Below are 55,224 nucleotides of genomic sequence, written 5' to 3'. Positions count from 1 at the left end.
ACGGCGAAGCCGCCAATGGCGACCTGCGACCCGGCATGTCCGTTCAACCGAGCATCGACACCAAGGCCGATGCCGACCGCAGTTAGGCGCGGGGATTAGGAGATCGTGTCATGTCCACCATCGCAGCAACAGCCGCCCCCATATCGCAGCCGGGCGCCGGCACCAAGGAATGGATCGCCGTTCTCGCCGGCATGATCGGCGCCTTTATGGCGATCCTCAACATCCAGATCACCAATGCCTCCCTCCTCGACATCGAGGGTGGCATCGGAACGGGCGTCGACAACGGCGCCTGGATATCGACCTCCTACCTGATCGGGGAGATCGTCGTCATTCCGCTGACGGCCTATTTCAGCAATGTCTTCTCGTTCCGCCGCTATATCCTCGTCAATTCCATTCTCTTTCCGCTGTTTTCAATGGCTTGTGCCTTCGCGCATGATCTCGGCACGATGATCCTGCTGCGCGGCCTGCAGGGCTTTGCCGGTGGCGTACTGATCCCCATGGCCTTCACCATGGTGCTAACCAAACTGCCGAAGACCCAGCAGCCGCTGGGGCTCGCGATCTTCGCGCTGTCGGTAACTTTCGCCCCGGCCATCGGCCCGACGATCGGCGGCTACCTGACGGAGAATTATGGCTGGCAGACGATCTTCTTCATCAACACGATCCCGAGCCTCGTTATGGCGGCCGCTCTCGCCCTGACGCTGGAAAAGCAGCCAATGCAGCTCCACCTTCTGAGGGAAGGCGACTGGGCCGGCATCTTTACCATGGCGGTCGGCCTCTCGGCGCTGCAGACCGTGCTGGAGGAAGGCAACAAGGAAGACTGGTTCTCCTCGCCCTTCATCGTCAAGCTCAGCCTTGTCGCCTTCGTCTTTCTCGCCGCCTTCATCTGGATCGAGCTGACGGTCAAGAAGCCGCTGGTCAAGCTGCGGCTGCTCACTCAGCGCAATTTCGGCATCGGCGTGCTGGTCAACGTCCTGGTCGGCGTCGCGCTCTTTGGCACAGTCTATATCCTGCCGCAATATCTCGGTCAGGTGCAGCGTTATAATGCCGAGCAGATCGGCAACGTGCTCGCCTGGACCGGCCTGCCGCAGTTGTTGCTTATTCCGCTGGTGCCTGTTCTCATGAAGCGTTTCGACGCACGCTATATCGGCTTCCTCGGTATCTCGATCTTCGCGATCAGCTGCTTCATGAACATCATGCTTTCGGCCGACAATGCCGGCGACCAGTTCTGGATCCCGAATATTGTCCGTGCCGTTGGCCAGGCCCTGGTGCTGACCCCGATCACAGCCATTACGACGGCCGGCATTGCTCCATCAGATGCCGCCGCCGCCTCTGGCCTGACCAACATGCTGCGCAATCTTGGCGGCGCGGTCGGCACCGCCTCTCTCGGCACCATCCTGACGAAGCGCGAACAGTTCCATTCCAATATCATCGGTCAGTCGATTACGCTGAGCCGTGACGAAGTTCGCGATCGCCTGGGCAAGCTTTCCGGCTACTTCATCCAGCATGGCGTCACCGATCCGGCTGTCGCATCGCAAAAGGCGGTCGTTGCGATTGGCCAGATCGTCAAGCGCCAGGCATTGATCTTGGGCTTCAGCGATACTTTCGCTGTCATCGGCGTGGTGCTTGCAGTGGCGGCATTTGCCCTGCTCCTCACCAAAAAGCCTCAGGCCGGCGGCGGTGCGGGCGCCCATTGAAACCCGGACACCGCAGGAAGATCCTCCGTGGGGAAAGCCCTCCTTTGCACGCCATGCGAAGGAGGGCGTTCACACGTGAACGCTACTGGCCGATCTCGACCGTGAAGGCGAAACGCGCAACAGCGCCCGGTGCAAGCAGCGTCGTCGAGGGCCGTTCCGAGAGTTCGCTCGAAGCTCCGGCCTGCGCAGCCGTCCCGTGCCACGGCTCGACGCAGAGGAAGGGCGCGCCCGGCTTGGTCCAGAGAGCGAGGTTGGGCAGGTTTTCGAAGCGGAACCGCAGGCTTGGCCCGCCTTCGGCCCCGTAGCGCAGCCCTTCGCCCGCACCCTTGGGGAAGATCATCGCATCCTGCTCGAACATCGCGTGATCCAGAACCAGACGTCCGGCATGAAACGGCGAAGGCAGCGCTGGGGGATTGATAAGGCCGCCCGCCAGCCGCACGAGTTCAGGCTCGCCCTGGTTGTCGAGCGTGATGATGTGGGCGCGTCCGGTAGCGCCGGGCAGCGGCCAGGCGAAGGCGGAGTGGAATCCAAGCCCGAAGGGCATCGTCTTCCGGTCGCGGTTGGTCACCTCGGCGCTGACGGTCAGCGCCCGGCCTTCTACCGCATGCTCCACGGCCAGCAGGAATTCGAACGGATAGACCGCCCGGGTACTCTCCGAGGCGGCAAGCTCGTACCGGCACATCGTTGCCGCGGATGCCGCGAGGGAAAACTCGCTGCGGCGGGCAAAACCATGCTGGGCCATCGGATAGATCGTGCCGTCGATTGCGATCTTGTCGTCCGGGGCCTTGCCGACGATCGGAAACAGGATCGGCGAACGCCCGGTCCAGAAGGCGGCGTCGCCCGTCCATAGCCAGGAGCGTCCGTCGCTTGATTTAAGCGCCTGCATCTCGGCGCCGAGGGAGGAGACATCGACGGTGAGGTCCTGATTGCCGATCCGGATTGAGGCTGGCATCGCAATTCCCTTTCGTAGGTTGGTACCAAGTCATCTCATTTCCGCACCGTGAGTTTCTACTCAATCGGTGAGGTTGGTAGTCACACGCCAGCTGCTGCTCATTCGTTACTTCCGTATCGCGCCCAACCTTGCGATCACTTCGTTCGGAATTCCATAGCGCTGAATGGCGTCGCGGTTGTTTCTCATTCCGCAGATTTCACGCTGGATGAAGAATGCCCAGACCGCATCGGAGGCGTCATTGAGAAGCTTCTCGCGTTCCTGCCCGCTTTGGCGTTCGCCGGTCCAGGCTTTCAGGGCGGCGAGGGCCGCCTCCACCTTCAGCCCGTGACGCCCGAGTGAATCGGCGCGCTCCGACATCAGCTCGTATTCGAGGACGTTGAGGCCGTTCCTATCCTCCTGGGATTGTCTGAAAGATTGCGGCGGCCGAACGCTCATGGGCACGGATTCCTTATCAGCGCAGGCGACAACCTTATCCAATCCGGTCTTCGAGATCGAGAGGGCAGGGGAATGGACCTTTCCCGCCATTTCCGCGCGTGGTAAGGCGCCGTAACTTTCTTTCAGGCCCATAGCAGACCATGATTCGTATCGAGAATATCAGCAAGCAGCTCAGCCACCGGATCCTCTTTATCGAGGCGTCGGCCGCTCTCAACAAAGGCGAGAAGATCGGCCTCGTCGGCCCGAACGGCGCCGGCAAGACGACGATCTTCCGGATGATCAACGGCGAAGAGCAGCCCGACGAGGGCCAGGTCTCCTGCGAGAAGGGCGTCACGATCGGCTATTTCAACCAGGACGTCGGCGAAATGGCGGGCCACAGTGCCGTCGCCGAGGTGATGAACGGCGCCGGGCCGGTCAGCGTCGTTGCCGCCGAACTGCGGGAGTTGGAGGCGGCCATGGTCGACCCCGAGAGAGCCGGCGACATGGAGGAGATCATCGAGCGCTACGGCGAGGTGCAGGCGCGTTACGAGGAGTTGGACGGTTATGCGCTCGACGGCCGAGCCCGCGAAGTGCTTGCGGGCCTGAGCTTCAGCCAGGAGATGATGGACGGCGATGTCGGTGCGCTGTCGGGCGGCTGGAAGATGCGTGTGGCGCTTGCCCGCATCCTGCTGATGCGCCCTGATGTCATGCTGCTCGACGAACCGAGCAACCATCTCGATCTCGAAAGCCTGATATGGCTCGAAGAGTTCCTGAAGGGCTATGAGGGTGCGCTGCTGATGACTTCGCACGACCGCGAGTTCATGAACCGCATCGTCAACAAGATCCTCGAGATCGATGCCGGCTCGCTGACCTCTTATTCCGGCGACTATGAATTTTACGAGCAGCAGCGGGCGCAGAACGAAAAGCAGCAGCAGGCCCAGTTCGAGCGCCAGCAGGCGATGCTCGCCAAGGAAATCAAGTTCATCGAGCGGTTCAAGGCGCGCGCTTCGCATGCTTCGCAGGTGCAGAGCCGGGTGAAGAAGCTGGAGAAGATCGACCGGGTGGAGCCGCCCAAGCGCCGCCAGTCGGTCGCGTTCGAATTCCAGCCAGCGCCGCGCTCCGGCGAGGACGTGATCAGCTTGAAGAACGTCCATAAGAAATATGGCAGCCGAAGCATCTATGAGGGGCTGGATTTCATGGTGCGGCGGCGGGAACGCTGGTGCATCATGGGCATCAACGGCGCCGGCAAATCGACATTGCTGAAGCTGGTGACGGGCACCACAACGCCCGACGAAGGCAGTGTCGCTCTCGGCGCCAGCGTCAAGTTGGGTTATTTCGCCCAGCATGCGATGGATATTCTCGATGGCGAGCGCACGATCTTCCAATCGCTGGAAGATCGGTTTCCCCAGGCCGGGCAGGGGCCTTTGCGGGCGCTCGCCGGATGTTTCGGCTTTTCCGGCGACGATGTCGAGAAAAGGTGCCGGGTGCTGTCTGGCGGCGAGAAGGCCCGATTGGTCATGGCGATGATGCTGTTCGACCCGCCGAACCTGCTCGTGCTCGACGAACCGACCAACCATCTCGACCTCGACACCAAGGAAATGCTGATCAAGGCGCTGTCGCAATATGAGGGCACCATGCTGTTCGTATCCCACGACCGGCATTTCCTGACAGCGCTCTCTAACCGGGTGCTGGAGCTGACGCCGGAGGGCATCCACCAATATGGCGGCGGCTATACGGAATATGTAGCGCGCACCGGCCACGAGGCGCCCGGACTTCGGAGCTGAACGGCTATTTTTCCGCCGGCTGTGAGGCCGTTCATGTGAGCGAAGAATAGCGCCGGCCGATATTGCCGGCTCTCTGCCACGATGATGACCAATTTCCGTGGTGTTCGAGCCTTCTTAAAACAATCGGGGCGGGCACATCAGCATGGACTGGATCAATCGTCATATCGATCAGCCGTTATTGAACGGCGCGGCAGGCTTGCTGCGGCAGTGGCACATCCGTACGCGGCAGTCGCCGGAGCTGCTGGAGCCGACCTGGAATCTCGTCGTGCTATCCTTTCTCCTGATTGCCAGCGGACAGGTTATGACAGGCAAGCCTTTCGCGCTCAGCATCGCCGCGCTGATCATGCTGGCCCTGCCTTCAGCCAAAAAATTGCTTTCGGCGGTCAAGGCAGGCGGAAGCGCTTATGGCGCCCGGGAATACAAGTCCTCGAGGGCGCGGGCCGTCGCCAAACGGGAGGCGGAATGGTCGGTGCGGATCATCGTGCTGTTTTCATCCGCCTGCCTTCCCTTCATCGCCCGCATCGATGATCCGGTGGGCGCCTGTTTCATGCTGGGGGCAAGTGTCTGGTTCGTGCTGACCGGGCCGCTCAAGACGTATCTCGATGCGGCCGAACCTCCCGAACCGACTGAAGGCGACCGGATGTACAGCGGCGTCTTTCATTTCGGCTGAACGACGCCGATGCGACGTTCCATCTGCCAGCCATGAGGGTGAGGGAACCAAAACGGGCGGTCGCCGTTATCTCCGCAGCAACGTAAAAGGAGATTGCGATGCTTTACTACGCTCTGGTGTTTCTCGTTGTGGCCTTGATTGCCGGTGTCCTCGGATTTGGCGGCATCGCAGGGGCTTCAGCTTCCATTGCCCAGGTTCTGTTCTTCATTTTCCTGGTGTTGTTCGTCGTCTCGCTTGTCATGCGCTTCATGCGCAGAGTATAGTGAAGATTGATCAAGTATAAAGCCCGGTGATATCTATCACCGGGTTTTGCTTTTGTTGACGGCCCTCACCGGCCGGCGGAAACTCGCCTCGAGCGAATGTGCTTTTTGTGCAACCATCCCTAACAAGATCGTGAAAGGCCGCATGCAAGTCGCATATGCCTTCGAAATGTCCCAATGGGGCTGAACCGTGGGGCGGTCGCTTGCGCCCTCCCACGCGCTTTGACACGCGATGCGAAAACGGCGCCGTCCGGGATTGCTCCGCGGTCCCCTGCGATATCCGGTGCCGCCAGCCGGGTGTTCCCGTCACGATTTGAGAAGGAGAGACTTATGACAAAAACTCTTGCGACGGCGTTTGCCGCGGTATCGTTGACGTTTGTCGGCGCGGGGGCGGCCAATGCCGCCGACCCCGTCACCAGAACCTATGAAGAGCCGGACCTGCGCAATGGCGTGAAGATCGGTTATCTCACTTGCGATATCGGCGGCGGCACGGGATATGTGCTCGGTTCGTCCAAGGAAGCCGATTGTGTCTTTCAGTCAATTGTCGGCAATGAGCTTTTCGATCACTACACCGGCGAAATTCGAAAGCTTGGCGTCGATCTCGGCTTCACCACGCGCAGTCGTCTGATCTGGGCGGTGTTTGCGCCAACGGCTGGTTATCATCGCGGGTCGCTCGCCGGACTTTATGTCGGTGCCAGCGCAGAGGCGACGGTTGGTGCCGGCGTCGGCGCCAACCTCCTGGTCGGTGGCACCTCCGGTTCAATCCATCTGCAGACGGTTAGCCTGACCGGCCAGCTGGGCCTGAATGTTGCGGCCGGCAGCGCGTCGATGACACTGACCCCGGCGGATTGACGGGTTTTGTCGCCCCCTGCCGCGACGCAGCGGGGGCGTCACGCGATTATTGGATTGGGCTTGCTGGCGACGAAACGATGGATATCCGAGTTGCTACGCCCGACGAGGATGAGATCCTGGTCGGGCACTATCTGAAAATCTGGGACAGCTATGGCACGCCGCCCGAACATTACAGGCCGGATGCGGTGGCGCGGATATTGTCGTTCTTGAGAAGCGGTCGCGAGGAGCGGCGCCTTGCCTCGTTCCTGGCCATTGTGGACGACGAAATCGCTGGTTCCGTATCTTGCCAGCTGCACCAATCGCCGTTTCCGGAAGTCATTCGGCCGGAACAGCGGTTGCACGGTTACATCTGGTCCGTCTATGTCGCCGAAGCCTTCCGTCGGCGCGGCATCGCTTTGGCGCTGACGAATAAGGCCGTCGATTATCTGAAATCCATCGGCTGCACGACTGCCGTCATTCATGCCTCGGATGTGGGGGAGCCGGTCTATCGGAATGCTGGCTTCGAACTGGCGAAGGAAATGCGGCTGAAGTTTCCTATGGAGTGAGCCGCGTAGCCGAAGCACCTACAGGCGGCTGAGGAATGTGCGCGGCGGCGCGTTTTCTGTTTACGCTTTCGGCTTGCCGGGTGCGATAAAGGCGTTGATCGCCGCCTCGTCATGGCCGGCTTCGCGTAGGAAGCGGCTCGCGAATTCGATGGCAGGACTTCTCAATGCATCGTCCGGCCGGATCAGGTGAAAAGCGACATGGGAATCGAGGGTACGCTGTGACACTGCGACGACGCGCCCGGCGGCTAGCGCGGCATCCGACAGCGGCGGCCGTGCAAGCGCAATGCCGAGCCCTTGCGCGCAGGCGTCGACCACCAGATTGTAATCCTCGAAGCGTCGGTCCTGGCCGCGCGGCGTATAGTCGACACCCTCACGCGCTAGCCAGCGGCGCCAGCCTTCGATATTGGAGTCGTGAAGGATCGGCAGATCGAGCAGCGAAAGAGCATCCGAGCGTTGCCCGAGTTGTGCTGCCATTGCCGGTGAGGCGATCGGAAAAGATTTCTCCTGCCAGAGCGGCAGGGCGCGCACACCGGCCCATGGTCCCTTGCCGCAGCGGATGGCAAGGTCCGTGCCTTCGCCGAAGTCCGCCAGGCGGTGTTCGAGCGTCAATTCGACGTGCAGCTCATTTCCTTCGAGCTTTGCCAGGCGCGGAAACAACCATAGAGAGGCGACGGACGGAGTAACTGAAAGGCGCACTACCGCCTTGTTCGGCCGTGGCAGCCAGCGCTCGCCGGTGTTACCGAGCAGGGAAAGGGCTTCCTCGGCACGGACGAAGAAGCGCATTCCCTCCGGGGTGAGGCGCACACCGCGAGCTTCACGCGCGAAGAGCCGCACACCCATCCAGCGCTCGAGCCGCGAGACCTGCCGCGATACGGCGCCATGGGTGATTCCGCTTTCCTCGGCCGCGGCCGAAAACGATCCGAGCCGAGCGGCGCGGGCAAAGGTCTCGAGCGTATCGAGCGGGGGGAGCACTGGCGAGCTGTGAACCATGCTCACATTTGATCATCGATTGCGGTGCTTTTCAAGCATGCATCGAAAGCCTTATTCATTGTCGCAAGCACATATGGAGGTGAACATGGGCATGGCGGCAAGCGCACCAGTTTCGGCAAAACAGCAAAGCGCCTTCGATCTGATCGCCTTTGCTGCGATTGTCGTCACCATTCTCTTCTGGGCCTCTTCCTTCGTGGTGATCCGTATCTGTCTCGGGCCGCTGACGCCGATCGAACTGGCAACGGCGCGTTATGTGGCGGCAGGCGTCCTCGCCCTTTTCTATCTCGCCACCTACCGGCCGATGCCGGAAAAGCGTGATTTCCTCCGCCTCTCGGTGGCTGCCGTCCTCTTCATCGCTGCCTATGCGGTTCTCCTGAACACCGGCGAGCAGACTGTGGCGGCGGGGCCGGCGAGCTTCATCATCAATACCATGCCCGTCTTCACAGCCCTGATTGCCACATTCGTGCTTAGCGAGCGCTTCGGCCGCTGGGGGTGGGTTGGCACCGCGGTTTCCTTCGGCGGCGTGGCGCTGATTGCGCTTTCCTCCGACGGCGGCTTCAAGCTCGATCCGAACGCCGTGCTGATCCTCGGCGCAGCGCTCTGCTCGGCGATCGCCAGCGTGCTGCAGAAGCCGCTGCTCGCCCGCCTGCCGGCGCTTGCCGTCACCGCCTGGATCCTGTTGATCGGCTCCGTGCCGCTGTTTCCGGCCGTTCCGTCAACGATCCGCGCGCTGGCCGCGGCGCCGGCAGAGGTCAATTGGGGCGTTGCCTATCTCGTCATCTTCCCGACTGCGATCGGCTATCTCACTTGGGCCATCGCATTGAAGCGGCTGACGGCCGCTCGCGCCTCGAATTTTCTCTACGGCGTCCCGCCGGTCGCAACGCTGATCGGGTTCGTCTGGCTGGGCGAGACGCCGACGGCACTCGGTGCTGCCGGCGGCGTGATGGCGATCCTCGGCGTGCTCGTCGTCAATGTGATGCGGAAAAGATAGGTGCATCGGACCGCCGCCACATCAAGGTGACGAAGTCTCGCTGACAAATAGGCATTGCGCCGCCGTTCGCTTTATTTAAAAACGAAAGCAGAGCGAAAGGGGCACCGATGTTCTTGACCGACCGACAAACTGAAATCGTGGCGATTGCGAAATCGAGCGGCAGGGTTCTGGTCGAGGAGCTTGCCTCCCGCTTTTCGGTGACGCCGCAAACGATCCGCAAGGATCTGAACGATCTCTGCGATGCCCAGGTGCTGACACGCATCCATGGCGGCGCCACGTTTCCAAGCGGAACGGAGAACGTCAAATACGAGGCGCGGCGGCAGATTGCCGCTTCCGAGAAGCAGGCAATCGGTATGGCGGCAGTCGAGCTGATCCCGAGCGGAGCCTCGCTCTTCATCAACATCGGAACGACGACGGAAGCGGTGGGCGAGGCGCTCGCCAATCATCATGAGCTGATGGTGATCACCAATAACATCAACGTTGCGAACAGGTTGCGTCTCTTTCCGGCAATCGAGGTGGTGATCGCCGGCGGCGTCGTACGCGGCTCTGACGGCGGCATCGTCGGCGAAGCGGCGGTCGATTTCATCCGCCAGTTCAAGGTCGATTATGCCGTCATCGGCGCATCAGCGATCGATATCGACGGGGCGCTTCTCGATTATGATTTTCGCGAAGTGAAGGTCGCCCAGGCGATTATTGCCAATGCCCGGCATGTCATCCTCGTTGCCGATTCGACGAAGTTCGAACGCACCGCGCCGGTCCGGATCGGCCAGCTTTCCCAGGTCCATACCTTCATCACCGACCACTGTCCGGTAGCGTCGATTCGTAATCTCTGCCTCGAAAACAATGTGAAGCTGATCGAAACGAGCACCAGATCGCGTTAGTCATGCGAATGGAGCAAACATTCGTTTGACATTCGCATTCCTTTCGTTTTAACTGTTCTCACTTTCGCAATCGCGCAGAGTTTGTGCGATGCGAAATTGGCAGCGGGCTCGGAGGGGGCAATTGGGCCGGGAGATACACGACATATTCGTCATCGGCGGCGGCATCAACGGCTGTGGCATTGCGCGCGACGCCGTCGGGCGCGGCTATTCCGTCGCGCTGGCGGAGATGAACGATTTCGCCTCCGGCACCTCGTCCGGCGCCACCAAGCTGATTCATGGCGGCCTGCGTTATCTCGAGCATTATGAATTCCGCCTGGTGCGTGAATCGCTGATGGAGCGCGAGATCCTCTGGGCGATGGCGCCGCACATCATCTGGCCGCTGCGCTTCGTACTGCCGTATCACAAGGGCGGCATTCGCCCGGCCTGGCTGATCCGGCTCGGCCTTTTCCTCTACGACCATCTCGGCGGCCGCAAGCTGCTGCCTGCGACTTCAGTGCTCGACATGCGCAAGGACCCGGCCGGCAAGCCGCTGAAGGCGCTGTTCACCAGGGCGTTCGAATATTCCGACGGCTGGGTCGATGATGCCCGCATGGTCGTGTTGAACGCCCGCGACGCTGCCGACAAAGGGGCGACGATCATGCCGCGCACCAAAGTAGTGTCGGCGCGACGCGAGAATGGACTCTGGCACATTGAAACGACCGATACGGTCACTGGCCGCAATGACAGCCATCAGGCCCGCATGCTGATCAATGCCGCCGGTCCCTGGGTCGATCATGTCATTCGTTCCGCCTTCGGCCAGAACGAGGCCCACCACGTTCGTCTCGTTCAGGGTAGCCATATCGTCGTCAGGAAGAAGTTCGACGACCCTCGTGCCTATTTCTTCCAGAACCCCGACAACCGCATCATCTTCGCCATCCCCTATGAGGGCGATTTCACCCTGATCGGCACCACCGACCGCGACTACACCGCCGATCCCAAAGATGTCCGGATCTCCGAGGAGGAGACGGTCTATCTCTGCAATGCCGCGTCGGAATATTTCAAGGAACCGGTCAGGCCGGAGGACATCGTCTGGACCTACTCGGCAGTCAGGCCGCTTTTTGACGACGGCGCCTCAAAGGCGCAGGAAGCGACGCGCGATTATGTGCTGAAGCTGGAGGACGAAGCCGGGGCCGCGCCGCTGCTCAACGTCTTCGGCGGCAAGCTCACCACCTATCGCCGGCTTTCCGAACATGCGCTGGAGAAGATCGGCGCCGCGATCGGTGTCAAGGGTGCTCCTTGGACAGCCAAAAGCCATCTGCCCGGCGGCGACTTCCCGGTCCGTGGCTACGAAGCGGAGGTCGCCGGTCTGAAGCGGCGCTATCCGTTCCTTGCCGATGCACACGCCCGCCGGCTGGTGCGCCGCTACGGCACCCGGGCTGTGACATTGCTCGGCGCTGCCCGCGGCCATAACGACCTCGGACGGCTGTTCGGCGGCGATCTCTACGAGGCCGAGGTCAAATATCTCGTCGAGCATGAATGGGCCCGGCACGCCGAAGACGTGCTGTGGAGGAGAACAAAGGATGGTCTGCGCCTATCGAAGGAGCAGGCCCAGTCACTGGAGGAGTACATGGCTGCCATACCGGCGATGGCCGGATAGGCGGCATGTGGTCCCCGCTGCGTGGAGGCAGGGGAATCGGAATGCTGGAACTGCGAAACGCCGCCAAGATGGTGGGCGCGGACTATCATATCTATCCGACCGATCTGGTCCTTGAGCGGGGCACGTTGAATGTCCTGCTCGGGCCGACGCTGTCGGGCAAGACGTCGCTGATGCGGCTGATGGCCGGGCTTGATCGTCCGACCGCCGGCTCCGTCCATTTCGACGGCGCCGATGTCACCAGCATGCCGGTGCAGAAGCGCAATGTCGCCATGGTCTACCAGCAGTTCATCAATTATCCCGCACTGACGGTATACGAGAACATTGCTTCGCCGATGCGCATCTCGGGCAAGGATGCCGCTACCATCGACCGCGAAGTGCGCAAAGCGGCCGAACTTTTGAAGCTGACGCCCTATCTCGATCGCACGCCGCTCAACCTGTCCGGCGGTCAGCAGCAGCGCACCGCGCTGGCGCGTGCGCTCGTTAAGAATGCCAGCCTCGTTCTGATGGACGAGCCGCTTGCCAACCTCGATTACAAGCTGCGCGAGGAACTGCGTGAGGAACTGCCGAAGATCTTTGCCCAATCCGGCGCGATCTTCGTCTATGCGACGACCGAACCGTCAGAGGCGCTCCTGCTCGGCGGCAACACGGCTACACTGAACGAAGGCCGGGTAACCCAGTTCGGGCCGACGATCGATGTTTACCGCCGCCCCGCCGATCTCACCACAGCCGGCATTTTTGCCGATCCGCCGCTGAATATCCTCGACGTGACCAAATCGGACAACGTCTTTACGCGTCCGGGCGGAGCGGCACTTCCGGTTCCCCCGCATCTGGCTGCCGTGCCGGACGGGCCGGTGACTGTCGCATTTCACCCGCATCACCTCGGCTTCAAACCGCAGACCGGTGAGGCTGCCCGCCTGCAGGCGCGCACGCTGGTTTCCGAGATCACCGGCTCGGAGAGCTTTGTTCACCTGGACTATGACGGCGTGCGCTGGGTGATGCTCGCACATGGCATTCACGACATCGACCCGGACATGGAGATAGAGGCCTTTCTCGACACGCGCCACCTCTTGGCCTTCGGCGCCGATGGCGGCGCCATTGCCACGATTGGCCGCGCTACCGCTGAAGCCGGAAAGGTATAGGAGAGCACAATGGCACGCATTACGCTCGACCATATCCGCCACGCCTACGGAGCTAATCCGCAGACGGAGAAGGATTATTCGCTGAAGGAAGTCGACCACGAGTGGAACGACGGCGGCGCCTATGCGCTGCTCGGCCCCTCCGGTTGCGGCAAGACCACGCTGCTGAACATCATCTCGGGTCTGCTGCAGCCCTCGCACGGTCGCATCCTCTTCGACGGCAAGGATGTGACGAACCTGTCGACGCAGAGCCGCAACATCGCCCAGGTCTTCCAGTTTCCGGTCATCTACGACACCATGACCGTTTATGATAATCTCGCCTTTCCGCTGCGCAACCGCGGCGTGGCGGAGGCCGATGTCGACCGCCGCGTCCGCGACATTCTCGAGATGATCGACCTTGCCGGCTGGGCCAAGCGCAAGGCGCAAGGGCTGACGGCCGACCAGAAGCAGAAGATCTCTCTCGGCCGCGGCCTGGTGCGCAACGACGTCAACGCCATCCTGTTCGACGAGCCGCTGACCGTCATCGACCCGCATATGAAATGGGTGCTGCGCTCGCAACTGAAGCGGCTTCACAAGCAGTTCGGCTTCACCATGGTCTACGTCACCCACGACCAGACCGAGGCGCTGACTTTCGCCGAGAAGGTCGTCGTCATGTATGACGGCCAGATCGTTCAGATCGGCACGCCGGCCGAGCTTTTCGAGCGGCCGAGCCACACCTTCGTCGGCTATTTCATCGGTTCGCCCGGTATGAACGTCATGCCCGCCAGGGTCGAAGGCAGCGCCGTCAAGGTCGGAGACGAGGTTTTGACGCTGGATTACGCGCCGAAGACCGCTGGCAGTTCCAAGACCGAGCTCGGCATCCGCCCCGAATTCATCCGCCTCGGGCGGGAAGGCATGCCGGTCAACATCACCAAGGTCGAGGATATCGGCCGGCAGAAGATCGTCCGCGCCCGCTTCGCCGGCCAGCCAATTGCGATCGTCGTGCATGAGGATGCCGACATCCCCGCAGATGCCCGCGTCACCTTCGATCCGTCCGCCATCAGCATTTACGCCGACAGCTGGCGCGTCGGCAGGGAGGCCTGAGCCATGCAGAAGACGTGGAACAACAAAGCTTGGTTTCTGGTCCTGCCGGTGCTGCTGCTCGTCGCCTTTTCGGCCGTCATCCCGCTGATGACTGTTGTCAACTATTCGGTTCAGGATACGTTCGGGAATAACGAGTTCTTCTGGGCAGGCACCGACTGGTTCGTTCAGACGCTGCATTCCGACCGCTTCTGGGAAGCGCTCGAGCGCAACCTGCTCTTCTCCTTCATCATCCTGGCGCTGGAGATTCCGCTCGGCATCTTCATTGCTCTCAACATGCCGAAGAAGGGCATCGGCGTTCCGGTCTGCCTCGTTCTGATGGCGCTGCCACTGCTTATCCCGTGGAATGTCGTCGGCACCATCTGGCAGGTCTTCGGCCGTGTCGATATCGGCCTGCTCGGCCATACGCTCGAGGGGCTCGGCCTCGATTACAACTACGTCCGCGATCCGGTCGACGCCTGGGTCACGGTCATCGTCATGGATGTCTGGCACTGGACGAGCCTCGTCGTGCTGCTCTGCTATGCCGGCCTCGTCTCGATCCCGGACGCCTATTATCAGGCCGCCAAGATCGACGGCGCCTCGCGCTGGTCCGTATTCCGTTACATCCAGCTTCCGAAGATGAAGCGGGTGCTGCTGATCGCCGTTCTCCTACGCTTCATGGACAGTTTCATGATCTATACCGAGCCCTTCGTCGTCACCGGCGGCGGTCCCGGCAACTCGACGACCTTCCTGTCGATCGATCTCGTGAAGATGGCCGTCGGGCAATTCGATCTCGGCCCCGCCGCGGCGATGTCGATCATCTACTTCCTGATCATCCTGTTGCTGTCATGGATCTTCTACACTGTCATGACCAGCAGCGACGCCAACGCCTGAGAAAGGAGAGATCCATGGGTTCGACAAGGAAATACAAGCCCGCCGGAAACCTCTCCTGGGTGGTTACGACGCTCTACATCCTCTTTCTGCTCCTGCCGATCTACTGGCTGATCAACATGAGCTTCAAGGAGAATGCCGAGATCACCGGCGCCTTCTCGCTGTGGCCGCAAAACCCGACGCTCCGGAACTACGCCGTCATCTTCACCGATCCGTCCTGGTATAACGGTTACATCAACTCGATCATTTACGTGGTGATGAACACTGTTATATCAGTGCTTGCGGCGCTGCCGGCGGCCTACGCTTTTTCGCGCTACCGCTTCCTCGGCGACAAGCACCTGTTCTTCTGGCTGCTCACCAACCGGATGGCGCCACCGGCGGTTTTTGCGCTGCCCTTCTTCCAACTCTATTCCGCCTTCGGCCTGATCGATACCCATATCGCCGTGGCGCTTGCCCACTGCCTGTTCAACGTGCCGCTGGCGGTCTGGATCCTCGAAGGCTTCATGTCTGGCGTGCCGAAGGAGATCGACGAAACCGCCTATATTGACGGCTACTCCTTCCCGCGCTTCTTCGTGAAGATCTTCATGCCGCTCATTGCAAGCGGGATCGGTGTCGCCGCTTTCTTCTGCTTCATGTTCTCGTGGGTCGAACTGCTGCTGGCCCGCACGCTGACGACGACCGCGGCAAAGCCGATCTCGGCGATCATGACGCGCACGGTTTCGGCGGCCGGCATGGACTGGGGCGTACTGGCGGCAGCCGGCGTGCTCACCATCATCCCCGGCGCGCTCGTCATCTATTTCGTTCGCAACTATATCGCCAAGGGCTTTGCCCTGGGCCGCGTCTGAGGAGGAGACGGCCATGAATTTTACCTGGATGGCCTGGACGCTGCCGACGGCGCTCTTCTTCCTGACGATCCTTACGCTGCTCATCGCCATGAGCGTCTGGGAATATTTTTCGCCGGGCGGCACGCCGCGCACGGGCGTGCTGCGTTTTGAGACGACGCGCGGCGACCGGCTCTTCATTTCACTGCTTGGCGCAGCGTTCATTCATCTTGCATGGCTTGGGCTCGCTGGGCCCAACCTGTGGTGGGCTCTTGCCATTTCCGTAGTCTATGCCATCGGCGTGTTCCGCTACGTGTAACGGCAAGGAGAAGACAGATGGCCGGGGGTACTGGCCGCCTGAGACGTAACTGCAATCGCAAACCCTGGGAGGATATTATGCGACGGCACTTATTGACGACGACAGCAGGCTTGCTGCTGGCGATGACAGCATCGGCCTATGCCGGTATGGACGAGGCCAAGACGTTCCTCGACAAGGAAGTCGGCGACCTCTCGACGCTTTCCCGCGCCGACCAGGAAAAGGAAATGCAGTGGTTCGTCGATGCCGCGAAGCCCTTCGCCGGCATGGACATCAAAGTCGTTTCCGAAACGATCACCACGCATGATTATGAATCGAAGGTGCTGGCTCCGGCCTTTACCGCGATCACCGGCATCAAGGTCACCCACGATCTGATCGGCGAAGGCGATGTTGTCGAAAAGCTGCAGACGCAGATGCAGTCGGGCGAAAACATCTATGACGCCTATATCAACGACTCGGATCTGATCGGCACCCATTGGCGCTACCAGCAGGCCCGCTCGCTGACCGACTGGATGGCCAATGAAGGCAAGGATGTCACCAATCCCGGCCTCGACGTTGACGACTTCATCGGCAAGTCGTTCACGACAGCGCCTGATGGCAAGCTCTACCAGTTGCCGGACCAGCAGTTCGCGAACCTCTATTGGTTCCGTTACGACTGGTTCAACGACGAGAAGAACAAGGCGGACTTCAAGGCGAAGTACGGCTACGATCTCGGCGTGCCGGTCAACTGGTCGGCCTATGAGGATATCGCCGAGTTCTTCACCGGCCGCGAGATCGACGGCAAGAAGGTCTACGGCCACATGGACTATGGCAAGAAGGACCCATCGCTAGGCTGGCGCTTCACCGATGCCTGGCTGTCGATGGCCGGCAACGGCGACAAGGGCATTCCGAACGGCAAGCCGGTCGACGAATGGGGTATCAAGGTCGACGAGAACTCCCGTCCGGTCGGTTCGTGCGTCGCGCGAGGCGGCGATACCAATGGCCCGGCAGCGGTCTATTCGATCCAGAAGTATCTGGACTGGATGAAGGCCTATGCACCGGCCGCCGCTCAGGGCATGACCTTCTCCGAATCCGGACCGGTCCCGTCGCAAGGTGAAATTGCCCAGCAGATGTTCACCTACACGGCCTTCACGGCCGACTTCGTCAAGGAAGGCCTGCCGGTCGTCAATGCCGACGGCACACCGAAATGGCGTTTTGCCCCGAGCCCGCATGGCGTCTATTGGAAGGACGGCATGAAGCTCGGCTATCAGGATGCCGGCTCCTGGACGCTGATGAAGTCCACGCCTGTCGATCGCGCCAAGGCCGCCTGGCTCTATGCGCAGTTCGTCACTTCCAAGACTGTCGACGTGAAGAAGAGCCATATGGGCCTCACCTTCATCCGCCAGTCGACGCTGGATCATAAGTCCTTCACCGATCGCGCGCCGAAGCTCGGCGGCCTGATCGAATTCTACCGTTCGCCGGCCCGCTTGCAGTGGTCGCCGACCGGTACGAACGTTCCTGACTATCCGAAGCTCGCGCAGCTGTGGTGGCAGGCGATTGGTGACGCCTCCTCCGGCGCCAAGACGGCACAGGAAGCGATGGACTCGCTTTGCTCCGAACAGGAAAAGGTGCTGCAGCGCCTGGAACGCGCAAAGGTCCAGGGCGATATCGGCCCGAAACTCGCCGAAGAGCATGATCTCGCTTATTGGAACGCGGATGCGGTGAAGAAGGGCAACCTTGCACCGCAGCTGAAGATCGAGAACGAGAAGGAAAAGCCGCAGACCGTCAACTACGACGAGCTCGTCAAGAGCTGGCAGAAGAAGTAAGGCGGACCGTGGCCGGAGGCGACCAGGTCTCCGGCCATCACTTCCTGCCACCGGCTTCAAGCCGGTGGCACCTCACAATCTTTCTCTCATCAAACCTGGCGTCCTGCCGCTGAGCGGCGGGCTGAGTGGTTTCGTGCGAGCTGGAGATGGATGTATGAGCGGCTATATTCTTTCGATCGACCAGGGCACGACGTCTTCACGCGCCATCATCTTCGATGGCGACATGAAAATGGTCGGCTCGGCGCAGGCGGAGATCACCCAATATTATCCGCAGCCCGGATGGGTGGAGCATGACGCCGCCGAAATCTGGCAGTCCGTCATCGACACGGTGCGCAAGGCGATCGCCGATGCCGGCATCGACGCCGCCGTGATCGCGGCGATCGGCATCACCAATCAGCGCGAGACGGCGGTCGTCTGGGATCGCAGGTCCGGCACGCCGCTTCACCGCGCGATCGTCTGGCAGGACAGGCGCACCGCCGAAATGTGCGAGAGCCTGAAGGCTGACGGATATGAGAAGCTGTTCAGCGCCAAGACCGGTCTGCTGCTCGACCCCTATTTCTCCGGAACGAAGCTGCGCTGGCTGCTCGACAATGTCGATGGCCTGCGGGAGAAGGCGGAGGCAGGCGAGGTCTGCTTCGGCACGATCGACAGCTGGCTGATCTACAAGCTGACCGGCGGCCGTGTGCATGCCACCGATGCGACCAATGCCTCGCGAACGCTGCTCTACAACATCGATGACGGCGCCTGGGACGAGGAGCTTCTCGGCATTCTCGGCATTCCCTCAGCCATGCTTCCCGAGGTCAAGGAATGCGCCGATGATTTCGGCCGGGTCGACGAAGCTCTGTTCGGGGTCGCGCTGCCGATCCTCGGCGTCGCCGGCGACCAGCAGGCGGCGGCCGTGGGCAATGCCTGCTTTGACCCCGGCATGATGAAATCCACCTATGGCACCGGCTGTTTCGCTCTGCTCAACACCGGCCGGGACCGCGTTTCCTCCTCCAACCGGATGCTGACGACCATTGCCTGCCGGCTAGACGGCGAGACGACCTATGCGCTCGAAGGCTCGATTTTCATTGCGGGTGCGGCCGTGCAATGGTTGCGCGACGGCCTCGGCATCATCAGCCAGGCTTCCGAGGCTGGGGTTCTGGCCACCAAAGCAGATCCCGGACAGCAGGTCTATATCGTTCCGGCCTTCACCGGCCTCGGCGCGCCCTATTGGGATCCGGCCGCGCGCGGCGCGATCTTCGGCCTGACGCGCAACAGCGGCCCGGCGGAATTTGCCCGCGCGGTGCTTGAATCCGTCGCCTATCAGACGCTCGACCTGCTGGTGGCGATGAAGAAAGATTGGGGCGCCAACCAGTTGGAAACCGTGCTGCGCGTCGATGGCGGCATGGCGGCGTCCGACTGGACGATGCAGTGCCTGGCCGACATCACGGGAAATCCCGTCGACCGTTCGGCGATCCGCGAAACGACGGCTCTGGGCGCCGCCTGGCTCGCCGGCTCGAAAGCCGGCATCTGGCCGGACAGGCGGGAGTTCGCGCGGGCCTGGGCCTGCGACCGCCGCTTCAATCCCTCGATGGAGGAGGGCGAGCGGCAGGCCAAGATCATCGGTTGGAAGAACGCCGTGTCGCGGATGATTTCGGACACAGCGGCGGGATAGCGCCGGATCGGGTTTGGACTGTCTGACGCGGCATCAGAAGGCCTTCGGCACCTGGCAAGGCCGCCTGTCATCATCTGTCAGGCGGCCTTATCTTTGTTATTTGTCCGTCGTCTCCTGAATGTCGGCAAGATCAATGCCATGGGTGTCAAACCACCAATCCGCATTCATGACGGAATAGCGGTCACGAAGGCGCAGATATTTAGCGCGGAGCCGCTTCTGGCGTTCGACCTCGCCCTTGAAAAAGGGATGGTCGAGCATGCCGCCCATCTTATGGATGCGGCGGAGCAATTTGCGCAGAACATACCCCTGCTCCTTGTTGCCCGGCCGATAACCGCTCTCCACGATCGTCATGACCGTCTCGCGCAATGTCTCAAGCGCATCGCTTTGCGGCGTGCCGTTGACGATCATGTCGAGACGTTCCGCGCCGAAGCCGACGTCTATGCAGCTTTCAAGGGGGTTGACGATGTTTCCGATCTCGACGCCATCCTTGTAGAATTCGGTGCAGTATCCGGTAATGCTGCCATCGCTCCAGATGCATTCCGGATCTGGAACGATGGGCACCCGCCCGTTATAGAGCGGCGTCCATTCGGTCAGACGGTCTGGATGGATCGTCACGTGATCCGGCGCCAGACCCAGCGTTCCCAGAAACGCAAGCCAGAAGTCGATAGCATCGCCAACTGTCATTTCTCTGAAGGAGAAAAGGCCGAGCATGGTGAAGTGGAGAAGATGAGTTCCGTCGCCGATCTCATCGAGGTCGCCCATGCGCAGGCAAGCCTGGCTGTTTGCGACGGTTCCACGGTAGGAAGGATCGGAGAAGAGAGATTTGTACTGCTGCATTCCAGCGCTGCAGAAGAGCGTTGTATCGTCATGCGGCCGTACGGATTCAATGCGTGTGAAATCAATGCCCTTGGAAAGGCAGAAGTCTTGATAGTGCTGGATCAGGCGTCCCGCGATGACATAGGCAACCTCCTTTGCTGTTCGTGCCTTTCTGCAAGATAGCGGTATGACGCGCATGCAGCAACCTGCTGCCATCAAGACAGGCTCTTGAACATTGGCTCATTTGAGACTAAATATAACCTCAAGTGAATTGGAGCCATTGTCATGACCGGATTTGCAGTCGTTGCCGATGTTCTCGGCTTGCCAGCCAGGGAGCCGGCTTCGCGTTCGGCCTTCGGGCTGCTGTCCAGCATCGAGGAGGGATTGCCGGTCAAGGCGCTTGACCGGATGGCGCTGCTTCTCGCCCCGAGCGATGCGCAGTTCAAGTACCGACTGGTGCCGAAGGCCACCTATGAGCGGCGCAAGTCCAAGCATCGGCTTTCCTCCGACGAGGGCATAAAGCTCGCTCGCCTCGCACGCGTCTGGGGGCTGGCGCTCGATGTCTGGCAGAGCGAGATCGAGGCCCGAGATTTCCTGTTCCGCCCCCATGCAATGCTGGAGGATAGGCGGCCGATCGACGTCGTTATCCAGAGCGAAATCGGCGGCGAACTCGTTCTCGATATCCTCGGAAGCCTGAAATATGGCAGTGCTGCGTGAGCGCACAACGCCTGGATCGCACGCTGACATCTGTCCGCATCGGAGATCCTGACGGAACCTACCCGATCTTCGACGCCACCGGCTCGACCATCGCGCCGGGGCGGTGGAATACGCCAGGCAGCCCGATCATCTATACGAGCGAACACTATTCGACGGCGCTTCTCGAAAAGCTCGTGCATGGCAGCGGGCGGCTGCCGCCCAACCAGCATTATGTCACCATCACCATACCGCGCGGGGTCAGCTACGAGGTTTTCTCCGAACCCGCGCTGCCGGGCTGGGACAGCATGCCGGCAACGGTCAGCAAGGACTTCGGTGAAGGCTGGTGCCAGAAGAAGCGCAGCGCCATTCTGCTGGTGCCGAGCGTCGTTGCCCGTGTTGACCGCAACGTGCTGATCAATCCGGCGCATCCGGAATTCTCCTCGATCACGGCGAGCCTCCACGAGCCAGTGTTCTGGGATCGCCGTCTGTTCGGCATGTGACGCGGCAGCAGGAAACGTTTCCCGCGAGCAATGGCGCTGCCCTCCTCCCTGATGTTGCAATCAGGTCTTCTGACGCGGCGAGCGGGCCATCAGCCTCGCATAGGCGATGGCCGACAGCATGTTGACGTGGTTGGCTTTCCCCGTACCGGCGATATCGAAGGCGGTGCCGTGATCGACCGAGACACGGTCGATCGGCAGGCCGAGCGAGACGTTGACGGCCGTCTCGAAGGCAACCAGCTTGATCGGGATATGGCCCTGATCGTGATATTGGGCAATGACCAGATCAAAGGCGCCGTTATAGGCGCGGGCAAACACCGTGTCGGCGGAGATCGGGCCGACAACGTCGATGCCCCTGGCCTGCGCCTGCTCGACGGCCGGCGCCAGGAATTCCATGTCCTCGGTTCCGAACAGGCCGTTTTCGCCGCAATGCGGATTGAGACCGGCGACCGCAATGCGCGCCTTCTTGCCCAGGCGCAGGAAATGCCTGTGGCCGGCTTCGATGGTCGCCAGCACACGCTCTGTCTTGGCGCGTTCGATTGCGCCTTTCAACGAGACATGAGTGGAGACGTGGATGGTATTCAGCCGCTCGGAAGCAAGCAGCATGAAGGAGCTCTTCGAGCCTGTGAGATGCGCGAGAAGCCCGGTATGGCCGTCATGGTGATGGCCGGCGAGGTTCATCGCTTCCTTATTGATCGGCGCGGTGACGATGACATCGGCTTGTCCCGACATGGCGAGATCGACGGCGCGGGTGATGTAGCGCACCGAGGCATCGCCGGCGACCGGGCTGACCTTGCCGATTTCGGGCAGGGCGGCGCCGAGCGGCACTTCGTCGACGGCGATCCTATCGCCGCCGGCGGCCTCGGCGGGGCCGAATTTCAGGCCCGAGCCGGTAACGCGATCGGCCCGCTCCAGCGCCTCCACATTGCCGACGATGACGAAATCGCGGCGCTCTTCACTTGGAAGAGCCGCCAAGGCCTTTACGATCACTTCGGGGCCGACGCCGGCGGGGTCACCGAGTGTCACGGCGACTTTCGCATTCCTGTCCATCAATCGAGTTCCTTCTGAAACCGTTGCTTAGGTCCGAAGCATGATGTCGTCCGAAAACCGCCCAGACTTTTCGGGATCATGCTTTAAAAGGCGGCCGCGTAAATCGAGCGAATGTCGGCGCGGGTGAGATCGCGCGGATTGTTGTCGAGCAGCCGGCGAATGGCAAAGGCGTCCTCGGCCATCGCATCGAGATCGCTTTCCGGCACGCCTAGACCGGAGAGCTTCATTTCGATGCCGAGTTCGGCGCAGAAAGCGTAAGCCGCATCGAAGACGGAGGCGATATTTTCCGCGGTTTCATAGCCGAGCGCCGCCATCACCGCTTTCGTCTTCTCCGCGGCCGCGGGCGTGTTGAAGGCGAGAACATGCGGGAAGATCAGAGCATTCGCGGCACCATGCGCCACGTGCCAGCGCGTGCCGAGAGGGTAGGCGAGGGCATGGCCGCCGGCGGTGTTGACCGGGCCGAGACAGAAGCCGCCGTAAAGTGAGGCAAGTGCGAGACCGGCGCGCGCCTCCGCGTCGCTGCCGTCCTTGACGGCACGGGCGAGATATCTGCCGACGAGCCGCGTTCCCTCGATTGCATAGATATCGACCATCGGATGAGCTTTGCGGTTGGTGAAGGCCTCGACGCAATGTGCCATGGCGTCGACGCCGGTTGCGGCGGTGGTGCGCGCCGGCACGCTGAAGGTCAGCGCCGGATCGACGACGGCGATGTCGGCCAGCATATGCAAACTTTCAACGGCAAGCTTCGCCATTGTGTTGGGATCGGTGACGAGCGCGCGGATGCCGGCCTCGCTGCCGGTGCCGGACGTTGTCGGCACCTGGGCGAGCCCCACTTTGCGTGGGCCGTTGACCTTGTTCGGACCGACAACCTCGTGCAGCGTCTGCGCCGAGCCGGCAAGAACGGCGGCGAGCTTCGCGAGATCCATGGCGCTGCCGCCGCCGAAGCCGACGATCAACTCGGCATCGACGGCGTTGGCCACTGCCAATACGTTGTCGAGATTGGCCGTGTCCGGCTCGGGCGTCACCTCGGAAAACACCGTGACCTCGCCCTTCAGTTCCAGCACGTCGATTCGCGAAGCGTTGAACGCATCCGAGATTACTAGCGTGCGCCTGTAGCCTTTTTCGGCAGCCCATCTGCCGAGCTTCCCCGCCGTGCCTATACCGAACTCGATCAAATGCGGCCGAACTATCGTGATTGGCGAACCCAAGCTGGCCATGAACCAGTCCTCCCTGCGGATCTTGCGGCAACAGTGTCGCCCTCTTTAATGTAAAGTTGTAATGTCAATGTCAAGTCGGCATTCCCGAGAGCTGAGAATTTTGTCGCCTGATATCGGAACGTTGAAGCTCTCATGCGGGAAGAATACGCATAAACGTCGGATAAATCAGTGAGATATCGGATCTTCGTCGCTGAATTCCGATCGTCCGTACAGGCCGAGCCTGCCCGCCGTATGTTCGAGGAGCCAGCCGAACTTGTTATCAAGCTCACGTCGTTCGGCCAGCCGAGGCCGTTGAAGCTCGCGTCCTTCTCCCTTTTCAGACGCAGATTTACAATTGCCCAGCCGCCGCTTCGCTTACGGCGCGGATTGCGGGGCGAGGCGCACATATTTGATGGCGCGCCGATAGTATGTGTAGGCGATATGGAGTGTGCCGTCGCCGCCTTGGACGACAGAGGGATAGGAGAATTCGCGGTTCAGCGAATCCTTGGAATTGTTGCTGAGGCAGAAGCCGTCGCCGGTATCAAGATCCGTGCGATGCGGAAAGCTCTTGCCGCCATTCCTCGATATCGCAAGGCTCAGCGGCGCACGCGGGACACCCCAGACCGCCTTGCGGCCGATATCGGGAGCAGGAATAGTAGCGGTTTCTCCAGCCTCGTCGCCCTCGATTTCATCATAGAGAGACTGGCGCCGTGCATCCGACATGGCTGCATTCGAATGATTGTAAACCATTGCAATCGCTCCATCATGCAGGACCGTTGCCTGGATTGAGGAATTGTTGTTCGGCAGTGCCGTGGGCTCGGGAGCGCTCCATGTCCTGCCGCCGTCATTCGATCGGCTGGAAAGAACGGTCTCGGCGAAACGGTTGCGGTAGAAGGCGATCATCTCGTCACCGCCGAGCGGGAGGATATTCATGTGCACGGCTCCGACGCTGTCGGGAACGTCGTTCATTTGCCAGGTCGCGCCGCCATCGCGCGAAATCAGCACCGCTGCCGTATCGGCGTCGCCGCTCCAGCGCCTGCCGTCGAGGCCAACGCAGCGGAAGATCGGAAGCAGCCATTCGCCTCTGTCGTTCACGACGATCGGCTGGCGAACGAAGGTGCCGGGGCTGTCGCAGAGGATCCGGACCGAGCCGAACGTTCGGCCGCCATCATCGGAGACCCGGCATTTGACAACGGAGCCGTCCTGATTGCCCGAGGTCTGCGAGGTATAAAGCAGCCATGTCTTTCCGTCAGGAGCATTGAAAATCAACGGGTTTTGCTCGGATTTCTCCGGATCGTCGCTCATCTTCTCCGGCTCGGACCAGCGATCGGCGCCCGGTGTCAGCCGCGACATGTAAATGGAGATATCGCCCATGCCCTCCATCGTGCCGCCGAACCAGACGCAGGTCAGTGTGCCGTCGGGCAGAAAAGCGAGATTTGCCGCGTGGTTCTGGATGCAGGGCGAGGGCAGATAGGCATCCGCGCGAGCCTCGACAGTGGGGTGAGGGGTGATGGCCCCGGTCATCAGGGCGGGAACGGCTTCGGGGGACAGTCCGGTAGAGCGCATGGCGGGTCTCCTCAGGGCAGCTTGGCGTAGCTCTCGGTGAGTGCGGCATAGTCCGCTTCGCTGAGCGGCATCAGCGGTGCGCGGGTGCGCTTCCAGGCGGGATTGCCTGTCTTCAGCCCGATCATTGCCTTGATGGTCGGGATCTGGACATAGGAGTTGGACAGTGTGCGGTAGGCGTTGATGCGCGCCTGCGCCGCCTCGACTTCGCCAGCGCGCCTCTCGTCGTGGACACGGTCGTAGACGGTGCGCAGCGAATCCGCCACGAGATTGGAGGTCGCCGTGATGCAGCCCGCACCGCCGGCTTTCAAGAGCGGCAGCAGCAGTGGATCGGCGCCAGCCAGGACGGAAAAGCCGGGGTAGGCGGCGATAATGGCCTGCATGTTATTGAAATCGCCGGCCGATTCCTTGATACCAACGATGTTTTCCGGAAAGGCGGCAATCAGCCGCCCAATCAGCGGAATGGAGAGCGGCACACCCGAGACCTGCGGTATATGGTAGAGGATGACCTGCAGCCGCGTGTCGGCGACTTTCTCCAGCACCTGCGAATAGGCGGCAAAGAGGCCGTCGTCGGAAACGCCCTTATAGTAGAAGGGCGGCAGCATCACGACTTTGGTGACGCCGAGCGACAGGGCATGCCGGGTCAGCTCGACAGTCTCCGGAATGGCGACGACGCCCGTCCCCGGCAGCAGCTTGTCAGCGGGAATGCCTGCCTCCAGCGCCGCTTCCAGAATGGCGCGCCGCTCGCCTCCGGAAAAGGAGTTCGCCTCACCCGTCGTGCCGAGCAGGGCTATGCCATGACAGCCCTCGGCCAGCAGCCGTCGGCAATGGTCGGTGAAAAGGCCGAGATCCGGCGCATTGTCTGGGGTCAGCGGCGTTGCGGCCGCGCTAAAAACGCCCGTAATCTTGTGATGGCTCATCCCGCCCTCCCTTCGGCGCGCCTTGCCGTCGAACCGTCCGGCAACGCATGCAATTGTCATTTGCCTGTAGCGATGAGTGCAAAGAACTTTTCCATCGCGGTGCTTTTGTCAAGAAGACAAAATGGATGACTAAGGAGACTGAATCCCATCTAACTGTAATCACAGAGTTATTTCTATTAGATAATTTTCGTCGGATTGAAATCGCGTTTTTTTGTTGACATATTTACAATAACGAGGGAACGATATGGCAGGGATTATGCTGCGCCTGGGAGGGTGCAGGGAGAGTGCTGCCGTATTAATCGTGGGAGGAATGCATGTCTTTTGATCAATCTGACAAAACCAATCTATCACGTCGCGATGCATTGAAACTCGGCCTTGCCGCCGGCGTCGGCCTTACCGTCTTCGGGATGAATGCCCGCATCGTGCTGGCGGACGAAGGCCAGGTGCTGAAAGTCGCGCATCCGGCTTTCGACCAGGACTGGTCGCCGCTGCGCGGTGGCGGCAGGACCTTCCGCTGGAACTCGATCTGGTGGGCGTCGCCGATGTATTTCGACAGCCAGGGCAATCTCAAGCCCTATGTCTTCACCAGCTGGGAATCCCCCGACAACACCGTCTGGACCTTCAAGATTGATCCCAAGGCCGTGTTCTCCGACGGCAGCAAGATCACCTCGGCCGACGTCAAGGGATCGTGGGAAGTCGCCTCGATGCCGAACACCAAGAGCCAGCGCGCCGACCAGGTGCTGAGCAAGGTCAAGGGTTATGCCGAGATCGCCGCCGGCTCCGGCAAAGAGCTAACCGGTGTGGCGACACCCGACGAAGGAACGGTCGTCGTAACGCTTACCGCCGCCGATCCGATCTTCTTCATGCGGCTGGCAAACCACATCGCGCCGATCACCAAGGGGTCGCAATCACGCGGCAGCGACGGCGAGGAGATCATTGATTGGTACAAGCCCGACAGTAAACCGGCCTTCTCCGGGCCTTTCAAGCTGACGAGCCTCGATATCGACGCAGGCAAGCTCACTTTCGAACCGAATGAGAATTTCTTCGGGCCGAAGCCGAAGCTCGCGCGCATCGAGATCACCTCGATCGAGGACAACGTCACCGCGACCTCGCTAATCAACTCCGGCGAATTCAACGCGCATACCGAGCTCGTCACCTCTACCATTATTCAGGATCTCGGCCCGGAATTCTCGGCCGGCCCGCTGATCCCGACCAGCCAGCATTTCTGGTTCAATATCTCCCGCGCTCCGATGGACGATCCAAAGGTCCGCCAGGCGCTGATCATGGCGGTCGATCGTGACGGCCTGTTCAAGGCTTCTTATCCCGATGGGCCGCACAAGAAGGCCGACCAGATCCTCAACTCGGTTCCTGGCGCTGAGAATTCTGGTTTTGAACCTTTTCCCTATGACCCGGAAGGTGCCAAAAAGCTGCTCGCGGAATCGAGCTACGGCGGTCCGGAGCGGCTGCCGAAGATCATGTTCGTCGGCATTTCGGCGCCGGCGATTGAAGCGGCAGCCCAGTTCATTGCCGAGCAGTGGCGCCAGAACCTCGGCATTACAGCGGTTGACATGAAGCCGCAGCAGGACGCCTATGCCGGCCCGGACCAGAATTCGGTCCAGATCTTCCGCGACGACGTCGGCACCCGCGTTCCCGATGCCGTCTCCTATCTCACGGGCTGCATAGCCTCGACCTCGTCGAATGCGCAGAACAAGCTCGGCGGATACAAGAACGACAAGGTCGACAGCGCCCTTGCCGAAGCGGCGACCAAGGCTGCGGACGATCCGCAGCGTATTGCTCTCGCCCAGCAAGCGCAGAAGGCCTTCCGCGACGATTGGGCCTTCATTCCGTGGTATTCTCAGGCGATGTCGCGCTGGGCCACCAAGGAGGTCAAAGGCCTCGACAAGAACCTGGACTGGCAGGTCGTCGAACCTTGGAACATCTCCATCGGTTGATCCCGGAAAGCCCTTTTCGAATTTGACAATGAGCGCGCGAGGGCCTTGCGGTCTTCGCGCAAGTTTCAAGAAGAGATGCGAACCGTCAGGCTGATGGGGGAAACGCATCGCATAACAGGTGGGAGGTGGCCTTGCTGCGCTACGTGCTAACCCGGTTTGCCATCTGGATTCCGTCCGTTCTCGTGGTCATGCTGGCCGTCTATGCGCTGGCTTTTTATGGCGCCGGCGATCCGATCAAGCTGATCTTCCTGCGCGCACCGGGCGACGTCGCCTACAATCCGCAGCGTATCGAAGCCATTCGCGAAAGTGCGGGTCTGAACAGGCCCTTCATCGAGCAGTTCGGCCTTTACATCTGGAACCTGTTGCACGGCCAGTTCGGCAACTCGCTGACATCGGGCCGCGCCGTCTGGGCGATGGTCTCGGCCGCTGCGCCCGTCTCCTTTCAGCTTGCCCTCTGTTCCATCATTCTGACCGCCGTCATCGCGATCCCGCTCGGGATGATCGCCGCGCTGAACCAGAATTCGCGCCTCGACTATGCCATTCTGGGCTCGGCGCTTTTCCTCTGGGCGATCCCGGCCTATGTCGCCGGACCACTGCTGATGGTCGGCCTCATCGTGCTGCTGCCGGGCGTGAAAGTGCCTTATGGCTGGGGTGGCATCCTCGATATCAGAATCCTGCTGCCGCTGATCGTCCTTTCCTTCCAGCCGATCGCGCTGATCGTGCGCCAGACCCGGGCCGCCGTCATCGAGGTGCTGTCGGAGGATTTCGTCCGGACCGCCCGGGCCAAGGGCGTGCCTGAGATCGTCGTGGCGCTGCGCCATATTCTGCGGCCGGTGCTGACGCCCGTCGTCACGCAGCTCGGCCTGATCATGATCACCATCGTCAACGGCGCGATCTTCGTCGAACTCGTTTTCGGCCTGCCGGGTCTCGGCCGCCTGACGGTGCAGGCGCTGATCAACTCCGATTATCCCGTCATCCTGGCGATCACGCTGATCGGATCCTTCCTCGTAATGGTGTCGAACCTGTTGGTGGATGTGCTCTATCCGCTGCTCGACCCGCGCGCCAATGATTCAAGAAGGAGCCGCTGACCATGTCTGCAATCCCTCTTTCCACCACAGAAACCGTGGATGAGCCGCCGGTCAGCCTGTGGCGCGACGCCTGGCATCGCCTGCGGCGTAACAAGCTTGCCGTTTTCGGTCTCATCGTCGTTCTAATTCTCGCTTTCACGGCGATCTTCGGGCCATATCTCACGCCCTATGATTATCTGAGCCAAGACCTCAATGCCCGCAACGCGCTGCCGTCGATGAGCCATCTCTTTGGAACCGACGATCTCGGCCGCGACGTCTTCAGCCGCGTCGTCTTCGGCACGCGGACCGCTTTCCTCGTGGCCGTCATCGTCACCTTCTTCGCAGTGGTGATCGGCTTGACGCTCGGTGCGGTCGCCGGCTTCTTCGGCAATCCCTTCGACCGCGCCATTATGTGGCTGACCGACGTGACGATGTCGGTTCCGAACCTGCTGCTCGTCGTCGTGATCAACGCGTCGCTGAAATCGCCGATCACCCGGTGGATGGAGGCGCGCTACCTCGAGACCCTCAACCCCTTCTACCGCCAGACCATCTGGGTGGATTTCATCCTCGTCTTCGGGTCGATGGCGCTGATCTCCTGGCCGCCTTATGCCCGACTCGTGCGCGCCCAGGTGCTGTCGATCCGCAGCCGGCCATATATCACTGCGGCCCAGGCGCTCGGCCTTTCAAACTGGATCATCATCAAGCGTTATGTCGTGCCGAATGCGCTCGGGCCTTTGATCGTCTCGGTCAGCGCCGGTCTCGGCACGGCGATGGTGCTGGAAAGCGCTTTCAGCTTCCTCGGTGTCGGCGTCAATCCGCCGACGCCGAGCTGGGGCAACATGATCTCGGACGGCCTTCGCGTCTGGCAGCATTATCCGCATCTTCTCGCCGCTCCGGCGGCCGTGCTCGGCCTTGCCTCGGTTGCCTTCAGCTTCCTTGGTGATGGTCTCAACGACGCGCTCAATCCGCGGGGCAGCAAATGATGGACACGAAAAGCACAGAACGCCTGCTCGATGTCAGGGGTCTGACCGTCGAGATCGATGGCCGCAGCGGCCCGGCCGTCGTCGTCGACGGCATCGATCTCCATGTCGATAAAGGCGAGACCCTCGGGGTCGTCGGCGAATCCGGCTGCGGCAAGAGCCTCACCATGCTGAGCCTGATGCGGCTCCTGCCGAACAAGATCAAGGTCGCTAAGGGCTCGGCCACCTTCGACGGCCGCGACCTGCAGACGATGTCAAACAGCGAGCTGCGCAAGGTGCGCGGCGGTGATATCGGCTTCGTCTTCCAGGACCCGATGACCTCGCTCAACCCCGTCATGCGCGTCGGCGATCAGATCTGCGAGCCGCTGATCTATCACCGCGGCTTGAAGAAGGCGCAAGCCCGCGCCCGCGCCGTCGAGCTCCTACGACTCGTCGGCATTCCCGGCCCAGAAGAGCGCCTACAGGCATTTCCGCACGAACTGTCAGGCGGCATGCGCCAGCGGGTGATGATCGCCATCGGCCTCGCCTGCAATCCAAAGCTTCTCATTGCCGATGAGCCGACAACGGCGCTCGACGTCACGATCCAGGCCCAGATCGTCGATCTTGTGAAGGATCTGCGCGCCAAGCTCGGCATGTCGGTCGTCTGGATCACCCATGATCTGGCGCTGATCGCCGGTCTCGTCGATCGCGTCGCCGTGCTCTATGCCGGCACGGTCGTGGAAGATGCGCCGGTCGACGAACTCTATGCCAGACCGAGCCATCCTTATACGCGCGGCCTGCTCTCCTCGATCCCGAAACTGTCCGATCCACCGGCAAGCCGGCTGAGCTCGATTGGCGGCACGCCGCCGGAGCCCGGCCGACGGCCGAAGGGCTGCCCCTTTGCGCCGCGCTGCCCACTAGTCGAGACGATCTGTCACGAGAAGGTGCCGCAGCTCGAACCGCTCGCCGGCAGCAGCAAACACCGCGCCGCCTGTTTTGTCGTCCAGAGAATGCAGGAGGCCGCGTAATGGTTGCTCAACCGCTGCTCAAGGTCGAAAACCTGGTCAAGCATTTCCACGTCAAGCTCGGCGCTTTCGGCGAACGCTCGGCGACCGTTTATGCGCTCGACAATGTCGATCTCGACATCATGGAAGGCGAGACGCTGAGCCTCGTCGGCGAATCCGGCTGCGGCAAATCGACGACCGGCTTCACCATCCTCAACCTCTACAAGGCCACCAGCGGCAGGGTTGTCTACAAGGGCCAGGATCTCGCGGCGCTCGACGAGACGCAGATGCGGCCCTTTCGCCGCGACCTGCAGATCGTTTTCCAGGATCCCTATTCGACGCTCAACCCGCGCATGACCGTGGGCGAGGCGATCGGCGAGCCGATCCTGTTTCACAAACTCTGCGGCAAATCCGAGCTCAAGGAGAGGGTGGCGGCTCTGCTCACCGATGTGGGCTTGCCCACACGCTTTGCCCAACGTTACCCACACGAGCTTTCCGGCGGCCAGCGCCAGCGCGTCGTGATTGCCCGCGCGCTTGCCTGCCAGCCGAAATTCATTGTTTGCGATGAGGCAATCTCGGCGCTCGACGTGTCGATCCAGGCGCAGATCATCAACCTGCTGCTCGATCTGCAGGAGAAATACGGGCTGACCTATCTTTTCATCGCCCATGATCTTGCCGTCGTGCGCCACATCAGCACCCGCGTCGGCGTCATGTATCTCGGGCGGCTGGCCGAACTGGCCACCCGCGAGGAACTCTTCGACAATCCGCTGCACCCCTATACCAAGGCGCTGCTGTCGGCCGTTCCGGAGACCGATCCGGAACTGGAGCGCACCCGTCAGCGCCAGATCCTGCAGGGCGACGTGCCGAGCCCGCTGAGCCCGCCGTCCGGCTGCCGTTTCCATACGCGCTGCCCGATCGCCATGGATGTCTGCAGCAAGGTCATCCCCGCCTGGAAGGAAGCCAGGCCCGGCCATCTCGTTGCGTGCCACGCCGTCAATACGGAGCAAATCGCATGACGCTAAAGGTTGCGATCATTGCCGACGATCTGACCGGCGCGCTCGATACCGGCACGCCCTTCGTCGAAGCCGGCCTTTCGGTCGCCGTCGCCATCGATATAGAGGCGGCGCGGGAGGCGGTCGCTACCGCCTGCGATGTCGTCGTCATCAACACCGCCTCCCGCGCACTGGATGAGCGCGAAGCCGCCGAAAGAGTACAGTCGGCGGCGACGGTCTTTCGTGGCGAGAAGCCTGCGGTCGTCATGAAGAAGATCGATTCCCGGCTGAAGGGCAATGTCGCGGCGGAAAGCATGGCGCTGGCGAAGGCATTCGAGCTGAAGACCATCCTCGTCGCGCCCGCCATTCCCGATCAGCAGCGGTTGACCTACCGGGGCTGTGTCGTCGGCCGCGGCATCAACCGGCCGCTGCCGATCGCCGAGCTGTTCAAAAGCGGTGCGGACCGCGTCGTCGTTGCCGATGCCGGGGACGATGCCGACCTTGACCAGATCGCTGCGGGACATGACTGGCAGACGACCCTTGCCGTCGGCGCCCGGGGTCTCGGCGCCGCACTTGCCCGCCACCTCGGCGAGGCAGGTCAGTCGACTAGGAGGGAATTTGCGGCAAGCCCGCGGACCCTGTTTGCCTTCGGCTCGCGCGATCCGATCACTGCCGCTCAGATGAACCGGCTTGAAGGCACGGGTGCCTTGCGCATGGTGGTGGATGCGCCGATGGGCGAGATCGAATGTGGAGAAGGTCTGGCGCTGCCGATGCTGTTGCGGTGCACAGGCGATATGGCTGCCGATGCCGGGCTCGTCGCCCGCAGCTTTGCGGCAGGCGTCAAGGCTGTCATCGACGACACGAGGCCGGATATGCTGATGGTCGGCGGCGGCGATACGGCTCTTGCCGTTTTCCGCACATTGGGTGTGAGGGTATTGGCGCCCAAGGGGGAGATCGAAGCTGGTATTCCCTGGTTCGATGTGAGGGCCGCCGATGGCCGGCGTTTTCGGTGCGCCGTCAAGTCGGGGGGCTTCGGTAAGCCTGATAGTCTGCTAAAACTGGTTCTTCGGAATCAGGCGGCATAGAACAGGATGGTTTAGGCTCAACCAGCCTAAACCATCCTGTTCTAAATTCTGTAGTGAGAGCATGATGTCGTCCGAAAACCGCTCACACTTTTCGGCATCATGCTCTAGTAAGATACCGTCGGGGAGAATGACGTGGTTGAAGTGAACGGCGAATCTTTGAACGCGGAAGCCGGCCCGGCGGGCAAGCCCGAACGCGGCAAGGCCGTCAAGCTGGTCGATCGTGTCTTCGACCAGCTGCTCGAGCGGATCCGCGGCGGGAACTACCCACCGGATTCACGCCTTCCCGGCGAACATGAACTTGCCTCGATGCTGGGTGTTTCCCGGCCGATCGTCCGCGATGCGCTGGCGCGCCTGCGTGATCAGGGCATGGTCTATGCCAGGCAGGGGGCCGGCACCTTCGTCAGCGCGCATGGATCGCCGACGACGCAGCTTGCCTATTCGCCGGTCAAAACTATTGCCGATATTCAGCGCTGCTACGAATTCCGTCTGACCATCGAACCGGCCGCGGCCTATTTCGCCGCCAAACGCCGCAATGAGCAGGCGATCCAAAAAATTGCCAGCGCCCTTGCCGATCTGCGCGAAGCGACCAGCCATCAGCTTCACCGCACCGACGCCGATTTTATCTTCCATCGCGCGGTGACGGAGGCTGCCAACAACCATTATTACACCGCCTCGATAGATGCGCTAAAAGCCCATATCGCCGTCGGCATGCATCTTCATGGTCTTTCCCTGCTCGGCCCCCGCCAGGGGCTGGAACAGGTCTATGAAGAGCATAACGCCATCTACAAGGCGATCGCTGACGGCCGGGCTGATGATGCACAACGGCTGATGAAGGCACATCTCGAAGGCTCCCGCGACCGTCTGTTCGAGGGCAGGGTGCTGGATCTTTCCTTCTGACGGCTCGGGATTGACTCGAACAATTCGTAACGGGGAAGCAATCCCGTCGGCTACCGTCGCGACAGAATGCCGGCAAAGAGCTGGCGAAGAGTACCGGCAATGACACCTTCCTGATGCGGATCTCCCGTCATCAAGGCCGATGTGAGGTTCCGCATCTGCTCGAAGGTGATGTGCGGCGGCAGCGGCGGCACTTCGGGGTCGGTCTTCACCTCGAGGATGACGGGGCAATCGGCGCTCAGGGCTTCTTCCCACGCGCCGCCGAGCTGAGCCGGCTGGTCGACGAAAATGCCGCGCAATCCGATGAGTTCGGCAAACTTGTGATAGGCTATGTCAGGGATGGACTGCGACGCGTCGAATTTCGGATCGCCCTCCATCACCCGCTGCTCCCATGTCACCTGGTTCAGATCCTGGTTGTTGAAGACGCAGATGACGAAAGTCGGATCGGCCCAGTCCTTCCAATATTTGGCAACGGTGATCATCTCGGCGAGATTGTTCATCTGCATAGCGCCGTCGCCGATCAGGCCGACGACGGGGCGATTGGAATGAGCGAATTTGGCGGCGATCGCGTAGGGGACGGCAGCTCCCATCGATGCCAGGCCGCCGGAAAGCGAGCCCTTCATGCCGCGGCGCATCTTCAGGTCCCGTGCATACCAGTTTGCGCAGGAGCCGGAATCACTGGTGACAACGGCGTTTGCCGGCAGCCGCGGCGAAAGTTCGGTGACGACGCGCTGCGGATTGACCGGATTGGCGTCGACGTGAGCGCGCTCGTCCAGCGTCTTCCACCAGGAGGCGACGTCTTTCTCGATCGTTTGCCGCCAGCTGGTATCAGGATTTTCCCGCAACAGAGGCAGCAGCGCGCTGAGCGTTTCGGCCGCATCGCCGGTCAGGTTGAGCTCCATCGGATAGCGTAGCGACAGCATGTCGGGATTGATGTCGATCTGCACGCCGCGCGCGCTGCCTTCCTCCGGCAGGAATTCGGAATAGGGAAAACCGGAGCCGATCATCAGCAGGGTGTCGCAGTCGCGCATCAGGTTCCATGAGGGGTCCGTCCCGAGAAGGCCGATCGAACCCGTCACCCATGGCAGGTCATCCGGCAGCGCGGCCTTGCCGAGCAGGGCTTTGGCAGCGCCCGCCTGGAGGCGGTCCGCAACGGCAATGACCTCGTCCGTGGCTTTGAGCGCGCCGGCGCCGACGAGGATCGCCACTTTCTTTCCCGCGTTCAGAATATCGGCCGCGGCCTGAAGATCGTCTCCGTGCGGAAAGACTCGCGGCGGGCGGTAACCCGGACCCGAATGCACGGTTCCATGCTTTCGCGCTGGCTCCTCATAGGGCATTTCCTGCAGATCGTTCGGCAGAATGATCGCTGTCACCGTCCGGTTTGCAAGTGCGATGCGAACCGCGCGGTCGATCAGATGGCGCACCTGCGCCGGGGTGGAAGCCTGCTGCACGAAATCGCTGGCGACATCCTTGAAGAGGGCGGCAAGGTCGAGCTCCTGCTGGTAATGTCCGCCGAGCGCGCGGCGCGCCTGTTGGCCGACAATGGCGAGAACCGGCTGATGGTCCATGCGAGCGTCGTAAAGACCGGTGATCAGATGGGTGGCGCCGGGTCCCGAGGTTGCGATGCAGACGCCGAGTTCGCCTGAGAACTTCGCATAGGCGGCTGCCATGAAAGCCGCCATTTCCTCGTGCCGTGCCTGGATGAACTCCATCTTGTCGGATGCGCGATGGAGCGCCCCGAAGACGCCGTTGATGCCGTCGCCGGGATAGCCGAACATACGTCGCACACCCCATTCGCCAAGCCGTGCCACAAGAAAATCGCCGACAGTTTTCGCCATGGATGCTGTTCTCCCGGAATCGTGTGGAATGTGCTGGAAGCGGATCTACTCCGGATCGAGCCTGTTTCAGCCGTGGGTTTAATCGCGGAGGCGGCCCCAAGACGGATCCCATTCGACGTCCTCGACAAGTTCGACGAAGACGGGCTGGCTGCTGTTGCCTCTATGGGACTCGGCCAGTTTGAATGCCGCCTCGGGCTCCATTTCCTCGCCGGGATAAACCGTGTCATCCAGGTCGCCTTCCGCGACCTTGCGGACATATCCCCTGATCTGGTCGCTCGATCGATAGAGTTTGATGATCAGCGACCCTGGCGGCGCAGCGCCGTGAGAATATCGGATGTATTCCCGATCATCTGGGGCCGGGTCAACTGTGTCGTCGCCCGCTCGATACCAATGTGCGAGGTCCTGACCTTCGGGCCGTCCCTCGCGTTCCCAAATCCGGTAGGCGCGGATCCTTCTTGTCTCCTCATCGATCATCCTTGCCTCCCAGCGGGCCTCATGATCGCCTTGACCATGCGGTCTTGCCGCTTACTTGTTGAGTTCCTCGGCCATCTGCAGATGATGTTCCAGAGCGGGGCGCGTGCTTGCAGCCCATGCCTTCAGTTCTGGATTGTCCCCTTCGTCGCCATAGCGCTTGAAGAGATCGACCGCGTCCTCATGGGCAGATTCCTGGTCGGAGTGATATTGCTTGTTGAAATCGGCTCCTTGCAGGCTGTTCAGCTTGTCGAGCATGCTTTGCTGATCCGACGTTATGGCGCTCGGAAGCGCTGCCTTGACCTTGCCGCCGGAAACTAACGCCTTGAGTTCTTCGCTGGTCTTCTGATGGTCGGTGAGCATCTGCTGCGCGAAGGCCTTCGTCGCATCGTCGCCACGTTCGATCGCAAGCTTGCTGGAGGCGATTTCGAACATGTCGCTTGCGGCTGCTTCCTTGACGAAATCTTCCGTTTTCGGCGGCACGCCGATCAGGGAATTGACCCCGCTCTTTTCGGCAGCCGATTGCGCAAAGGCCGGAACAGCAAGCGAGAGGGCGAGCGAAGCGATAACAAAGCGTTTCATAAGGATCTCCTGGGTTGGTAATCGCCAAACTTGCGGACAGGCGCAGAGTTCCCGCCTTATCGCGTTGTTGATGATCGCTGTTCGTTCGACAGAGGCCGGGGCTTAGAGCCCAAAGGGAAAAGTTTCCGGATCCGATGTACCGGACTCCGGTGCCATAAGCGGTGAAAGCGCTCGAGTTTGATCGAACCAGAGAAATGCATCATATTGCCGCGACAGCGATGTCGACATGTAATGGCTCAGCCGTTCCGTTTCCGGCCGGTAGATGACGCCGATGAAGCGCTGAAGCCGCTGTTCGACGAGGCTTGCATGCAATTCTTCATCGGCCGCGAGGTCGAGGAGAAATCGCGGCTTTCCGGAATCGTGACAGAGACGCTCGTAGCTTTGCGGCAGGGACGGATTGACCTGCTTCTTCTCGGCCTGTCCATCCCAGTCGTTTGCCGCGATCACCTCACCGGAATGCGTTCCCAGTCCTATGAGGCTTGTCATTCCATCGAAACGCTGCCGGCACAGCTGGCCAAGGTTCAGTTCGTCGCGGGCGGCTGCCATATCGGTATAGCGAGCATCGCCGATATGCGAGTTGTGCGCCCATATGATGATCTTTGCCGTCGGACCGTGGAAGTCGAGGAGATGCTCGATGGTATCGGCCATGTAGGTGTCGCGGAGATTCCAGGCCTGAGAGCCGCCGTAATACATGATCCGGTAATACCGCTCGGCTGCGGCTAGCAACCGCGCCGACTGGGCGGCGTTCAGAATGTCATCACCGTCTGAGGCAGCGTCGTCCAGGGAGCGCGCCAGCAGCTCCGTGCATTGCCTTAGCACCGCCTCCTCGCATGATCTATAGGCATCGGTAAGCACGGCCCGGCCATAAGTCGCCGGATCGCTCTGCCAGGGGCTGAGGCAGCCATAGCGTTCCCTGGCAATTTCGGCGGATTCCGGGCTGACATTTTCGAGATAGTCGAGGACGGATCGGATCGATCCCGACATGTTGTAGAGATCCAGACCGTAGAATCGCACCGGATCGGCGTGTAAAGCCTTGCGACGCTCGTTATCTCCTTTCAGCCAGCCGAGGAACCGCGAAAATTCCAGGTTCCGCCACATCCATCTGGGAAAACGGCTGAACGGCCGATCGCCTTTCGACGGCTGACCGTTTATCCAGCGGTCGATCGCCGCGGCATCCGGCCAATCCGCTTCGACCGCCACCATATTAAACCCGTGATGTTCGATCAGGTGACGGCTGATGGCGGCACGTGCTTCGTAGAATTCGGCGGTGCCGTGGGTGGATTCACCCAGCAGAACGATGCGGCTTTCGCCAAACCGATCGAAAAGGGCGGCAAAGCTCCGGTCGTCGACCGAGGGAAATTCTTCCGCCACGGCCGCGATGAGTTTGTAAGGAGTTTCCTCCAAGAGCGATGACGGGGCTGCCGCCGTGTACATCGGATGTGCGGCAGTCCAGGCATCCTCGCCGATCAGGGGAACGAAGAAGACGCCGCCGAGATCCTCCTCCTCGAAGGTGGTTGCACCGGTGCGCGTGATGCGTTTCAGGCGCTGTTCTTCACCTCGGCCGACCGGGATGACGAGCCGCCCACCGAGATCCAGCTGCTCCTTCAAGGCGGCCGGCACCTCGGGTGCGCCCGCGGAAACGATAATGGCATCGAAGGGAGCGGCTTTGGCCCAGCCCTTGCTGCCGTCGCCGACCCGGACGTCGATGTTGCGGTATCCGAGCTTGTCGAATCGCTCTCGGGCCTGAACCGCCAAACTTTCATGCCGTTCGATGGAATAGACGTGTTTTGCGATCCGGCTGATGAGGGCCGAGGCGTAGCCGGAACCGGTTCCGACCTCCAGAACCTTGTCGCCGGCGTCCAGATCGGCTTTTTCGATCATCAGTGCGACGATGTAAGGCTGCGAAATTGTCTGCCCCTCGCCGATCGATAACGGGGCATCCTCATAGGCGAATTCCTCGAAGCCGGGATCGACGAATTTTTCGCGCGGCACCATCCGCATCGCCCTGGTGACGCTTCGATCGCGAATGCCGCGACGCATGACATGATGTTCGACCATGTGGTCTCGGCTGCGGGTCATATCCATGGATCACCTCCACTCTCAAGGAGAACAGCTGAATGCAGGCGGTTGTTCCGGGGCAATGGCGCTATTGCGGCTTCGGCCCGCTTGCCGCCATGGCTTGCGCGGGCAACCGGATTGCCGCGCCCGTCAGCTCGGCATTGATTTCCTGCGCGCGTCTGAGATGATCGAGCACGATTGGCAGCATCGACGCCGCCAAACGTTGCATTTCGGCGTCTTCGCCGAGGGAGATTTCCCACGCCAGCAGTTGCGCCGTCTTCTGATGGTCGACGATCTGTGCCTTGATATAGGCAATATCGAACGGCGTGCCGCTCAGCTTGTCCAACTGATCGCGAACCACTTGATGATCCGCATCGAGCGTCTCGGGAAGCGGAATCTTGGCAGCCTCAGCCAACTCTTTCAGCTTGGCGTTAGCCTCCGTGTGATCGCGGACCATCATCTCCGCGAATTGTTTGGCGGCATCCGCTTTCGCTCTGCTGGACGCCATCCTGCCCAGTTCGACCTCCGCCAGCCCGCCGGCGGCTGCGAGCTGAGCAAACAGCCTGTCCTGGTTATTAGTCTGGTGCGGAGCGGGAACGCCGGGCTTCGACATCTTTGTGTCGGCGCCCATTCCGGCCGGATTGCCGATCTGAGCGAAAGCGGTGCTGCTGAGCAGCATGATCGTGGTGAGCACGGCGATAGGGTTGCGATACATGGGCCTCTCCTTCATGCCTCACAGCGTCAACAGGTAGGCGACAAGATCCTCCTTCTCCTGTCCGGTCAGTTTGACCCCGAGGACAAGATTGAAGAATTCGACGGTGTCGGCGAGCGTCATCAGCCGTCCGTCATGCAGATATGGCGGCGAATCCTTGATGCCCCGCAGCGTGAAGGTTTTGATGGGGCCGTCAGGCAGCGTGACGAGATCATTGTAAGCCTGGCCGATCCTGTAAAATCGTTCGAGCTTCAGGTCATGCATGTTGTTCTCCATGAACTCCGTCTGGGGAACGTGGCAATCGGCGCAGCGTCCCTTGCCCATGAAGATTTTTTCGCCGGCCAGTTCCTGGGAGGTGGCGAGCGCGGGATCCAGCCGACCGAACGGGTCGAGCTTCGGAGCGGGTGGGAAATCGATGATATTTTGCATCTGCGCCATCATCGCGACCTGGTTCGGGCGGTCGGGAAGATTAACGCCTTTGCGTGTCGCGCTGACATGGTCGCCGTTGAAGTAGGCCGTTCGCTGTTCGAATTCGGTGAAGTCTTCGACCGACCGCAGCGAGCGCTTCGATCCGTGAATCTGCTGGTTGAAAAGGCCGCGCAGGCTTGTCGTATCTAAGCGGAAACGGTCCGCTTGCGGGCGAACATCCGGGGTCAGGTGAAAGGCTGCATTGGTGTGGAAATTGGCATGACAGTCGAGACAGGCGACGCCCATGCTCTGGTCCGCGACCTTCCTGTCCTCGGTCTGGTTGAACTCTTCCTGCGGAAAGGGCGTCAGAAGCAGCCGCAGCCCTTCCATCTGAACCGGCGTGATGATGCCGTTCATGATTTCGTAGAAGTTCTTGATCGTCAGCAACTGGCCACGGGAAACGTCGCCGAGCTCCGGATGGGTAGTCAGAAAGACAGGTGGCGGGAATTCCGGGGTGAAGTTGTCGGGAAGGTCGAAATCGACGTCGAAGCGGCGGAGATCCCGCATTTCCCTCGCATTTATCTCATCGATCTGGCGATTGGGAAAGACTTGCCCGCCGGTCGCCTGCTTCACATGCGGCAGGGGCAGGAAGCCTTCCGGAAGCAGGTTCTTCTCCTTGATCTCTGCCGGTGTCATGTCCGCCAGCTGATCCCAGCTCGTGTCCGCCGGAAGCTTCACGCGGATGCCATCTTGCACCGGCTTCATGCCCCCCGACATCATGACACCCGGCATCGGCTTGTCCGCCAGATCGTAACGCCGCTCCAGAAGGGTGCGCTGCCGTTGAGCGACCTCGGGTTTCTGCGCCTCGTCGATTTTCCTTGCCTCGGAAAACGGCATGGTCGGCAAAGGCCGATAGGTAGTGTCGGGCGGTAAGGGGTCTGACAAGGCGCCGGCTGCAAGGACGCCGACACCGGCAAAAGAGGCCGCGTAAAGCAATCCAACAGCATGAGATTTCCGCATGTCCCTCTCCTCTGCTCGCGGGTTGAGCTGGCGTCCGAACTGCACGCGGAACTAATTGTTCCGCACAATTCGCGTGCGGTCTGCAGTTTCTGGTGGATCGGTTCGGGGGCAGCGGACTGTCTCGTGCCGGGAATAGCCTATGCCGCGGCGCCGGGAACCCGAGCGAGCGCCGATTGTTGGTTACCGCCGTCAGCCCCGGGATAGGAATAGAAATGAACCTCGCGACTTTCCTGTTTGGTCGGCGTCTCGCCAATCGCGAGCACGAAGACAAGAAGATCGGTTGGATAGAGGCAGTGCCCGCAATGGGGCTCGATGGCTTGGGATCGTCATCTTACGGCCCCGAGGCAGCGCTCACCATTCTCATGCCGCTGGGGGCGCTCGGTCTGACCTATATCGGGCCAGTGATGGGCTGCATTGTCGCTCTGCTGACGATCCTGTATTTCTCCTACCGGCAGACGCTTGCCGCCTACCCGACGAATGGCGGCGCCTATGTGGTGGCGAAGGAAAATCTTGGGGAATATCCGAGCCTGCTTGCTGCTGCGGCGTTGATGATCGATTACGTCTTGAATGTCGCTGTGGGCGTTTCGGCAGGAATCGGAGCGCTTGTCTCGGCGTTACCGGGCCTTCATCCGTACATTCTGCCTCTCTGCCTCGTCGTCGTCCTCATCGTCATGCTCGCCAATTTGCGCGGAACGGGAGAGGCCGGTTGGCTATTTGCACTGCCGACCTATCTCTTTATCATCTGCTTCCTGGGCGTCATCGGCTACGGCCTGATCGCGATGGCCCTGGTGGAGAAACCTGCACCCGTCGTCTCCCCGCCTCCGCTGAACCCGATAGCACAGGGCGCGACCATATGGCTGCTTATGCATGCATTCGCCAGCGGCTGCACGGCGATGACCGGAGTGGAAGCCGTTTCCAACGGGATGGGATCGTTCAGGCAGCCCGTCCTGCGCAATGCCCATATCACGCTCACCGTCATCGTTGTCATCCTCGGTCTGCTGCTCGGCGGTATCGCCGCCATCGCTACCGTCTTCGAAATCGGCGCAATGGATCAGACGAAGGAGGGCTACCAGAGCGTGCTGTCGCAGCTGATCGCCGCCGTCGCTGGCCATGGCGCCTTCTACTATATCGCGATGGCAAGCCTTCTCAGTGTCCTTTGCCTGTCGGCCAATACCAGTTTTGTGGGCTTCCCACGTCTTTGCCAGATGGTCGCCGCCGACGGCTATCTTCCCAAGGCCTTCGCCCAGCCGGGACGCCGGCTGGTATTTACTGTCGGCATCCTCTTTCTTTCCGGCTTCGCCGCGCTGCTTCTGACCGTCTTCGGAGGAATCACCGATCATCTGATCCCGCTCTTTGCAATCGGCGCATTTTTGACGTTCACGATTTCTCAGGCAGGGATGACCGTTCACTGGCGCCGTCAGCCCAAGAGGTACACTGCAAAGCTGACGATGAATGCGGTCGGCGCGATTTCGACAGGTGCGGCGCTCATCATCATCCTGATCGCCAAGTTTGCGGAGGGCGCGTGGATCACCCTCATCACGGTCCCGGTGACCATTGCCATTCTGAAATCGATCAAGAGCTATTACCGCTCGCTTCAACGCGAACTCAGGACGCCTGGTCCTATCACCGTCGAAGATATCGAGCCGCCAACCGTTCTTGTCGTAACCGAAACATGGAACAGGTTGAGCGAACGCGCCATCAAGTTCGCACTGACGATCTCGCCCGATGTTGTCGCCGTCCATTTCATCCGTCTCGGTGGGCCCGATCGGGAGGAAGGTGAAAAAGCGCTTCGCGAGGAATGGCGCATCGAGGTGGAAGAGCCGATCGCCGCCCGCGGGCTGAAGCCGCCGCGGCTCATGCTCATCCCAGCGCCTTATCGGCAACTGCATGAGCCGCTTTTGCGGCTGATCGAAAAGCTCGATGCCGATAGTCCGGAGAGGCGGGTCGCCGTTCTGATCCCTGAAACGGTGAAAGACAAATGGTGGCAGAAGCTGCTGCACATGAACAGGGCAGGACGGCTAAGGGCAAAACTGGTCAAGCTTGGAGGTCCACGCCTGACGGTGGCGACGGTTCCCTGGCGGCTATATCGGGAGGAGCAGGCGGCGGCGTGAGGGGCCTTTGCGCCGCCCCGTGGCGGAACTTAGTGTGCGGAGGGAAGTTGGACAGGCATCAGCAAAGAGGCGCCGATGTCCGCGAATCCACTTATGACAGAACCGGTCGAAGAGCTTGCCACCCGCCTCGAGGCGATGACGGACGACGAGCTGTTCTTGACCATGAGCGCGCTGGAAAAAGCGAGCAATGCCGCCAAGAACGATGCGACGGCAGAGGTTCTCTTCCGGATAGCTTTGACCGAGGACGAGATCGAGCGGCGTTATCCTGGCCAAGTGCTCGCGCCCTATCGTGACTGGAAGCAAAGACAACCGCTGCTGTAACCGCGTGAGCCATGGCAGCACCATCGCTCAAAACCAAGAGGAATGGAGGCTTCAATGAGCAGTTCCGAGACAACGACGGATCACAAGAAAATCCGCAAATGGGCGGAGGAAAGGGACGGCAGGCCGGCGGCTATCCGGACTCGCGGCAAAGGCGGCGTTCTCCGGATCGATTTCGGCGAAAAGGAAGAGGAATTCGACGAGATCGACTGGGATGAATTCTTCAAGATCTTCGACGAAAACAAGCTCGCCTTTCTTTACCAGGACAAAACCAAGGACGGAAAGACGAGCCGCTTCAACAAATTCGTCGAGCGCGACTGAGCGCTCGATCTCATTGGCTTTGGTCGCTGCCGTGATGATGGCGGCGACCAGTCGTTTAGGCAAGCTGCCATCTATTTTGTGCCCGAACCGGGCTTTGCCACCTTCGAATGCTGATGGGCGAGCACGCTTGCCGGCGTGACATTGGCAACGGCAGCTTGGAGCTTGTTCTTCCAACCGCTCACAACATCGCCTTCGCCGTCCATCATCGCATCATAGCCGATGCGCGCGACTTCGCCGGCGTCGTCCTTCTTCGACTGACCGATCGCCGTATCCAGAAGACCGGCGCGTTTGAAGAACTCGGTTTCCGTCGCCCCCGGCATGAGGCAGCTGACGGTGACGCCGGAATCCTTCAACTCCTCGCGCAAGGCGAAGGAGAAGCTGTTGATGAAGGCCTTGGTGGCGTTATAAACGGCCTGGTAGGAGCCCGGCATAAATCCGGCGATCGAGCCTGTCAGCAGGATGCGGCCCCCGCCGCGGCTGCGCATCTGGTTGCCGATCTGATGGATCAGGTAGATCGTTCCGGTGATGTTGGTTTCGATGACCTTGCGCGCTTCATTGAAATTCTGGTCGAGGAAACCTTCGCCGATGCCGCGCCCGGCATTGGCCATCAACAGATCGACCGATCGGCCGCTCGCGGTGATGCGCTCGGTCAGCCGGTCGACACCTTCAAGCGTTGAAAGGTCGGCCTCGACAGCTTCGACTGAGGTGCCGAACGCCTTGAGATCGGCGGCTGCCTGGTTGATCCGTTCCTCGTCGGCGGCAAGGATGAGATCATAACCGTCCCGGGCCGCACACTTCGCCAGTTCGTAGCCGATGCCGGTGGAGGCGCCGGTGACGACCGCCAGGCCTTTGCCTGATTGACGATCAGCCATCATGTTTCTCCTTAAGGTTTTAGGACGACCTTGATGCAGCCGTCCTGCTTGTCGCGGAACGTCTTGTAGAGGGCCGGACCGTCTTCCAGGGTGCCGCGATGTGTGATGACGAAGGACGGATCAATGTCGCCCTTTTCAATATGCTCCATTAGGACCGGCAGATAATGCTGGACCGGCGTCTGGGCCATTTTGAAGGTCAGGCCCCGGTTGATTGCCGAACCCATCGGGATCTTGTCGAGAAAACCGCCATAGACGCCGACGATCGAGACCGTGCCGAAGTTGCGGCAGCAGTGGATGGCCTGACGCAGCACATGCGGGCGGTCCGTGCCCATGAACATGGCGACCTTGATGCGGTCGAGGCGCGAATCCCAGCTGGCGGCTGCTTCGGCTTCGGTTCCGACGGCATCGATGCAGGCGTCCGCACCTCGCCCGTCGGTCAATTCCATGATCTGCTCGTAGACGTCCTTGTCCATGAAATCGAGGGTGACGGCGCCGGCCGCTTGCGCGAGCGCCATCCGCTCGGGCACTGCATCGATGGCGATCACCCGTTCGGCTCCGAGCAGGAAGGCCGAGCGTATTGCCATCTGGCCGACCGGGCCGCAGCCCCAGATCGCGATCGTATCGCCGGGCTGGATGTTGCAGAAATCGGCCGCCATATAACCGGTTGGGAAAATGTCCGAAAGAAAGAGCACCTGCTCGTCGGAAAGCCCTGCCGGCACCTTGATCGGCCCGACATCGGCATAGGGCACGCGCAGATATTCCGCCTGTCCGCCGGCATAGCCGCCGAGCAGATGCGAGTAGCCGAACAGGCCCGCCGGCGAGTTGCCCCAGAGTTTCGCGACCTTGGCTCGATCCGGATTTGAGCGCTCGCAACCGGAATAGAAGCCGCGCTTGCAGAAGAAACATTCGCCGCAGGAGATGGTAAAGGGCACGACGACGCGGTCGCCGACCTTGAGCTTGGTATTGTCCTTGCCGACTTCCACCACTTCGCCCATCGTCTCATGACCCATGATGTCGCCGCTGTGCATCTCCGGCATGACGCCGTCGTAGAGATGCAGATCCGATCCGCAGATCGCGCAAGCCGTAACCTTGATGATGGCATCGCGCCCGTCCTGGATATGAGGATCGGGGACGCTGTCACAGCGGATGTCATGCTTGCCGTGCCACGTCAGAGCTCTCACGATGTTTCCTCCTCGCCGGTCGCCAGCGCATCGGTCCGAAAATTGGAATCGATTTTCGGAAAGGCCGATGCGCAGATCCAAGGTGTTAGAGCGCTTTTGAGCGTCCGAAAGGACGCGCAGCGCTCTAATGGCGCTTCAACCTCAGCTTCGGAGAAATGTTCCCGACGATGCAGGGCTTTCATGGTCACGGGTTCTGGGCCGCCTCAGGGGAACCGGGGACCATCCAGTGAGTTCACTGCGGAAGGGTCGCAACGTTTCAAGGAGACAATCATGACCTCCCCCAAACATGCCAAGACCACGAAGCCAAGCGATATCGACCTTACAGACGATCCGGGCATCAGCCGTTCGCGTGGCATCGTCTCGCCGCCGGACGACGAAGCGATGCAGGCTGAAAACACCGTGGAAGGCGACACGGCCAACGACACGACGCCTCAGGGCGGTGTGAATCCACGCCATCGCGGACGCACCAACAAATAATCGTGACAGTTGGGCCAGTCAGAGATCAAGCAACGCGTAAGTCTTGCCGGTGGGTTTCTCGATATGGGCCGCGACATTGTAGACGGGGGCGCCGCCCGGTGTGCGGCCCTCATAGGATCCCCGGTGGGCATGACCGTGTACGACCGCATTGACGCGGAATCGGTCGATCGTTTCGGCCAGCCGTGAAGAGCCGAGAAACGGATAGATTTCCAGGGGTTCGCCCGCCACTGTTTCGGCAATCGGCGCGTAGTGCAAGATGACGAGGGAACGATCGGAGCGGACCTGGCGCATCGCGTTTTCCAAGCGCATTGACTCCTCGACGCTTTCGGCAACCATCGCCTTGATCGCCGCCTCACCGAACGAGCCGAGCATGTGTCGCCCGAAGCCGCCGGCAAAGCCCTTGACGCCGACGAAACCGACGCCGGCGACTTCGGCCGCCTGGCCGTTGAGCAGTTTCACGCCGGCATCCGTCAGCACCCGGCAGACGTCATCGACCTGGCCGCTCTCGTGATCATGGTTGCCAAGGACGGCGACTGTCGGCACGGTGCAATGGCGCAGATCGCTCGCAAGCAGTTCGGCTTCCTTGGGCTTGCCGAGATCGGTGAGGTCGCCGGCGATGACGAGAACGTCGGCCACGGAGGAAATCTCCGCGAACAGATCCTTGTAGGACTTGGCGCCGTCTTCGGTCACATGAAGATCGGCCACCGCCGCAATTCTCACGCTCTTTCGCTGTTCATCCATTACGGTTCTCCTAATCTCCTCGCAATTCACCTTCGCCGCCGACATCGGCAAAACCCCATTCCTTCACGTCGATTTCGAAATCCACGCGGGAATACATCCGGCCGCGGCATATTTTCATTTGCGGCAATGGCAGCTCCTGCTGCGCCTTGAGCCGATCCAGCAGTTCGTCCAGCAGCCATTGCGGAATCTTGTCTCGCTCGGTCGGGTAGATCCACCTGAAATTGAGAAGATGGATGAGGAGGACTTCCCAGTGGACTTCCAGATAAGCCAGCAGCTTGCGCCAATCGATGGAGTCATGTGCCTTCAAAATGACGTGCGCGATATCGGCGCCATCATAGCGGTGGCGCAGTTGGACAAAGCACTTCGACCAGACCAATTCGGTCGGGCTGACGATCCTGACCGTGTGGCCGCACATCTTGACCCTGCGCGCATCCTCGAACCAGTCGTCGCCGACCGGCATCGTTCCGTTGGAGGAGGCAAAGATGACGTCAAAGAAATGGTTGCCCTTGAAGACCTTTCCGAGCCAGCGCTCGTCTTCGACTTCGACCGTGTAGCCCTTGGATTTGAAATGGCCGAGGATGCGCGCGTAGTCGCCCGCTTTGCAAAATATGTCGAAGTCCTTCGTCTGGCGCGAAATGCCCGTATAGGCGCAGACGGCATAGGTGCCGGCGGCCAGAAACGGGATCTGCGATCCGACGAGCTCTCGGACGGCCTGGGTCACGAACGGCTCGGCGTCTGGATCGATGAGTTCCGGAACCGCCTTCACTTTCATGAGCGTGTTGTTGTTTTTGTCTCTTTCGGCACTTCGAGCGGTCATCGTCGATCCCAGTGATTGATACGCAAAGCAACACTTGGATGGCTTCTATGTTCCGCCGCGCTCCATCCCGACGATGAGCTCGGAGAGGACATGCCATGACAACCCCGCGTCATTTCGGAACTTCGCCAGCGCCGCGTCGTTTGGCCAAAGGGCGCGTAACCGTCCTCAGAATTGAACGGAGGCTGTCATGGACAGAAAAGCAAAAATATCGACCGGCACGAATGACAGGCCCAGAAACGAGACGATTGCTGAAAGCGGCCCCGGCATTCCCGATGATAGCGGCCGGACGGTTGAGGTGCCGGATGCGGAAGCAAGGCGCATGAAAGCGTCGCTGCTGCGCAATCGGCTCGACGAACTCAAGGAGAAGCTCGATGAAGAGACGGAGCTTCCGCAAAGGGGCGCGCCATGAGCGAGGTGAGGAAAGGCGGCTCTTTCCCTTCAGGAATGAGCCACGATAACTCCCAGCCGCCGCGGCGCATGATGATATTCGTCGTCTCCATCTTCCTGATCGCCTGCCTTGTCGCACTCGCATTCACATGGATGACGCATCCCGGCGAACCGGACGAGAAATCACCTGCCGCGGCGACGGAGCAGACACGATGAGCGATGGGGATAAGGATCCAGTTCAGTGGCCGTCGTCATCTTCCGTGGGCAAGCGCACGAGGCTCAATGCCGGCAGGATAGCACTGATCCTGGTCGGCACGGTCGCCGTCGTCGCATTCACCCTTTATGCGACGATAGTGCTTTACGGCCTTATCAAGGGCTCCTGATCGATTACATGCCGGCGCCGTAGATACCGTCGATCGCCTCCGCCACTGCGATAAAATTCTCACACGCGGGGTCGTAGCGCTGGCCTCCGGCGAGCTTTCTTGCCCAATCCACGGCAGCCCTTCCGCCCCAATCGTCCGGGGGGAGGGCCAGAGTTTCGCTCGAAGTGCCGGACATCCTGACGGCCGTAAAATCGTAGAATGAGCCATCGACATTCCTGAAGGAGGCCCCTCCCTCGGTTCCGAAGAAATCGGCTCCGATCTCGGCGTCACAGCCGGCATTGAGACGCCAGGAGCATGTCAGTCGGATGATTTCGCCGCCGGCAAGCGTCAGCGTTGCGGCTGCAAAATCTTCGACCTGACCGTTGTGTTCGAGCCTTTTCCCACCGGCTCTCAAAGCGCTCGTGACATTGGTGACGGAGGGAAAATCGAGGCACCATAAGGCCAGGTCGACGAGGTGAACGCCGAGATCAATGACGCAGCCGCCGCCGGACTGGCTCTTGTCGTAAAACCAGGGTTTATCCGGGCCATAGGCGTTGTGGAAGGTCAGATCGGCCGCAAAGATCTTTCCAAGGGCATGCGAGCGGATGAGCTGCCGGATCTGCTGCATGCCTTGCGTGTGTCGATAGGAAAGATCGACGCCTAGCAGCCTGTCGGCGGTTCTGGAAGCATCGACAACGGCCCTGACCTCGGATGCGGTTCGGCCAAGCGGCTTCTGGCAGAAGACGGCAAACCCTGCCCCGAGGGCGCGGATGGACTGTTCGGCATGTGTGGCGCTTGGCGTTGCGATCACGACGCCGTCGAGCTCCTGCTCCAACAACCCGTCCAGATCGGCGACGATCCTGGCATCCGGGGCAAGCGCCAGGGCCTCTCGGGCCATATTTGTTGAGGGGTCGGCGATGGCGACAGCCTCGGCCACGCCGCTCCCGAGGATCGCTTTCATCCGATGCCGGCCGATCCAGCCTACGCCGAGAAAGCCGAGCTTCAGCCGTTTGGCGGTCGCCGCATTAGCCTCGGAAATCAATTCATTCATGAATATTGCACCAGAGCCTTGAGAAACCCGTCCGGCCGGTCGCGCGTCGTGTTGAGGGCGTCGTCCAGCCTCTCCAGCGGATAGGCATGCGTGTAGAGCGGCTGCGGATCGATCCGGCCCTGGCGCACGGCTTCTATGGCGTCGCGAATACCTTTGATATAGACGGCCGGCTCGCGCTCGTGGGCGTTGATGACGTCGAGCCCGCGCCAGTTCCAAAGCTGCATGTTGATTTGACGGGGCCCGTCCTGGTGATAACCGGCGATGATCAGTCGCCCCCGTTCCTTCGTAAGCTCGCCCGCCAGGTCGAGCGGCCATTGTTTGCCGACGGCTTCGATGACGCAATCGCAGAATTTTCCGCCCGTGAGTATTTTGACGCTCTCGATGATTTGCCAATGATCGTCCATCGGAATGGTCTCGGCCGCTCCCATCTCTCTCGCCACCTCGAGTGAATAGGGCCGGCGCGAGATGGCGATCACCCTTGCGCCGGCTGCCGCGGCAAGCCGGGTGAGGAGGGCGCCCAGGAATCCGATGCCGATAATGGCGACGGTCTGGCCGCTCTCGATGTTGCTGCGGCCGAAGATGTTCATGGCGCATCCGAGCGGTTCGCCCGGAAAGGGCTTGCCATCCAACTCCTTCGGCAATGATGCGACCATCGAGGCATCGGCAATGTCGTGCGTGGCGTAGGCATGGTAGGAAAGAGAGGCAACCCGCTCTCCGATCCGAATCCCCGTGACATCGGGGCCAATGGCGTCGACAATACCCCAGCCTTCATGGCCTAGCCCACCTGCCTCGGTGGGGAACGTCATCCAGTCCGGTCCGGCCCAGGGCGTGAGGTTCGAGGCGCAGACGCCGCATCCTTCCAGTTTCACCCTGACCTGGCCCGAACCGGGTTCGGGCAGGGGGCGGGTCTCCACCGAAATATGTCCGGGGCCGGTGACGATGGCAGCCCGCATGAGCCCGGCCTTCTGTATCGCCGCAATGTCCATGAGATGTCCTCCAATGTGGCACCCCTAGAACAACAGGCCTCCAGAAGAGTTCCGGTAGAGCTCAAAGAAGTCATTGATGATGAAGTCAATAAAGATGTCATTGAAGAAGGAACTTTTCCATCCGCGTTCGGTTCGGCGCCTATCTCCGAAGCAAATTATTCAACCGGACGGATCTCATAATGACGATTTTGATAACTGGAGGATGCGGCTTCATTGGTCGCCACGTTGCTGAAGAACTTCTGGAAAATGGCTATGACGTGCGCATTCTCGATGCGCTGATCGATCAGGTGCATGGCGATGCCGAAGTCAGCGTGCCTGATGGAGCCGAGATCATCCAAGGCGATGTCAGAGACAAGGACGCTGTGCGCGCGGCGCTTGCCGGTGTGAACGGCGTCATTCATCTCGCCGCCGAAGTCGGCGTCGGACAGTCGATGTATGAAATTGCCCGCTATGTAGGCTGCAACGACCTCGGCACCGCGGTGCTCCTGGAAGCCATGATCGGCCTTCCCGTCAAGACAATCGTCGTGGCCTCATCGATGAGTGTCTATGGAGAGGGGCTCTATCGGACGGTGGATGGAAAGCGGCTCGGCTATGTCAAGCGGCGCATGCAGCATGTCAAGCAGGGCCGATGGGATCCGCTTGATCAGGATAACCAGCCGCTGACACCGGTCGCCACCGATGAGGAGAAACCGGTCGATCTGGCGTCCATCTACGCTTTGACGAAATATGCCCAGGAGAGGCAGGTTCTGATTTTCGGCGAAGCCTACGGGCTGGATGCCGTCGCGCTGCGTCTCTTCAACGTTTTCGGAGCGGGCCAGGCGCTTTCCAATCCATACACCGGCGTACTCGCCAATTTCGGTTCGCGCCTCGCCAACGGCCAACCGCCGATGATCTTCGAGGATGGCAGGCAGCGGCGCGATTTCGTCCATGTTCGCGACGTGGCGACGGCCTTCCGCCTGGCTCTGGAAAAACCCGCGGCAGCCGGTCACGTGATCAACATCGGCAGCGGCCAGGCCTATTCGATCGCCGATGTCGCGACGCTGCTTGCCGATGCCATGGGCGTGCCCGAGATCGGCCCTGACATCATGAACAAGGCGCGTTCGGGAGACATCCGAAATTGCTTCGCCGACATTTCCAAGGCGCGCGAACTGCTCGGCTTCGAACCGAAATATCGTCTCGAAAATGCGCTTGCCCCCTTCGCCGAATGGGTGCGGCAAACCGGGGCGGTCGACCGCGGCGCCGAAATGAAGCGGCAACTGGAAGAGCGGGGGCTGGTTTCATGAACAAGGCCGGTGCTCGAGGATCCGATCATCAGGAGACGAGGCAATTCGGTTTCGTCGAATGGTTCCGGCCTGGTGAATATGAGCGAGCTGAGGTCGCGCTGCCGGATATTCTGGGAAGCGGCGCCAGTTATCTCCGTACGCATCTTTCCTGGGCCGAATATCTGGCCCCCGGCGGCCGGCAATGGTTCGATTGGCTGATCCCGCGTATCGGCAGCGAAATCGATCTTCTGCCGTGTATACACTATACGCCGCCGTCTCTGTCCCGGACTGGCAAGTCTTCGGGCGCGCCTGTCGATCTCAAATCCTATGCCGACTTCGTCGATCATATCCTGACGCGCTATGGCCGCTATCTCAGTCATATCGAGCTCTGGAACGAGCCGAACAACCTGCTTGACTGGGATTGGCGCCACGACAGCGACTTTCTGCTTTTCTGCGAAATGGTCGGAGGCGCCGCCTACTGGGCGAAGCAGAGGGGCTATAAGCCGGTGCTTGGCGGCCCGTGCCCCTTCGATCCCCATTGGCTCAATCTGATGGGCACGCGCGGCGTGCTTGGCGTCGTCGATGCCGTCGGCTTCCACGGTTTCCCTGGAACCTGGGACAGCGAGGAGGCAAGCTGGGGCGGCTGGGACATGCATCTCGGAGAGATGCGTGGGATTATCGATCGTTATAATGCCGATGCAGAAATATGGATCACCGAAACCGGCTACTCCACCTGGCGCAATGACGAGGTCGAACAGGCGCGGCGCTTCATCAAGGCACTGAACGTGCCGGCCGATCGCATGTACTGGTATTCATGGCGCGACGTGCCGCCGGATGTTCCAGTTCAGGAAGGCCTGTGGTTCGATCCCAGGCATTATCATCTGGGCGCTGTCAGCCACGACAATAAACCGAAGCTGCTTGCCCGCCTTCTTATGGAAGGAGGCGTCAAGAGGCTGGAGGAGGTCGCGGCCCTTGCCGCTCCCAACATCGCCTCTGGCGCCGCGCCGATCATCGTCACCGGCGGCAGCGGGTTTGTCGGCTGCAATCTCGCCGACCGCCTGCTCAGCGACGGCGAGGACGTCATCATCCTCGACAATCTGGCACGATCGGGAGTCGATCAGAATCTCTCCTGGCTGAAAGAGCGGCATGGCGGGCGGGTGCATCCGGTGCTCGCTGACGTTCGTGATCTGCTGGGCATCGAAGCAGCCTTCAGGGATGCCAAGGCCGTCTTCCATTATGCTGCCCAGACGGCGGTGACCACCAGCCTCGTCGACCCGCTGGAGGATTTCGAAACGAACGCGCGCGGCACGCTCAATGTGCTGGAATCGGTGCGCAGAGCAGGCAAACGGGCTCCCGTCATCTTCGCCAGCACCAACAAGGTCTATGGTGCTCTCGACGAACTCGGCATGATCGAACTCGACGATCGTTATCTTCCCGAAGACGAGACCATCAGGACGCAAGGGATCGGCGAGGATCGGCCGCTCGATTTCTGCACGCCGTATGGATGTTCGAAGGGCGTGGCCGATCAGTATATCCTCGACTACGCGAAGTCCTACGGCATTCCTGCCGCCGTCCTGCGGATGAGCTGCATCTACGGACCGCGCCAGTTCGGCACCGAGGACCAGGGCTGGGTGGCGCATTTCCTGATCCGCGCGCTCGGCGGCGAGCCCATTTCCATCTACGGCGACGGCAAGCAGGTTCGGGACATTCTGCATGTCGATGATGCCGTCGCTGCCTATCGGGCGCTGTTTTCCAATATCGAGCGGGTCAGCGGCAAAGCCTTCAACCTCGGCGGAGGGCCGCGTAACGCCGTCAGCGTGCTCGCGGTGCTGCGCGAGATCGAAGTGCTTGCGGGCCATCCTGTCGAAACCAGCTTTGGCCCATGGCGCGCCGGCGATCAACTCTATTTCGTGGCCGACACGACGAGACTTGAACAGGAAACCGGCTGGCAAGCCGGAATCGGATGGCGTCATGGTTTGCGGCACCTCGCCGAATGGCTGATCGCCAATCGTTTCGGCGGCCGGCAGATCCGCGGGGAAAAGCGGAAGGTATCGGCATGAGCGGACATGAACGGAGCAACAGGCACCGCCGCGTGCTGATGACGGTTGATGCCATCGGCGGCGTCTGGCGTTACGCGATGGATTTGGCCGCAGCCCTGAAATCGAACAACATCGAGGTTGTCTTTGCGGGGCTGGGGCCTTTCCCGACAGACGACAAGGTTGCGGAGGCCGGCCGGGCCGGCAAGCTCGTCTGGCTGGATGCGCCGCTCGACTGGACGGTCGAGAATGAAGAGGCAGTTGCCGAAGTTCCGGGGCTGATCACCGATCTCGCGCGCCGGGAACAGGCCGATCTTCTGCATCTCAATCTGCCGTCGCAGGCGGCGGGCATTGAAACAAACCTGCCGGTTGCGGTGGTTTGCCATTCCTGTGTCGTCACATGGTTTGCCGCCGTCCGCGGACGTGAAGTGCCAAAGGACTGGCAATGGCAGTACCGGCTGAACCAGGAGGGCTTTGCATGTGCGGACGCGGTGATTGCGCCAAGCCACAGCCATGCGAAAGCGATGGAAGCGGCCTATGGAACGATCGGAAATCTCCAGGTCGTTCACAACGCCAGCGCCCTTGAGGCCTCCGACGAGCCCAAGCAGGAGTTTGTTCTTGCCGCCGGGCGCTGGTGGGACGACGGCAAAAACGGCGCGGTGCTGGATAAGGCTGCAGCTATGACGCGATGGACGGTGGCGGCGGCCGGCGCGACCACCGGTCCCAATGGCCAGACCATGCGATTTCGCCATGCCGATTACCGCGGCGAGCTTTCGCATGAGCGGATGAGCGCCTTGACGCGGCGGGCGGCCATCGTCGCCTCGCCGTCCCTCTACGAGCCTTTCGGTCTAGCCGCTCTCGAGGCGGCGCGGGCGGGCGCGGCGTTGGTGCTTTCTGATATCCCAACCTATCGCGAGATATGGGACGGGGCTGCTCTTTTTGCCGAGCCGCATCGCTCCGATGCCTTCGCCGATGCTTTCAATAGGCTTGCCGACGATCCGCAGCTGCGGGCAGCGTTCGGACGAAAAGCGCGTGCCAGGTCCGCCGCCTTCAGCGTCGAGGCTCAGGCAGAGGCGATGTGCGCGATCTATTCCGGCATGCGCGCGCGTGGCTTTTCAACAGCAGCGGAGTGATCATGAAGTTTGTTTTTTACACCCATTCGCTGGTC

At 61.0% G+C, this 55,224-nt stretch carries 57 protein-coding genes and 1 pseudogene (2 of these 58 only partly in view); 37 read left to right on the top strand and 21 right to left on the bottom strand.

Annotation, left to right across the window (positions count from 1 at the left end; genetic code table 11):
* Both ACQ7C1_RS05305 and ACQ7C1_RS05300 read left to right on the top strand, forming a co-directional pair.
* Positions 1-86, top strand: partial view of an HlyD family secretion protein gene (locus ACQ7C1_RS05305; protein WP_430957579.1) — the 3' end only. It extends 1,099 nt beyond the left edge of the window; 86 of the gene's 1,185 nt are visible here — the last part of the coding sequence; the start codon falls outside the window, past its left edge; it ends in the stop codon at positions 84-86.
* Positions 87-110: 24 nt separating this feature from the next.
* On the top strand, positions 111-1,694 hold the full coding sequence (locus ACQ7C1_RS05300) for a DHA2 family efflux MFS transporter permease subunit (RefSeq protein ID WP_183704122.1): 1,584 nt from the start codon (positions 111-113) through the stop codon (positions 1,692-1,694).
* An 82-nt stretch (positions 1,695-1,776) separates the two neighbouring features.
* Here ACQ7C1_RS05300 and ACQ7C1_RS05295 read toward each other — a convergent pair whose 3' ends face one another.
* Together ACQ7C1_RS05295 and ACQ7C1_RS05290 are read right to left on the bottom strand one after the other, a co-directional pair.
* Complete coding sequence (locus ACQ7C1_RS05295; protein WP_183704124.1) at positions 1,777-2,646, bottom strand: aldose 1-epimerase family protein; 870 nt, start codon at positions 2,644-2,646, stop codon at positions 1,777-1,779.
* A 105-nt stretch (positions 2,647-2,751) separates the two neighbouring features.
* Complete coding sequence (locus tag ACQ7C1_RS05290; protein WP_430957578.1) at positions 2,752-3,081, bottom strand: DUF6665 family protein; 330 nt, start codon at positions 3,079-3,081, stop codon at positions 2,752-2,754.
* Positions 3,082-3,221: 140 nt separating this feature from the next.
* Between ACQ7C1_RS05290 and ACQ7C1_RS05285 the strand changes: the two genes are divergently transcribed.
* From ACQ7C1_RS05285 to ACQ7C1_RS05265, 5 genes and pseudogenes are all read left to right on the top strand, one after another.
* Complete coding sequence (locus ACQ7C1_RS05285) at positions 3,222-4,844, top strand: ABC-F family ATP-binding cassette domain-containing protein (RefSeq protein ID WP_430957577.1); 1,623 nt, start codon at positions 3,222-3,224, stop codon at positions 4,842-4,844.
* A gap of 81 nt (positions 4,845-4,925) precedes the next feature.
* Positions 4,926-5,514, top strand: a pseudogene (locus ACQ7C1_RS05280) (hypothetical protein).
* Positions 5,515-5,612: 98 nt separating this feature from the next.
* Positions 5,613-5,777 carry a DUF1328 domain-containing protein gene (locus tag ACQ7C1_RS05275; RefSeq protein WP_003571841.1) on the top strand — a complete coding sequence of 55 codons (165 nt, stop codon included), beginning with the start codon at positions 5,613-5,615 and terminating at the stop codon, positions 5,775-5,777.
* A 327-nt stretch (positions 5,778-6,104) separates the two neighbouring features.
* Positions 6,105-6,626: a DUF992 domain-containing protein gene (locus tag ACQ7C1_RS05270; protein WP_183704130.1), complete on the top strand. Its 522-nt coding sequence runs from the start codon at positions 6,105-6,107 to the stop codon at positions 6,624-6,626.
* A gap of 77 nt (positions 6,627-6,703) precedes the next feature.
* On the top strand, positions 6,704-7,171 hold the full coding sequence (locus ACQ7C1_RS05265; RefSeq protein WP_085781422.1) for a GNAT family N-acetyltransferase: 468 nt from the start codon (positions 6,704-6,706) through the stop codon (positions 7,169-7,171).
* A gap of 60 nt (positions 7,172-7,231) precedes the next feature.
* Here ACQ7C1_RS05265 and ACQ7C1_RS05260 read toward each other — a convergent pair whose 3' ends face one another.
* Positions 7,232-8,161, bottom strand: coding sequence for a LysR substrate-binding domain-containing protein (locus ACQ7C1_RS05260; protein WP_221157413.1), 930 nt, complete (start codon positions 8,159-8,161; stop codon positions 7,232-7,234).
* A 73-nt stretch (positions 8,162-8,234) separates the two neighbouring features.
* On the opposite strand from ACQ7C1_RS05260, the gene ACQ7C1_RS05255 reads away from it, so the two are divergent.
* The 10 genes from ACQ7C1_RS05255 (at position 8,235) to glpK (ending at position 19,354) form a co-directional block, all read left to right on the top strand.
* On the top strand, positions 8,235-9,152 hold the full coding sequence (locus ACQ7C1_RS05255; RefSeq protein ID WP_430957576.1) for a DMT family transporter: 918 nt from the start codon (positions 8,235-8,237) through the stop codon (positions 9,150-9,152).
* Positions 9,153-9,259: 107 nt separating this feature from the next.
* Positions 9,260-10,033 (top strand): DeoR/GlpR family DNA-binding transcription regulator, encoded by a 774-nt coding sequence (locus ACQ7C1_RS05250; RefSeq protein WP_430957575.1) that lies wholly within the window; start codon positions 9,260-9,262, stop codon positions 10,031-10,033.
* Positions 10,034-10,154: 121 nt separating this feature from the next.
* Positions 10,155-11,669, top strand: a complete 1,515-nt coding sequence (glpD, locus tag ACQ7C1_RS05245) for a glycerol-3-phosphate dehydrogenase (protein WP_430957574.1) — start codon at positions 10,155-10,157, stop codon at positions 11,667-11,669.
* A gap of 41 nt (positions 11,670-11,710) precedes the next feature.
* Positions 11,711-12,808, top strand: coding sequence for an ABC transporter ATP-binding protein (locus ACQ7C1_RS05240; RefSeq protein ID WP_430957573.1), 1,098 nt, complete (start codon positions 11,711-11,713; stop codon positions 12,806-12,808).
* 9 nt (positions 12,809-12,817) lie between these two features.
* Positions 12,818-13,888: an ABC transporter ATP-binding protein gene (locus ACQ7C1_RS05235; protein WP_097599745.1), complete on the top strand. Its 1,071-nt coding sequence runs from the start codon at positions 12,818-12,820 to the stop codon at positions 13,886-13,888.
* Positions 13,889-13,891: 3 nt separating this feature from the next.
* A complete protein-coding gene (locus ACQ7C1_RS05230; protein WP_085781429.1) occupies positions 13,892-14,758 on the top strand; it encodes a carbohydrate ABC transporter permease in 867 nt (288 codons plus the stop codon).
* Positions 14,759-14,772: 14 nt separating this feature from the next.
* Entirely contained in the window at positions 14,773-15,600 is an 828-nt protein-coding gene (locus tag ACQ7C1_RS05225; protein WP_085781430.1) for a carbohydrate ABC transporter permease, read from the top strand.
* A 13-nt stretch (positions 15,601-15,613) separates the two neighbouring features.
* Entirely contained in the window at positions 15,614-15,895 is a 282-nt protein-coding gene (locus ACQ7C1_RS05220) for a DUF2160 domain-containing protein (RefSeq protein ID WP_097599743.1), read from the top strand.
* A 77-nt stretch (positions 15,896-15,972) separates the two neighbouring features.
* On the top strand, positions 15,973-17,697 hold the full coding sequence (locus tag ACQ7C1_RS05215; RefSeq protein WP_183704147.1) for an ABC transporter substrate-binding protein: 1,725 nt from the start codon (positions 15,973-15,975) through the stop codon (positions 17,695-17,697).
* Between the two features lie 154 nt (positions 17,698-17,851).
* Complete coding sequence (gene glpK, locus ACQ7C1_RS05210) at positions 17,852-19,354, top strand: glycerol kinase GlpK (RefSeq protein ID WP_430957572.1); 1,503 nt, start codon at positions 17,852-17,854, stop codon at positions 19,352-19,354.
* 96 nt (positions 19,355-19,450) lie between these two features.
* Here glpK and ACQ7C1_RS05205 read toward each other — a convergent pair whose 3' ends face one another.
* Positions 19,451-20,368, bottom strand: coding sequence for an alanine--tRNA ligase-related protein (locus ACQ7C1_RS05205; RefSeq protein WP_430957571.1), 918 nt, complete (start codon positions 20,366-20,368; stop codon positions 19,451-19,453).
* Positions 20,369-20,455: 87 nt separating this feature from the next.
* On the opposite strand from ACQ7C1_RS05205, the gene ACQ7C1_RS05200 reads away from it, so the two are divergent.
* Together ACQ7C1_RS05200 and ACQ7C1_RS05195 are read left to right on the top strand one after the other, a co-directional pair.
* Positions 20,456-20,887, top strand: coding sequence for an antitoxin Xre-like helix-turn-helix domain-containing protein (locus tag ACQ7C1_RS05200; protein WP_064696724.1), 432 nt, complete (start codon positions 20,456-20,458; stop codon positions 20,885-20,887).
* On the top strand, positions 20,884-21,366 hold the full coding sequence (locus tag ACQ7C1_RS05195) for an RES family NAD+ phosphorylase (protein WP_430957570.1): 483 nt from the start codon (positions 20,884-20,886) through the stop codon (positions 21,364-21,366). Before ACQ7C1_RS05200 ends, ACQ7C1_RS05195 begins: the two co-directional genes overlap by 4 nt.
* A 60-nt stretch (positions 21,367-21,426) precedes the next feature.
* On the opposite strand, the gene pdxA is transcribed toward ACQ7C1_RS05195, so the two are convergent.
* The 4 genes from pdxA to ACQ7C1_RS05175 form a co-directional block, all read right to left on the bottom strand.
* On the bottom strand, positions 21,427-22,413 hold the full coding sequence (gene pdxA, locus ACQ7C1_RS05190) for a 4-hydroxythreonine-4-phosphate dehydrogenase PdxA (protein ID WP_430957569.1): 987 nt from the start codon (positions 22,411-22,413) through the stop codon (positions 21,427-21,429).
* A gap of 83 nt (positions 22,414-22,496) precedes the next feature.
* Complete coding sequence (locus ACQ7C1_RS05185; protein ID WP_430957568.1) at positions 22,497-23,630, bottom strand: iron-containing alcohol dehydrogenase; 1,134 nt, start codon at positions 23,628-23,630, stop codon at positions 22,497-22,499.
* A gap of 354 nt (positions 23,631-23,984) precedes the next feature.
* The gene (locus tag ACQ7C1_RS05180; RefSeq protein ID WP_430957567.1) at positions 23,985-25,175 is read right to left on the bottom strand and encodes a sialidase family protein; all 1,191 of its coding nucleotides are present in this window, start codon (positions 25,173-25,175) and stop codon (positions 23,985-23,987) included.
* Between the two features lie 11 nt (positions 25,176-25,186).
* Entirely contained in the window at positions 25,187-26,092 is a 906-nt protein-coding gene (locus ACQ7C1_RS05175) for a dihydrodipicolinate synthase family protein (RefSeq protein WP_430957566.1), read from the bottom strand.
* 314 nt (positions 26,093-26,406) lie between these two features.
* Between ACQ7C1_RS05175 and ACQ7C1_RS05170 the strand changes: the two genes are divergently transcribed.
* The 7 genes from ACQ7C1_RS05170 (at position 26,407) to ACQ7C1_RS05140 (ending at position 34,048) form a co-directional block, all read left to right on the top strand.
* Complete coding sequence (locus ACQ7C1_RS05170) at positions 26,407-28,044, top strand: ABC transporter substrate-binding protein (RefSeq protein WP_430957565.1); 1,638 nt, start codon at positions 26,407-26,409, stop codon at positions 28,042-28,044.
* Between the two features lie 131 nt (positions 28,045-28,175).
* Positions 28,176-29,132 (top strand): ABC transporter permease, encoded by a 957-nt coding sequence (locus tag ACQ7C1_RS05165; protein WP_430957564.1) that lies wholly within the window; start codon positions 28,176-28,178, stop codon positions 29,130-29,132.
* Between the two features lie 2 nt (positions 29,133-29,134).
* On the top strand, positions 29,135-30,094 hold the full coding sequence (locus tag ACQ7C1_RS05160) for an ABC transporter permease (RefSeq protein WP_430957563.1): 960 nt from the start codon (positions 29,135-29,137) through the stop codon (positions 30,092-30,094).
* Positions 30,091-31,098: an ABC transporter ATP-binding protein gene (locus ACQ7C1_RS05155; RefSeq protein WP_430957562.1), complete on the top strand. Its 1,008-nt coding sequence runs from the start codon at positions 30,091-30,093 to the stop codon at positions 31,096-31,098. Before ACQ7C1_RS05160 ends, ACQ7C1_RS05155 begins: the two co-directional genes overlap by 4 nt.
* Complete coding sequence (locus ACQ7C1_RS05150) at positions 31,098-32,090, top strand: ABC transporter ATP-binding protein (protein ID WP_430957561.1); 993 nt, start codon at positions 31,098-31,100, stop codon at positions 32,088-32,090. Before ACQ7C1_RS05155 ends, ACQ7C1_RS05150 begins: the two co-directional genes overlap by 1 nt.
* A complete protein-coding gene (locus ACQ7C1_RS05145; protein WP_430957560.1) occupies positions 32,087-33,151 on the top strand; it encodes a four-carbon acid sugar kinase family protein in 1,065 nt (354 codons plus the stop codon). Before ACQ7C1_RS05150 ends, ACQ7C1_RS05145 begins: the two co-directional genes overlap by 4 nt.
* A gap of 132 nt (positions 33,152-33,283) precedes the next feature.
* Positions 33,284-34,048 carry a FadR/GntR family transcriptional regulator gene (locus ACQ7C1_RS05140; RefSeq protein WP_085739132.1) on the top strand — a complete coding sequence of 255 codons (765 nt, stop codon included), beginning with the start codon at positions 33,284-33,286 and terminating at the stop codon, positions 34,046-34,048.
* Between the two features lie 50 nt (positions 34,049-34,098).
* Here ACQ7C1_RS05140 and ACQ7C1_RS05135 read toward each other — a convergent pair whose 3' ends face one another.
* The 6 genes from ACQ7C1_RS05135 to ACQ7C1_RS05110 all read right to left on the bottom strand — a co-directional run bounded on the left by ACQ7C1_RS05135 (position 34,099) and on the right by ACQ7C1_RS05110 (position 41,134).
* Positions 34,099-35,883 carry a thiamine pyrophosphate-requiring protein gene (locus ACQ7C1_RS05135; protein ID WP_430957559.1) on the bottom strand — a complete coding sequence of 595 codons (1,785 nt, stop codon included), beginning with the start codon at positions 35,881-35,883 and terminating at the stop codon, positions 34,099-34,101.
* A gap of 78 nt (positions 35,884-35,961) precedes the next feature.
* The gene (locus ACQ7C1_RS05130; protein WP_430957558.1) at positions 35,962-36,357 is read right to left on the bottom strand and encodes a DUF2934 domain-containing protein; all 396 of its coding nucleotides are present in this window, start codon (positions 36,355-36,357) and stop codon (positions 35,962-35,964) included.
* A 51-nt stretch (positions 36,358-36,408) separates the two neighbouring features.
* A complete protein-coding gene (locus tag ACQ7C1_RS05125) occupies positions 36,409-36,936 on the bottom strand; it encodes a DUF4142 domain-containing protein (RefSeq protein WP_430957557.1) in 528 nt (175 codons plus the stop codon).
* A 102-nt stretch (positions 36,937-37,038) separates the two neighbouring features.
* Positions 37,039-39,021 (bottom strand): protein-L-isoaspartate(D-aspartate) O-methyltransferase, encoded by a 1,983-nt coding sequence (locus tag ACQ7C1_RS05120; RefSeq protein ID WP_430957556.1) that lies wholly within the window; start codon positions 39,019-39,021, stop codon positions 37,039-37,041.
* 61 nt (positions 39,022-39,082) lie between these two features.
* Entirely contained in the window at positions 39,083-39,709 is a 627-nt protein-coding gene (locus ACQ7C1_RS05115; RefSeq protein WP_430957555.1) for a DUF4142 domain-containing protein, read from the bottom strand.
* A gap of 18 nt (positions 39,710-39,727) precedes the next feature.
* On the bottom strand, positions 39,728-41,134 hold the full coding sequence (locus ACQ7C1_RS05110; protein ID WP_430957554.1) for a cytochrome B6: 1,407 nt from the start codon (positions 41,132-41,134) through the stop codon (positions 39,728-39,730).
* A 212-nt stretch (positions 41,135-41,346) separates the two neighbouring features.
* On the opposite strand from ACQ7C1_RS05110, the gene ACQ7C1_RS05105 reads away from it, so the two are divergent.
* From ACQ7C1_RS05105 to ACQ7C1_RS05095, 3 genes are all read left to right on the top strand, one after another.
* Positions 41,347-43,245 carry an APC family permease gene (locus ACQ7C1_RS05105; RefSeq protein WP_430957553.1) on the top strand — a complete coding sequence of 633 codons (1,899 nt, stop codon included), beginning with the start codon at positions 41,347-41,349 and terminating at the stop codon, positions 43,243-43,245.
* Between the two features lie 75 nt (positions 43,246-43,320).
* Positions 43,321-43,566, top strand: a complete 246-nt coding sequence (locus ACQ7C1_RS05100; RefSeq protein ID WP_430957552.1) for a hypothetical protein — start codon at positions 43,321-43,323, stop codon at positions 43,564-43,566.
* A gap of 54 nt (positions 43,567-43,620) precedes the next feature.
* Entirely contained in the window at positions 43,621-43,884 is a 264-nt protein-coding gene (locus ACQ7C1_RS05095) for a hypothetical protein (RefSeq protein ID WP_064712032.1), read from the top strand.
* Between the two features lie 71 nt (positions 43,885-43,955).
* Here ACQ7C1_RS05095 and ACQ7C1_RS05090 read toward each other — a convergent pair whose 3' ends face one another.
* Genes ACQ7C1_RS05090 through ACQ7C1_RS05080 form a run of 3 tightly spaced genes read right to left on the bottom strand, consistent with a single transcriptional unit; the run spans position 43,956 to position 46,125 of the window.
* The gene (locus ACQ7C1_RS05090) at positions 43,956-44,756 is read right to left on the bottom strand and encodes an SDR family NAD(P)-dependent oxidoreductase (protein WP_430957551.1); all 801 of its coding nucleotides are present in this window, start codon (positions 44,754-44,756) and stop codon (positions 43,956-43,958) included.
* Positions 44,757-44,767: 11 nt separating this feature from the next.
* Positions 44,768-45,937: a zinc-dependent alcohol dehydrogenase gene (locus ACQ7C1_RS05085; protein WP_430957550.1), complete on the bottom strand. Its 1,170-nt coding sequence runs from the start codon at positions 45,935-45,937 to the stop codon at positions 44,768-44,770.
* The gene (locus tag ACQ7C1_RS05080) at positions 45,934-46,125 is read right to left on the bottom strand and encodes a hypothetical protein (protein ID WP_430957549.1); all 192 of its coding nucleotides are present in this window, start codon (positions 46,123-46,125) and stop codon (positions 45,934-45,936) included. Before ACQ7C1_RS05080 ends, ACQ7C1_RS05085 begins: the two co-directional genes overlap by 4 nt.
* An 82-nt stretch (positions 46,126-46,207) precedes the next feature.
* Here ACQ7C1_RS05080 and ACQ7C1_RS05075 point away from each other — a divergent pair, with 82 nt between their 5' ends.
* Positions 46,208-46,414, top strand: coding sequence for a hypothetical protein (locus ACQ7C1_RS05075; protein ID WP_097599713.1), 207 nt, complete (start codon positions 46,208-46,210; stop codon positions 46,412-46,414).
* Positions 46,415-46,432: 18 nt separating this feature from the next.
* Here ACQ7C1_RS05075 and ACQ7C1_RS05070 read toward each other — a convergent pair whose 3' ends face one another.
* Together ACQ7C1_RS05070 and ACQ7C1_RS05065 are read right to left on the bottom strand one after the other, a co-directional pair.
* The gene (locus ACQ7C1_RS05070; protein WP_085781463.1) at positions 46,433-47,155 is read right to left on the bottom strand and encodes a metallophosphoesterase family protein; all 723 of its coding nucleotides are present in this window, start codon (positions 47,153-47,155) and stop codon (positions 46,433-46,435) included.
* Positions 47,156-47,165: 10 nt separating this feature from the next.
* Positions 47,166-47,972: a nucleotidyltransferase family protein gene (locus ACQ7C1_RS05065; protein WP_430957548.1), complete on the bottom strand. Its 807-nt coding sequence runs from the start codon at positions 47,970-47,972 to the stop codon at positions 47,166-47,168.
* A gap of 187 nt (positions 47,973-48,159) precedes the next feature.
* Here ACQ7C1_RS05065 and ACQ7C1_RS05060 point away from each other — a divergent pair, with 187 nt between their 5' ends.
* The 3 genes from ACQ7C1_RS05060 to ACQ7C1_RS05050 are packed head-to-tail and all read left to right on the top strand — an operon-like array spanning position 48,160 to position 48,742.
* Positions 48,160-48,381, top strand: a complete 222-nt coding sequence (locus ACQ7C1_RS05060; protein ID WP_430957547.1) for a hypothetical protein — start codon at positions 48,160-48,162, stop codon at positions 48,379-48,381.
* Positions 48,378-48,575 carry a hypothetical protein gene (locus tag ACQ7C1_RS05055; protein ID WP_430957546.1) on the top strand — a complete coding sequence of 66 codons (198 nt, stop codon included), beginning with the start codon at positions 48,378-48,380 and terminating at the stop codon, positions 48,573-48,575. The genes ACQ7C1_RS05060 and ACQ7C1_RS05055 overlap by 4 nt, the downstream gene beginning before the upstream one ends.
* Positions 48,572-48,742 (top strand): hypothetical protein, encoded by a 171-nt coding sequence (locus ACQ7C1_RS05050; protein ID WP_430957545.1) that lies wholly within the window; start codon positions 48,572-48,574, stop codon positions 48,740-48,742. The genes ACQ7C1_RS05055 and ACQ7C1_RS05050 overlap by 4 nt, the downstream gene beginning before the upstream one ends.
* 4 nt (positions 48,743-48,746) lie before the next feature.
* Here ACQ7C1_RS05050 and ACQ7C1_RS05045 read toward each other — a convergent pair whose 3' ends face one another.
* Together ACQ7C1_RS05045 and ACQ7C1_RS05040 are read right to left on the bottom strand one after the other, a co-directional pair.
* Positions 48,747-49,772, bottom strand: coding sequence for a Gfo/Idh/MocA family protein (locus ACQ7C1_RS05045; RefSeq protein ID WP_430957544.1), 1,026 nt, complete (start codon positions 49,770-49,772; stop codon positions 48,747-48,749).
* Entirely contained in the window at positions 49,769-50,758 is a 990-nt protein-coding gene (locus ACQ7C1_RS05040; protein WP_430957543.1) for an MDR/zinc-dependent alcohol dehydrogenase-like family protein, read from the bottom strand. The genes ACQ7C1_RS05045 and ACQ7C1_RS05040 overlap by 4 nt, the downstream gene beginning before the upstream one ends.
* A 179-nt stretch (positions 50,759-50,937) precedes the next feature.
* On the opposite strand from ACQ7C1_RS05040, the gene ACQ7C1_RS05035 reads away from it, so the two are divergent.
* The 4 genes in view from ACQ7C1_RS05035 to ACQ7C1_RS05020 are tightly spaced (at most 2 nt apart) and all read left to right on the top strand, a layout consistent with a single transcriptional unit that may run on beyond the window.
* Positions 50,938-52,041, top strand: a complete 1,104-nt coding sequence (locus ACQ7C1_RS05035; protein WP_430957542.1) for an NAD-dependent epimerase/dehydratase family protein — start codon at positions 50,938-50,940, stop codon at positions 52,039-52,041.
* The gene (locus tag ACQ7C1_RS05030) at positions 52,038-54,080 is read left to right on the top strand and encodes an NAD-dependent epimerase/dehydratase family protein (protein ID WP_430957541.1); all 2,043 of its coding nucleotides are present in this window, start codon (positions 52,038-52,040) and stop codon (positions 54,078-54,080) included. The genes ACQ7C1_RS05035 and ACQ7C1_RS05030 overlap by 4 nt, the downstream gene beginning before the upstream one ends.
* Positions 54,077-55,189, top strand: a complete 1,113-nt coding sequence (locus ACQ7C1_RS05025; RefSeq protein ID WP_430957540.1) for a glycosyltransferase family 4 protein — start codon at positions 54,077-54,079, stop codon at positions 55,187-55,189. Before ACQ7C1_RS05030 ends, ACQ7C1_RS05025 begins: the two co-directional genes overlap by 4 nt.
* 2 nt (positions 55,190-55,191) lie before the next feature.
* A protein-coding gene (locus ACQ7C1_RS05020) for a CgeB family protein (protein ID WP_430957539.1) crosses the window boundary here: on the top strand, positions 55,192-55,224 show its beginning. Its footprint extends 1,098 nt past the window's final position; 33 of the gene's 1,131 nt are visible here — the first part of the coding sequence; its start codon is at positions 55,192-55,194; the stop codon falls past the right edge of the window.

This window comes from Rhizobium sp. Nf11,1 (assembly GCF_050587665.1).
In the GTDB taxonomy this organism is placed as follows: domain Bacteria; phylum Pseudomonadota; class Alphaproteobacteria; order Rhizobiales; family Rhizobiaceae; genus Rhizobium.
The sequence above is the reverse complement of the archived record's forward strand: the minus strand, read 5'-3'. Positions and strand labels throughout refer to the sequence as shown.

Bases quoted from the DNA above. Each gene is read 5' to 3' on its own strand.
- ACQ7C1_RS05065 (WP_430957548.1), bottom strand. From the start codon at position 47,972: ATGACCGCTCGAAGTGCCGAAAGAGACAAAAACAACAACACGCTCATG.
- ACQ7C1_RS05180 (WP_430957567.1), bottom strand. From the start codon at position 25,175: ATGCGCTCTACCGGACTGTCCCCCGAAGCCGTTCCCGCCCTGATGACC.
- ACQ7C1_RS05070 (WP_085781463.1), bottom strand. From the start codon at position 47,155: ATGGATGAACAGCGAAAGAGCGTGAGAATTGCGGCGGTGGCCGATCTT.
- ACQ7C1_RS05170 (WP_430957565.1), top strand. From the start codon at position 26,407: ATGTCTTTTGATCAATCTGACAAAACCAATCTATCACGTCGCGATGCA.
- ACQ7C1_RS05270 (WP_183704130.1), top strand. From the start codon at position 6,105: ATGACAAAAACTCTTGCGACGGCGTTTGCCGCGGTATCGTTGACGTTT.
- ACQ7C1_RS05115 (WP_430957555.1), bottom strand. From the start codon at position 39,709: ATGTATCGCAACCCTATCGCCGTGCTCACCACGATCATGCTGCTCAGC.
- ACQ7C1_RS05035 (WP_430957542.1), top strand. From the start codon at position 50,938: ATGACGATTTTGATAACTGGAGGATGCGGCTTCATTGGTCGCCACGTT.
- ACQ7C1_RS05105 (WP_430957553.1), top strand. From the start codon at position 41,347: ATGAACCTCGCGACTTTCCTGTTTGGTCGGCGTCTCGCCAATCGCGAG.
- ACQ7C1_RS05235 (WP_097599745.1), top strand. From the start codon at position 12,818: ATGGCACGCATTACGCTCGACCATATCCGCCACGCCTACGGAGCTAAT.
- ACQ7C1_RS05150 (WP_430957561.1), top strand. From the start codon at position 31,098: ATGGTTGCTCAACCGCTGCTCAAGGTCGAAAACCTGGTCAAGCATTTC.
- ACQ7C1_RS05295 (WP_183704124.1), bottom strand. From the start codon at position 2,646: ATGCCAGCCTCAATCCGGATCGGCAATCAGGACCTCACCGTCGATGTC.
- ACQ7C1_RS05155 (WP_430957562.1), top strand. From the start codon at position 30,091: ATGATGGACACGAAAAGCACAGAACGCCTGCTCGATGTCAGGGGTCTG.
- ACQ7C1_RS05090 (WP_430957551.1), bottom strand. From the start codon at position 44,756: ATGGCTGATCGTCAATCAGGCAAAGGCCTGGCGGTCGTCACCGGCGCC.
- ACQ7C1_RS05215 (WP_183704147.1), top strand. From the start codon at position 15,973: ATGCGACGGCACTTATTGACGACGACAGCAGGCTTGCTGCTGGCGATG.
- pdxA (WP_430957569.1), bottom strand. From the start codon at position 22,413: ATGGACAGGAATGCGAAAGTCGCCGTGACACTCGGTGACCCCGCCGGC.
- ACQ7C1_RS05220 (WP_097599743.1), top strand. From the start codon at position 15,614: ATGAATTTTACCTGGATGGCCTGGACGCTGCCGACGGCGCTCTTCTTC.
- ACQ7C1_RS05240 (WP_430957573.1), top strand. From the start codon at position 11,711: ATGCTGGAACTGCGAAACGCCGCCAAGATGGTGGGCGCGGACTATCAT.
- ACQ7C1_RS05230 (WP_085781429.1), top strand. From the start codon at position 13,892: ATGCAGAAGACGTGGAACAACAAAGCTTGGTTTCTGGTCCTGCCGGTG.
- ACQ7C1_RS05025 (WP_430957540.1), top strand. From the start codon at position 54,077: ATGAGCGGACATGAACGGAGCAACAGGCACCGCCGCGTGCTGATGACG.
- glpK (WP_430957572.1), top strand. From the start codon at position 17,852: ATGAGCGGCTATATTCTTTCGATCGACCAGGGCACGACGTCTTCACGC.
- ACQ7C1_RS05125 (WP_430957557.1), bottom strand. From the start codon at position 36,936: ATGAAACGCTTTGTTATCGCTTCGCTCGCCCTCTCGCTTGCTGTTCCG.
- ACQ7C1_RS05260 (WP_221157413.1), bottom strand. From the start codon at position 8,161: ATGGTTCACAGCTCGCCAGTGCTCCCCCCGCTCGATACGCTCGAGACC.
- ACQ7C1_RS05095 (WP_064712032.1), top strand. From the start codon at position 43,621: ATGAGCAGTTCCGAGACAACGACGGATCACAAGAAAATCCGCAAATGG.
- ACQ7C1_RS05110 (WP_430957554.1), bottom strand. From the start codon at position 41,134: ATGCGGAAATCTCATGCTGTTGGATTGCTTTACGCGGCCTCTTTTGCC.
- ACQ7C1_RS05100 (WP_430957552.1), top strand. From the start codon at position 43,321: ATGTCCGCGAATCCACTTATGACAGAACCGGTCGAAGAGCTTGCCACC.
- ACQ7C1_RS05075 (WP_097599713.1), top strand. From the start codon at position 46,208: ATGACCTCCCCCAAACATGCCAAGACCACGAAGCCAAGCGATATCGAC.
- ACQ7C1_RS05250 (WP_430957575.1), top strand. From the start codon at position 9,260: ATGTTCTTGACCGACCGACAAACTGAAATCGTGGCGATTGCGAAATCG.
- ACQ7C1_RS05255 (WP_430957576.1), top strand. From the start codon at position 8,235: ATGGAGGTGAACATGGGCATGGCGGCAAGCGCACCAGTTTCGGCAAAA.
- ACQ7C1_RS05225 (WP_085781430.1), top strand. From the start codon at position 14,773: ATGGGTTCGACAAGGAAATACAAGCCCGCCGGAAACCTCTCCTGGGTG.
- ACQ7C1_RS05135 (WP_430957559.1), bottom strand. From the start codon at position 35,883: ATGGCGAAAACTGTCGGCGATTTTCTTGTGGCACGGCTTGGCGAATGG.
- ACQ7C1_RS05265 (WP_085781422.1), top strand. From the start codon at position 6,704: ATGGATATCCGAGTTGCTACGCCCGACGAGGATGAGATCCTGGTCGGG.
- ACQ7C1_RS05200 (WP_064696724.1), top strand. From the start codon at position 20,456: ATGACCGGATTTGCAGTCGTTGCCGATGTTCTCGGCTTGCCAGCCAGG.
- ACQ7C1_RS05300 (WP_183704122.1), top strand. From the start codon at position 111: ATGTCCACCATCGCAGCAACAGCCGCCCCCATATCGCAGCCGGGCGCC.
- ACQ7C1_RS05040 (WP_430957543.1), bottom strand. From the start codon at position 50,758: ATGGACATTGCGGCGATACAGAAGGCCGGGCTCATGCGGGCTGCCATC.
- ACQ7C1_RS05055 (WP_430957546.1), top strand. From the start codon at position 48,378: ATGAGCGAGGTGAGGAAAGGCGGCTCTTTCCCTTCAGGAATGAGCCAC.
- ACQ7C1_RS05160 (WP_430957563.1), top strand. From the start codon at position 29,135: ATGTCTGCAATCCCTCTTTCCACCACAGAAACCGTGGATGAGCCGCCG.
- ACQ7C1_RS05185 (WP_430957568.1), bottom strand. From the start codon at position 23,630: ATGGCCAGCTTGGGTTCGCCAATCACGATAGTTCGGCCGCATTTGATC.
- ACQ7C1_RS05060 (WP_430957547.1), top strand. From the start codon at position 48,160: ATGGACAGAAAAGCAAAAATATCGACCGGCACGAATGACAGGCCCAGA.
- ACQ7C1_RS05290 (WP_430957578.1), bottom strand. From the start codon at position 3,081: ATGAGCGTTCGGCCGCCGCAATCTTTCAGACAATCCCAGGAGGATAGG.
- ACQ7C1_RS05275 (WP_003571841.1), top strand. From the start codon at position 5,613: ATGCTTTACTACGCTCTGGTGTTTCTCGTTGTGGCCTTGATTGCCGGT.
- ACQ7C1_RS05050 (WP_430957545.1), top strand. From the start codon at position 48,572: ATGAGCGATGGGGATAAGGATCCAGTTCAGTGGCCGTCGTCATCTTCC.
- ACQ7C1_RS05030 (WP_430957541.1), top strand. From the start codon at position 52,038: ATGAACAAGGCCGGTGCTCGAGGATCCGATCATCAGGAGACGAGGCAA.
- ACQ7C1_RS05130 (WP_430957558.1), bottom strand. From the start codon at position 36,357: ATGATCGATGAGGAGACAAGAAGGATCCGCGCCTACCGGATTTGGGAA.
- ACQ7C1_RS05285 (WP_430957577.1), top strand. From the start codon at position 3,222: ATGATTCGTATCGAGAATATCAGCAAGCAGCTCAGCCACCGGATCCTC.
- ACQ7C1_RS05145 (WP_430957560.1), top strand. From the start codon at position 32,087: ATGACGCTAAAGGTTGCGATCATTGCCGACGATCTGACCGGCGCGCTC.
- ACQ7C1_RS05045 (WP_430957544.1), bottom strand. From the start codon at position 49,772: ATGAATGAATTGATTTCCGAGGCTAATGCGGCGACCGCCAAACGGCTG.
- ACQ7C1_RS05120 (WP_430957556.1), bottom strand. From the start codon at position 39,021: ATGGATATGACCCGCAGCCGAGACCACATGGTCGAACATCATGTCATG.
- ACQ7C1_RS05175 (WP_430957566.1), bottom strand. From the start codon at position 26,092: ATGAGCCATCACAAGATTACGGGCGTTTTTAGCGCGGCCGCAACGCCG.
- ACQ7C1_RS05205 (WP_430957571.1), bottom strand. From the start codon at position 20,368: ATGCGCGTCATACCGCTATCTTGCAGAAAGGCACGAACAGCAAAGGAG.